At 68.1% G+C, this 55,702-nt stretch carries 52 protein-coding genes and 2 riboswitches (1 of these 54 only partly in view); of the genes, 26 read left to right on the top strand and 26 right to left on the bottom strand.

Annotated elements, in window-relative coordinates; all coding sequences use genetic code 11:
* From C0R07_RS07645 to C0R07_RS07635, 3 genes are all read right to left on the bottom strand, one after another.
* Positions 1–369, bottom strand: partial view of a protein-disulfide reductase DsbD domain-containing protein gene (locus C0R07_RS07645; RefSeq protein WP_174704348.1) — the start only. The gene continues 1,992 nt to the left of window position 1, outside the view; only the first 369 of its 2,361 coding nucleotides appear in the window; its start codon is at positions 367–369; its stop codon lies off the left edge, out of view.
* On the bottom strand, positions 369–707 hold the full coding sequence (cutA, locus tag C0R07_RS07640; protein ID WP_102788596.1) for a divalent-cation tolerance protein CutA: 339 nt from the start codon (positions 705–707) through the stop codon (positions 369–371). Before cutA ends, C0R07_RS07645 begins: the two co-directional genes overlap by 1 nt.
* 72 nt (positions 708–779) lie before the next feature.
* Entirely contained in the window at positions 780–2,567 is a 1,788-nt protein-coding gene (locus C0R07_RS07635) for an endonuclease (RefSeq protein ID WP_102788595.1), read from the bottom strand.
* 293 nt (positions 2,568–2,860) lie between these two features.
* Here C0R07_RS07635 and C0R07_RS07630 point away from each other — a divergent pair, with 293 nt between their 5' ends.
* Both C0R07_RS07630 and groL read left to right on the top strand, forming a co-directional pair.
* Complete coding sequence (locus C0R07_RS07630) at positions 2,861–3,148, top strand: co-chaperone GroES (protein WP_019183551.1); 288 nt, start codon at positions 2,861–2,863, stop codon at positions 3,146–3,148.
* Between the two features lie 91 nt (positions 3,149–3,239).
* Complete coding sequence (gene groL / locus C0R07_RS07625) at positions 3,240–4,889, top strand: chaperonin GroEL (protein WP_019183552.1); 1,650 nt, start codon at positions 3,240–3,242, stop codon at positions 4,887–4,889.
* Between the two features lie 96 nt (positions 4,890–4,985).
* Here groL and C0R07_RS07615 read toward each other — a convergent pair whose 3' ends face one another.
* A complete protein-coding gene (locus C0R07_RS07615) occupies positions 4,986–5,885 on the bottom strand; it encodes a LysR substrate-binding domain-containing protein (RefSeq protein WP_070472167.1) in 900 nt (299 codons plus the stop codon).
* A gap of 166 nt (positions 5,886–6,051) precedes the next feature.
* On the opposite strand from C0R07_RS07615, the gene C0R07_RS07610 reads away from it, so the two are divergent.
* Entirely contained in the window at positions 6,052–6,687 is a 636-nt protein-coding gene (locus C0R07_RS07610) for a glutathione S-transferase family protein (protein ID WP_070472164.1), read from the top strand.
* Positions 6,688–6,703: 16 nt separating this feature from the next.
* Positions 6,704–7,753, top strand: coding sequence for an LLM class oxidoreductase (locus C0R07_RS07605; protein WP_217350015.1), 1,050 nt, complete (start codon positions 6,704–6,706; stop codon positions 7,751–7,753).
* Positions 7,754–7,794: 41 nt separating this feature from the next.
* On the opposite strand, the gene C0R07_RS07600 is transcribed toward C0R07_RS07605, so the two are convergent.
* Positions 7,795–8,079 carry a hypothetical protein gene (locus C0R07_RS07600; protein ID WP_102788593.1) on the bottom strand — a complete coding sequence of 95 codons (285 nt, stop codon included), beginning with the start codon at positions 8,077–8,079 and terminating at the stop codon, positions 7,795–7,797.
* Positions 8,080–8,209: 130 nt separating this feature from the next.
* On the opposite strand from C0R07_RS07600, the gene C0R07_RS07595 reads away from it, so the two are divergent.
* The 6 genes from C0R07_RS07595 to C0R07_RS07570 all read left to right on the top strand — a co-directional run bounded on the left by C0R07_RS07595 (position 8,210) and on the right by C0R07_RS07570 (position 12,078).
* Positions 8,210–8,704 carry a MarR family winged helix-turn-helix transcriptional regulator gene (locus C0R07_RS07595; RefSeq protein ID WP_070472158.1) on the top strand — a complete coding sequence of 165 codons (495 nt, stop codon included), beginning with the start codon at positions 8,210–8,212 and terminating at the stop codon, positions 8,702–8,704.
* A complete protein-coding gene (locus tag C0R07_RS07590; RefSeq protein WP_070472155.1) occupies positions 8,701–9,441 on the top strand; it encodes a DNA alkylation repair protein in 741 nt (246 codons plus the stop codon). Before C0R07_RS07595 ends, C0R07_RS07590 begins: the two co-directional genes overlap by 4 nt.
* A 14-nt stretch (positions 9,442–9,455) precedes the next feature.
* Entirely contained in the window at positions 9,456–9,803 is a 348-nt protein-coding gene (locus tag C0R07_RS07585; RefSeq protein ID WP_019183559.1) for a DUF6616 family protein, read from the top strand.
* Between the two features lie 272 nt (positions 9,804–10,075).
* Complete coding sequence (gene aroG, locus C0R07_RS07580) at positions 10,076–11,149, top strand: 3-deoxy-7-phosphoheptulonate synthase AroG (protein ID WP_070472152.1); 1,074 nt, start codon at positions 10,076–10,078, stop codon at positions 11,147–11,149.
* A 179-nt stretch (positions 11,150–11,328) separates the two neighbouring features.
* Positions 11,329–11,598, top strand: coding sequence for a DUF1778 domain-containing protein (locus C0R07_RS07575; RefSeq protein WP_070426052.1), 270 nt, complete (start codon positions 11,329–11,331; stop codon positions 11,596–11,598).
* Between the two features lie 3 nt (positions 11,599–11,601).
* Positions 11,602–12,078 (top strand): GNAT family N-acetyltransferase, encoded by a 477-nt coding sequence (locus tag C0R07_RS07570; protein WP_070472148.1) that lies wholly within the window; start codon positions 11,602–11,604, stop codon positions 12,076–12,078.
* A 15-nt stretch (positions 12,079–12,093) separates the two neighbouring features.
* Here C0R07_RS07570 and C0R07_RS07565 read toward each other — a convergent pair whose 3' ends face one another.
* From C0R07_RS07565 to C0R07_RS07550, 4 genes are all read right to left on the bottom strand, one after another.
* Positions 12,094–15,159, bottom strand: coding sequence for an efflux RND transporter permease subunit (locus C0R07_RS07565; RefSeq protein WP_102788591.1), 3,066 nt, complete (start codon positions 15,157–15,159; stop codon positions 12,094–12,096).
* Positions 15,156–18,263, bottom strand: a complete 3,108-nt coding sequence (locus tag C0R07_RS07560) for an MdtB/MuxB family multidrug efflux RND transporter permease subunit (protein ID WP_102788590.1) — start codon at positions 18,261–18,263, stop codon at positions 15,156–15,158. Before C0R07_RS07560 ends, C0R07_RS07565 begins: the two co-directional genes overlap by 4 nt.
* Positions 18,260–19,426, bottom strand: a complete 1,167-nt coding sequence (locus C0R07_RS07555) for an MdtA/MuxA family multidrug efflux RND transporter periplasmic adaptor subunit (RefSeq protein ID WP_102788589.1) — start codon at positions 19,424–19,426, stop codon at positions 18,260–18,262. The genes C0R07_RS07560 and C0R07_RS07555 overlap by 4 nt, the downstream gene beginning before the upstream one ends.
* A gap of 203 nt (positions 19,427–19,629) precedes the next feature.
* A complete protein-coding gene (locus C0R07_RS07550; protein ID WP_019183564.1) occupies positions 19,630–20,247 on the bottom strand; it encodes a trimeric intracellular cation channel family protein in 618 nt (205 codons plus the stop codon).
* 94 nt (positions 20,248–20,341) lie between these two features.
* Positions 20,342–20,433, bottom strand: a riboswitch (glycine riboswitch).
* A gap of 20 nt (positions 20,434–20,453) precedes the next feature.
* Positions 20,454–20,536: riboswitch (glycine riboswitch) on the bottom strand.
* A 44-nt stretch (positions 20,537–20,580) separates the two neighbouring features.
* Here C0R07_RS07550 and C0R07_RS07545 point away from each other — a divergent pair.
* A complete protein-coding gene (locus C0R07_RS07545) occupies positions 20,581–20,850 on the top strand; it encodes a GIY-YIG nuclease family protein (RefSeq protein ID WP_102788588.1) in 270 nt (89 codons plus the stop codon).
* A gap of 86 nt (positions 20,851–20,936) precedes the next feature.
* Complete coding sequence (locus tag C0R07_RS07540; protein WP_102788587.1) at positions 20,937–21,281, top strand: ribonuclease E inhibitor RraB; 345 nt, start codon at positions 20,937–20,939, stop codon at positions 21,279–21,281.
* On the opposite strand, the gene C0R07_RS07535 is transcribed toward C0R07_RS07540, so the two are convergent.
* On the bottom strand, positions 21,282–22,574 hold the full coding sequence (locus C0R07_RS07535) for an NAD(P)/FAD-dependent oxidoreductase (RefSeq protein ID WP_102788586.1): 1,293 nt from the start codon (positions 22,572–22,574) through the stop codon (positions 21,282–21,284).
* A gap of 162 nt (positions 22,575–22,736) precedes the next feature.
* On the opposite strand from C0R07_RS07535, the gene C0R07_RS07530 reads away from it, so the two are divergent.
* Positions 22,737–23,498 carry an NYN domain-containing protein gene (locus C0R07_RS07530; RefSeq protein WP_102788585.1) on the top strand — a complete coding sequence of 254 codons (762 nt, stop codon included), beginning with the start codon at positions 22,737–22,739 and terminating at the stop codon, positions 23,496–23,498.
* Positions 23,499–23,572: 74 nt separating this feature from the next.
* Positions 23,573–24,193, top strand: coding sequence for a glutathione S-transferase family protein (locus C0R07_RS07525; protein WP_070472123.1), 621 nt, complete (start codon positions 23,573–23,575; stop codon positions 24,191–24,193).
* A gap of 61 nt (positions 24,194–24,254) precedes the next feature.
* On the opposite strand, the gene C0R07_RS07520 is transcribed toward C0R07_RS07525, so the two are convergent.
* Positions 24,255–26,435, bottom strand: a complete 2,181-nt coding sequence (locus C0R07_RS07520; protein WP_102788736.1) for a primosomal protein N' — start codon at positions 26,433–26,435, stop codon at positions 24,255–24,257.
* Between the two features lie 437 nt (positions 26,436–26,872).
* Here C0R07_RS07520 and C0R07_RS07515 point away from each other — a divergent pair, with 437 nt between their 5' ends.
* The 4 genes from C0R07_RS07515 to sppA all read left to right on the top strand — a co-directional run bounded on the left by C0R07_RS07515 (position 26,873) and on the right by sppA (position 31,900).
* The gene (locus C0R07_RS07515; RefSeq protein ID WP_102788584.1) at positions 26,873–27,877 is read left to right on the top strand and encodes a hypothetical protein; all 1,005 of its coding nucleotides are present in this window, start codon (positions 26,873–26,875) and stop codon (positions 27,875–27,877) included.
* Entirely contained in the window at positions 27,870–28,433 is a 564-nt protein-coding gene (locus tag C0R07_RS07510; protein ID WP_070472118.1) for a DUF3106 domain-containing protein, read from the top strand. The genes C0R07_RS07515 and C0R07_RS07510 overlap by 8 nt, the downstream gene beginning before the upstream one ends.
* 119 nt (positions 28,434–28,552) lie before the next feature.
* The gene (locus C0R07_RS07505) at positions 28,553–29,917 is read left to right on the top strand and encodes an MATE family efflux transporter (RefSeq protein WP_102788583.1); all 1,365 of its coding nucleotides are present in this window, start codon (positions 28,553–28,555) and stop codon (positions 29,915–29,917) included.
* A gap of 75 nt (positions 29,918–29,992) precedes the next feature.
* Positions 29,993–31,900: a signal peptide peptidase SppA gene (gene sppA / locus C0R07_RS07500; RefSeq protein ID WP_102788582.1), complete on the top strand. Its 1,908-nt coding sequence runs from the start codon at positions 29,993–29,995 to the stop codon at positions 31,898–31,900.
* Between the two features lie 73 nt (positions 31,901–31,973).
* On the opposite strand, the gene C0R07_RS07495 is transcribed toward sppA, so the two are convergent.
* A complete protein-coding gene (locus C0R07_RS07495) occupies positions 31,974–32,210 on the bottom strand; it encodes a hypothetical protein (RefSeq protein WP_102788581.1) in 237 nt (78 codons plus the stop codon).
* Positions 32,211–32,364: 154 nt separating this feature from the next.
* Between C0R07_RS07495 and C0R07_RS07490 the strand changes: the two genes are divergently transcribed.
* Positions 32,365–33,141, top strand: coding sequence for an SDR family oxidoreductase (locus C0R07_RS07490; protein ID WP_019183576.1), 777 nt, complete (start codon positions 32,365–32,367; stop codon positions 33,139–33,141).
* Between the two features lie 112 nt (positions 33,142–33,253).
* Here the strand turns inward: C0R07_RS07490 and C0R07_RS07485 are convergent, their stop codons facing one another.
* From C0R07_RS07485 to C0R07_RS07445, 9 genes are all read right to left on the bottom strand, one after another.
* Positions 33,254–33,907 carry a DUF4124 domain-containing protein gene (locus tag C0R07_RS07485; RefSeq protein WP_070472113.1) on the bottom strand — a complete coding sequence of 218 codons (654 nt, stop codon included), beginning with the start codon at positions 33,905–33,907 and terminating at the stop codon, positions 33,254–33,256.
* 25 nt (positions 33,908–33,932) lie between these two features.
* Positions 33,933–34,736 (bottom strand): DUF4124 domain-containing protein, encoded by an 804-nt coding sequence (locus C0R07_RS07480; protein ID WP_070472111.1) that lies wholly within the window; start codon positions 34,734–34,736, stop codon positions 33,933–33,935.
* 43 nt (positions 34,737–34,779) lie between these two features.
* Positions 34,780–35,340, bottom strand: coding sequence for a Sua5/YciO/YrdC/YwlC family protein (locus C0R07_RS07475; RefSeq protein ID WP_102788580.1), 561 nt, complete (start codon positions 35,338–35,340; stop codon positions 34,780–34,782).
* Positions 35,341–35,442: 102 nt separating this feature from the next.
* Entirely contained in the window at positions 35,443–37,941 is a 2,499-nt protein-coding gene (locus C0R07_RS07470; RefSeq protein ID WP_046272835.1) for a DNA topoisomerase I, read from the bottom strand.
* A gap of 194 nt (positions 37,942–38,135) precedes the next feature.
* Positions 38,136–39,044 (bottom strand): RDD family protein, encoded by a 909-nt coding sequence (locus C0R07_RS07465; protein ID WP_102788579.1) that lies wholly within the window; start codon positions 39,042–39,044, stop codon positions 38,136–38,138.
* 45 nt (positions 39,045–39,089) lie between these two features.
* Positions 39,090–39,836: a pilin gene (locus C0R07_RS07460; protein WP_102788578.1), complete on the bottom strand. Its 747-nt coding sequence runs from the start codon at positions 39,834–39,836 to the stop codon at positions 39,090–39,092.
* A 38-nt stretch (positions 39,837–39,874) separates the two neighbouring features.
* Positions 39,875–40,348, bottom strand: a complete 474-nt coding sequence (locus tag C0R07_RS07455; protein WP_019183583.1) for a DUF494 family protein — start codon at positions 40,346–40,348, stop codon at positions 39,875–39,877.
* A gap of 42 nt (positions 40,349–40,390) precedes the next feature.
* A complete protein-coding gene (gene dprA / locus C0R07_RS07450) occupies positions 40,391–41,530 on the bottom strand; it encodes a DNA-processing protein DprA (RefSeq protein WP_102788577.1) in 1,140 nt (379 codons plus the stop codon).
* Positions 41,531–41,604: 74 nt separating this feature from the next.
* Complete coding sequence (locus tag C0R07_RS07445; protein WP_019183585.1) at positions 41,605–42,735, bottom strand: LysM peptidoglycan-binding domain-containing protein; 1,131 nt, start codon at positions 42,733–42,735, stop codon at positions 41,605–41,607.
* 126 nt (positions 42,736–42,861) lie between these two features.
* Here C0R07_RS07445 and def point away from each other — a divergent pair, with 126 nt between their 5' ends.
* The 5 genes from def (at position 42,862) to C0R07_RS07420 (ending at position 48,909) form a co-directional block, all read left to right on the top strand.
* Complete coding sequence (gene def / locus C0R07_RS07440) at positions 42,862–43,374, top strand: peptide deformylase (RefSeq protein WP_019183586.1); 513 nt, start codon at positions 42,862–42,864, stop codon at positions 43,372–43,374.
* Positions 43,375–43,473: 99 nt separating this feature from the next.
* Complete coding sequence (fmt, locus tag C0R07_RS07435; RefSeq protein ID WP_102788576.1) at positions 43,474–44,397, top strand: methionyl-tRNA formyltransferase; 924 nt, start codon at positions 43,474–43,476, stop codon at positions 44,395–44,397.
* Position 44,398: 1 nt separating this feature from the next.
* Positions 44,399–45,742 (top strand): 16S rRNA (cytosine(967)-C(5))-methyltransferase RsmB, encoded by a 1,344-nt coding sequence (rsmB, locus tag C0R07_RS07430; protein WP_102788735.1) that lies wholly within the window; start codon positions 44,399–44,401, stop codon positions 45,740–45,742.
* 26 nt (positions 45,743–45,768) lie between these two features.
* Entirely contained in the window at positions 45,769–47,490 is a 1,722-nt protein-coding gene (locus tag C0R07_RS07425) for an ArnT family glycosyltransferase (RefSeq protein WP_102788575.1), read from the top strand.
* Between the two features lie 111 nt (positions 47,491–47,601).
* Positions 47,602–48,909: an O-antigen ligase family protein gene (locus C0R07_RS07420; RefSeq protein ID WP_083298769.1), complete on the top strand. Its 1,308-nt coding sequence runs from the start codon at positions 47,602–47,604 to the stop codon at positions 48,907–48,909.
* On the opposite strand, the gene C0R07_RS07415 is transcribed toward C0R07_RS07420, so the two are convergent.
* Entirely contained in the window at positions 48,894–49,712 is an 819-nt protein-coding gene (locus C0R07_RS07415) for a glycosyltransferase family 2 protein (protein ID WP_070472087.1), read from the bottom strand. The two genes, C0R07_RS07420 and C0R07_RS07415, sit on opposite strands and share 16 nt — an antisense overlap.
* Here C0R07_RS07415 and C0R07_RS07410 point away from each other — a divergent pair.
* Positions 49,711–50,769, top strand: a complete 1,059-nt coding sequence (locus C0R07_RS07410) for a CDP-glycerol glycerophosphotransferase family protein (protein WP_070472083.1) — start codon at positions 49,711–49,713, stop codon at positions 50,767–50,769. The genes C0R07_RS07415 and C0R07_RS07410 overlap by 2 nt on opposite strands.
* A 117-nt stretch (positions 50,770–50,886) precedes the next feature.
* Here the strand turns inward: C0R07_RS07410 and C0R07_RS07405 are convergent, their stop codons facing one another.
* From C0R07_RS07405 to C0R07_RS07390, 4 genes are all read right to left on the bottom strand, one after another.
* Complete coding sequence (locus C0R07_RS07405; protein WP_102788574.1) at positions 50,887–52,404, bottom strand: PH domain-containing protein; 1,518 nt, start codon at positions 52,402–52,404, stop codon at positions 50,887–50,889.
* Positions 52,401–52,901: a PH domain-containing protein gene (locus tag C0R07_RS07400; protein WP_026069838.1), complete on the bottom strand. Its 501-nt coding sequence runs from the start codon at positions 52,899–52,901 to the stop codon at positions 52,401–52,403. The genes C0R07_RS07405 and C0R07_RS07400 overlap by 4 nt, the downstream gene beginning before the upstream one ends.
* A gap of 109 nt (positions 52,902–53,010) precedes the next feature.
* Positions 53,011–54,123 carry a GTP cyclohydrolase II RibA gene (ribA, locus tag C0R07_RS07395; protein ID WP_102788573.1) on the bottom strand — a complete coding sequence of 371 codons (1,113 nt, stop codon included), beginning with the start codon at positions 54,121–54,123 and terminating at the stop codon, positions 53,011–53,013.
* A gap of 89 nt (positions 54,124–54,212) precedes the next feature.
* Positions 54,213–55,130: a lauroyl acyltransferase gene (locus tag C0R07_RS07390; RefSeq protein ID WP_102788572.1), complete on the bottom strand. Its 918-nt coding sequence runs from the start codon at positions 55,128–55,130 to the stop codon at positions 54,213–54,215.
* Between the two features lie 85 nt (positions 55,131–55,215).
* On the opposite strand from C0R07_RS07390, the gene dtd reads away from it, so the two are divergent.
* Complete coding sequence (gene dtd / locus C0R07_RS20030) at positions 55,216–55,656, top strand: D-aminoacyl-tRNA deacylase (RefSeq protein WP_102788571.1); 441 nt, start codon at positions 55,216–55,218, stop codon at positions 55,654–55,656.
* The last annotated feature ends 46 nt before the right edge of the window (positions 55,657–55,702 follow it).

Here is a 55,702-nt window from a genome sequence, read left to right as displayed (position 1 = left end):
GCCCTGGTAGCGCACTTCCAGCGTGACGGTGTCGGCGCCGTCGGCGGCCTTGCCGGGCAGGACACCGGTCAGGCGCTCGCGGTAGGTCTCCACCTCGCCGAAGAAGTCATCGTGGTGCTTCTTGCCGGCCGGCAGCTGCAGCGCCTCGGCATCGAAGCCGGCCTCGGCCTTGACCGTGGTGCGGTGGCGATACAGGTAATAGCCCGGGGCGATCTTCCAGCTGATCTCCACGCGATCGCGGTCACGCGCCTGCGCAGTAAGCCCGAAGGCCTCATCGACCGGGAGCAGGTCTTTTTCACTGACGGCCCAGGCCGGCAGGGAGACCACGAGCAACGCGCACAGCGCGGCAACACGACGAAACAGCGTCATCAATCACTTTCCTCACGGGTCTGCGCCCGAATCCAATCCAGGTACGCCGGCAGGCCGGCGCGGGTTTCGACCGCGATGCACTCGGGGAGTTCATACGGATGCAGGGCCTGCACGCGCGCGATCGCGGCATCCAGGCGGCTGCCGGTGGTCTTGATCACCAGTTGGACCTCATGGTCCTCGGTGACCTCGGCCTGCCAACGGTAGGTCGAGTGCGCCCCGTCCAGGCGCGTCACGCACGCGGCCAGGCGTTCGTCCACCAGCGCATGTGCCAGCCGCGTGGCGCAGGCCACGTCGGGGCAGGTGGTGAACAGCACGAAGACGGGATCGGCAATCGACATGACCGCCGAGTATAGGACCGCTGGAGGCCAATGGTCCGACCGGCGCCGCGAGGGGGCGCCGGTCGGCCGGGTTCAGTTGGCCAGCTGGCAGGTGGCCGGCCTGGCCGAGGTGAACAGGGCCGGGGTGGCCCATTCGGGGTGGTCGATGAACGGATTGCGGTTGCCCTGGAAACTGAAGATCACCTCGTTGCGAGCACGTTCTGCCGCATCCGGCGGGTCAGCAAGGTGCCAGTCGATCAGGGTCGAGAGCAGGCCCATGTAAGCAGGCGAGGCCGACGTTTTGACGATCTTGCTGCGGTCGTCGGTCAGCTCCAGATCGGGCTCGGACTGGCCGGTTTTCGCATCTTTACCGCCTTCATAACGGATCGCCATGTACATCACCGCACGCGCCATATCGCCCTTGCGATGGCCCCACACTTCGAACGAGCCGCCATTGCCATCGGGCGTGCGCACCCAGTTGGAGGTACCCGGGTAGCCGCCGCTGCCGCCGCCGGACCCGTTGTTGGATTCGGTCGCACGCTCACCGCAGTTGCTGTCGCATTTGGCATAGGGCTTGTTGCCGCGGTCCGCATTCCACTGCGCATCGGTCAGGTACAGCATGTGGGTGTCGGTATACGGCGCGTAGGGCAGGCCCTTGTCGCCGTTGGTGCTGGCAAAGCCCAGTGAGTTGGGCCAGGTGTGCTCGCGGTTGTAGGTCAGCCCGCTGCCGGTGCCGGCGCGCCCGCTGACCTTGGTGTAGCTGCGGTTGCGGTAGGCATCGAGGATGTTGCCGCTGTTGTTGGGATCTTCGTCGGCGATCTCCAGGATCGTCCAGGTGCTGGTGCCCGAGCCGCTGTACGGATACGCGGTGTGCCCCTTGATGGTCTCGTGCAGCGAGCAGCGCAGCTGGCTGGGGCTGGAGGTGTTCACCTTCGCGTAGTACTCGCCGGGGTTGCCCGGATTGCCCGGGTCGGGCGTGGTGGCGGTGGCCACGGTGAACGCGATGCGGGTATCGGCGGCCGGGCGCGCGCCCTGGGCATCCTTCACGCGGGTGGCGCGGATATCGAAGCGGCAGGCTTCCCCCGCCACCAGCGCGGTGTGGGTGGCCAGCGTGAAGCGGGTACCGGTGGTCGGATGGCTCAGCGCGACCGTGCCGGACTGGCCGCAGCTCAGCGCGAACGCGCCGCTGGAGAGGGTGACCGGCTCACTGAAGGTGACGCCCAGGTCGGCCGCGGCCGGGAACGTGCTGGCGCCCTGTTCGGGGGTGGTCGCCGTGACCGAGGTCGCGGTATTCGGGCCGGTCGGGCCGCCGCCGCCGCTGAAGCTCTGGCCGTGGTTGCAGGCGCCGAAGGTCTGCCCGGCCGATTCGGCCCAGGTGAAATGCGCGTCCTGGCTGCCGGTGCCGGTCAGCTGCAGGGAGGTGCCCGGGGCGGTGCTGTTGGTCTCGCTGACCGGGAGGTTCTGGCTGGTCAGGCCCGCCGCGGGTCCCCCGGCCGCGGTGATGGTGCCCTCGTAGCTGAGGAACTGGACCACCTTGCCGCTGGCATCGACCAGGGCGATGCCATCGTTGGGCCCGTTCTGGAGGCCGTTGGTCGGGTAGCTGACCGTGGCCAGCCGCGCGCTGCCGCAGCTGGCGGTGCCGGCCGGGACCGCGTTATTGGCGTAGACCGCGGCGGCCGAGGGATTGCTGCCGTTGTAGAGGTAGAGCCGGTAGCCGGACAGGTCCTCACCGGCGGTGGCGACCACCTCGATCGCCTCGCCGACATCCCCGGCCGGGGTGCTGTCGTCGTAATGCAGTTCATTGATGAATACATCGGCCCGGGCCGGGCTGGTGGCCAGTACCAGCAGGCAGGCCAGGGACAGCGGCGTCAGCAACCTCATCTACGGCTCCTTGTGATTGGTCAGTGCCGCTCGAATCTACGCAATCCAGATGACACATCCGCCACCCTGTCGGATTCGACCTTTCGCACTGAGAACTGCGTCAAACATTCACGTCCGACGACCGGCCGGCAAAAAAATCCGATCGGCTGCCCTTGAAAGGGCAGGGGCCAGCACCATCTCTGCTCTGTCCCGCACCGTCGGGTTTTTTCGTGAGCGTGGCTGGCAGTCGCCCTGTGCGAGTGCTAACATCGCCAGACTTTCCTAGACCAATCAACAACTTAAAAGGGTCTCACATGAGCATCAAGCCGCTTCATGACCGCGTCGTAGTCAAGCCGATCGAAGCCGACGAAATCTCGTCCGGCGGCATCGTGATCCCGGATTCCGCCAAGGAAAAGTCGACCAAGGGTGAAGTCGTGGCCGTCGGCCCGGGCAAGCCCCTGGACAACGGCAGCGTGCGCGCGCCGTCGCTGAAGGTCGGTGACAAGGTCATCTACGGCCAGTACGCCGGCAGCAGCTACAAGTCCGAAGGCGTCGAGTTCAAGGTCCTGCGCGAAGACGACATCCTCGCCATCGTCGGCTGAGTGATGCGGCCGGCCCCGTGCCGGCGCTTCCGCACTTCCTCCCGTTCAAGCAGCCGGGCATTGCCCGGCTCTACATAAAAAGGTAATCGCAATGGCTGCCAAAGATATTCGTTTCGGTGAAGACGCTCGCGCCCGCATGGTTCGCGGCGTCAACGTTCTCGCCAATGCCGTCAAGGCTACCCTGGGCCCGAAGGGCCGCAACGTCGTGCTCGAAAAGAGCTTCGGCGCGCCGACCATCACCAAGGACGGCGTCTCTGTCGCCAAGGAAATCGAACTGGCTGACAAGTTCGAGAACATGGGCGCGCAGATGGTGAAGGAAGTCGCGTCGCGCACCAACGATGACGCCGGCGACGGCACCACCACTGCCACCGTGCTGGCCCAGGCCCTGATCCGCGAAGGCGCCAAGGCCGTTGCTGCCGGCATGAACCCGATGGACCTCAAGCGCGGTATCGACAAGGCCGTGATCGCCGCCGTCGCCGAGCTGAAGAACATCTCCAAGCCGACCGCTGACGACAAGGCCATTGCCCAGGTCGGCACGATCTCGGCCAACTCGGACGAGTCGATCGGCAACATCATCGCCGAAGCGATGCGCCGCGTGACCAAGGAAGGCGTCATCACCGTTGAAGAAGGCTCGGGCCTGGACAACGAGCTGGACGTCGTCGAAGGCATGCAGTTCGACCGTGGCTACCTGTCCCCGTACTTCATCAACAACCAGCAGTCGCAGACCGCTGACCTGGATGATCCGTACGTGCTGCTGCACGACAAGAAGATCTCCAACGTGCGCGACCTGCTGCCCGTGCTGGAAGGCGTCGCCAAGGCCGGCAAGCCGCTGCTGATCATCGCCGAAGACATCGAAGGCGAAGCGCTGGCGACCCTGGTGGTCAACACCATCCGTGGCATCGTCAAGGTCGTGGCCGTCAAGGCACCGGGCTTCGGCGATCGTCGCAAGGCGATGCTGGAAGACATGGCCGTGCTGACCGGCGGCACCGTGATCTCCGAGGAAATCGGTCTGTCGCTGGAAAAGGCGACGATCAAGGACCTGGGCCGCGCCAAGAAGGTGCAGGTCTCCAAGGAAAACACCACGATCATCGATGGCGCCGGCGAGAAGGCCAACATCGAAGCGCGTGTCACCCAGATCAAGACCCAGATCGAAGACACCTCGTCCGATTACGACCGTGAAAAGCTGCAGGAACGCGTGGCCAAGCTGGCCGGCGGCGTTGCCGTGATCAAGGTCGGTGCCTCGACCGAAATCGAAATGAAGGAAAAGAAGGATCGCGTCGACGACGCCCTGCACGCGACCCGTGCAGCCGTTGAAGAAGGCGTGGTCCCGGGCGGCGGCGTTGCCCTGGTCCGTGCGGTCACCGCGCTGAGCGGCCTGAAGGGTGCCAACGAAGACCAGAACCACGGCATCCAGATCGCCCTGCGCGCGATGGAAGCCCCGCTGCGCGAAATCGTGGCCAATGCTGGCGAAGAGCCGTCCGTGATCGTCAACAAGGTCAAGGAAGGCACCGGCAGCTTCGGCTACAACGCCGCCACCGGCGAGTTCGGCGACATGCTGGAATTCGGCATCCTGGACCCGACCAAGGTCACCCGTTCGGCGCTGCAGAACGCTGCCTCGATCGCTGGCCTGATGATCACCACCGAAGCGATGGTTGCCGAAGCCCCGAAGAAGGATGACGGCGCTGGCGCAGCTGGCGGCGGCATGGGCGGTATGGGTGGCATGGGCGGCATGGACTTCTGATGTAGAGGCCGGCCATCGGTCGGCACCTGCCATCCGCCACCGCAGTACGAAAAACCCCGCCGGAAGGCGGGGTTTTTTTGTGCGCGCATCACGGGCTCACAGCGCGCTGGTCGGCGCCTGGATCTCATCCTCCAGCCAGCGCAGGAATGCCGCGATGGCCGGGGTCTCCTCGGCGCCGGGCAGGGTGACGGCGTAGTACGCAAACCGCGTCGGCCACGGCTGATCCAGTACGACGGCCAGCCGTCCGCTGGCGACTTCGGATTCCACATACAGGTCACGCACCAGCGCGATGCCCTGGCCCGCTTCTGCGGCGCGGATCAGCAACACGTCATCATCGAACGCCGGGCCACGTTCGATGCGCGGATCGGATGGCAGGCCGAGCGCGCGGAGCCACAGCGACCAGTCACTGCGGTCTGAATCCTGCAGCAGCGGGTACTGCAGGCAGTCCACCGCCGAGTGGATGGGTGGACCGTCGGCGAGCAGTGCCGGGCAGGCCACCGGCAACAGCACCGGCGCCGCCAGCGGGCGTGAGACCAGGCCGGGATACTCGCCGAGACCGTGGCGGATGGCGATGTCGATGCGATCGCGACGCAGATTCGCCAGCGCCGATGAGGCCTCCACACGCACTTCGATCGCCGGGTGGCGTTCGGTGAACCGGCCCAGCCGTGGCACCAGCCAAGAGGCGGCGAAGCTGGGCACGGTGCTGAGGGTGAGGGTCTGCCGCGCGTGGATGGCGTCCAGCGTGGCCATGCTGTCCTGGATCTGATCGAACGCGCGCAGCAGGGCAGGGTGCACCTGTGTGCCGGCCGGGGTCAGTGCGACCCCGTGAGGGGTGCGGGTGAACAGCACAACGCCGGTGCGTGCCTGCAGCAGTTTGAGCTGCTGGCTGATCGCCCCCGGCGTGACCCCCATGACCGCAGCAGCGGCCTTGAGGCTGCCATGACGACCGGTTTCGACGAAGGCGCGCAGTGCGAGCAGGGGAAGGACGGCGCTCATGACCTTAGATTTTCTCTCTTGGCAGTGCAGGAAGAATCGTTCTACAGAGCGCGTTGGCCTGCGTAGCATCGTGATCATGTTGAATCGATGTCGTTTAGTCCAGCTGCATTGATCCAGCCCTGCTACGCGACCCCCGCCCGCTGTTCCGCCTGCCAAGGAGACCGCTGTGTCCCCCGTTTCGCTGCACCTGTACACCGACAGCTCGCCCAACGGCTTCAAGATCACCATCGCGCTGGAAGAACTCGGCCTCCCTTACGTACTGCATCACGTGCGCATCGACGAAGGTGAGCACCGCCATCCCGATTTCCTGCAACTGCATCCGCATGGCCGCATTCCGGTGCTGGTCGACGAGGCGACGGGTATCACCGTGTTCGAATCCGCCGCCATCCTGCTGTATCTGGCCGAGCAGAGCGGACGGCTGTTGCCCGACGCGCCACGCTCGCGCTCGGAGGCCATCACCTGGTTGATGTTCCACTCGGCCAGCGTCGGGCCGATCCTTGGGCAGCGCGTGCACTTCGAGATGTTCGCCGACGCGCCCTACGCACCCGCCATCGAACGCTACCGGCGCCTGAGCGCCGAGTTCTTCGCCACCCTGGACCAGCGCCTCACAGGCCGCTCATGGCTGGCAGGCGAGGCGTACTCCATCGCCGATATCGCCGGCTATGGCTGGACCCATATCGCCCGGCTCATCGGCTTCGATTTCAGCGCCTACCCGCACCTGAGTGCGTGGCACGCGCGCATGTCGCAGCGGCCCGCCGTACAGCGTGGGGTGCTGCTCCCCGAACCGGCCACCGGCCCCTGACCCAGGAACGACCACGATGACCCTGTTGACTGATATCACCCCGATGCAGGCGCCACTGACCGGCGCATCCGCACCGACGTTCGCCCGCCATGCCGGTTACCAGCGCATGTTCCGCGAGGGGGCGCTGACGCTGGGTGTGTTCCTGCCCCTGCGCTTCTATCAAGGCGACATGCAGGTGCTGGCCGGGCAGGCGGATCTGGTGAGCCAGCTCGACCGTGACGGCTTCGCTGCGGCCTGGGTGCGCGATGTGCCGCTGTTCGATCCTCTGTTCGGCGATGCCGGGCAGGTGTTCGATCCGTTTACCTATCTGGCCTTCCTGGCGGCACGCACGAAGCGGCTGGCGCTGGCCACGGGCAGTGCGATCTTCTCGCTGCGCCACCCGATCGATCTGGCCAAGTCGGCCACCACCATCGACCAGCTGTCCGGTGGGCGCCTGGTGCTGGGCATCGCCTCCGGCGATCGTCCGGTCGAGTTCCCCGCGTACGGTCTGGAGCATGCCGACCGCGGCCACCGCTTCGCCGATTCGGTGCTGTACGTCAGGCAGCTGATGCAGCACGGTCCCTTGCATATCGACTCGCCACTGGGCGCGCTGCAGGGCGTAGAGCTGTTGCCCAAGCCGGTGGCCGGGGCGATTCCCCTGCTGGTGACCGGCACCTCGCGCCAGACACTGGACTGGGTCGGGCAGCATGCCGATGGTTGGCTGACCTATCCCGAGGCAACCCATCACGCGGGCGGACCGCGGCGCCTGGCCGACAAGATCCAGGCATGGCGCCGTCTCATCCCCGACGGTGGCTTCCGCCCGCATGTCACCAACGAATGGCTGGATCTGGTCGAGGACCCGAACCATCCCCGCACGCCGCTCAATAGCGGCTACACGCTGAGAACCGGCCGCAACGGATTGATCGATCTGCTGGGCGAGTGGCAGCGTGCCGGCGTGAACCATGCTGCGCTGGGCATCCAGTTCTCGCAGCGCCCGGCGGGCGAGGTGCTGCAGGAACTGGCCGAGTACGTACTGCCGTTTTTTCCTTCGCATGACGGGGCGCTGCCGGCCGGCACGCGCTGGTAGGCATGCCCTCCGCTCCGCCATGCGGGGCGGCGCGGCATGTGTCAGGCCGGAGAACGCCCCGCGCGCCGACGCTCGCGCCAAGCGAGGCCGAGATGCGCAAGCAGGAAGGACAGTGCGCCGCCCACCAACATTCCCTGCGCGTACGCCATGGGCAGCCATATCGCTGCCGCCGCGCCGAGCGCCATGCCGACCAGGCTGACGGCGGCGGCAACGCGTTGCCGCGCCAGGTGCTGCGCCTGCGCACGCTGACGTTGCTGGACGGCCTCGCGCTTGTCGTCCGGCCGCAGGATGGCCTCGGCGATCGCGTCAGCTTGGGAAGGGGTCATCTACGCATCCTTGTGGTTGATCCTGGCCCGGATCTTCGCCTGTCATCGGGGCGAGGTAAAGCGCGGCGGGGTGTCAGACAAGTCGCAGGAGCGGTATAGTTAGCCGCCGTACTATTCCGGATCCGCCTGCATGCTGGAAATCAAACACCAGGCTTTCCTGACCGAACTGGCGCGACGTGGCCAGCCGGATACGGGGGAATTGGCGCTGTGTTTCCAGGTGCTGTCGCTGGCCAGCGCGATCGACCAGGACTGCGCGAGTCGTCTGGCACCGCTGGGCCTGAGCGAAGGGCGTTTCGTGCTCCTGTTCCTGCTGCGCGGTGCGGATACGGCCTTGTCGCCCCACCAATTGGCCGAGCGCGCCGGCGTCACCCGTGCCACCGTTACCGGCCTGCTGGATGGCCTGGAGCGCGAACACCTGGTGAGCCGCCACAGTGATCCGGATGACAAACGCCGCATCCATGTACGGCTGACCCCGGCGGGTCAGGCACTCGCTGCGCAACTGTTCGACCAGCAGACCGACTGGATCGCCTCGCTGTTCGCCGACATCAGCCCCAGGGAACGGCGCACGCTTAGCACGCTGTTGCAACGCGTGTGGTCGCGCACTGACGCAGGACGTGCCGCATGAAACCGCCCGTCACCCGCGAGCGACGCGGACAGCTGGATCGCGGTGAAGCCGAAGCCACGCATCTGACCGAAGTGCTGGCCGTCGATTTCGCCAAGCTGATGGCCAATGTCGCCCCTGATTTGCCCGCGTCGGCGATCACCCCGATGCGCAACGCTGCCAAGCGCGGCATCACCCTGCGCATGCAGGGCGCCGCCACGCTGCTGCGCGTGCACGGACACGGCGATCACGCGCGGTGGTCGCGCCATGCCAGTGACACGGTACGTGGCTGGGCCTGCTATCTGATTGGTAGCGACCCGGGGTTGTCACTGGAGCACAAGCTGGATGCGCTGCGCGCGCTGGCCGATGACGCACACTTCGGCGTGCGCGAGTGGGCGTGGCTGGCCGTGCGTCCGCATATCGTGTCCGAACCGCTGCGGGTGCTCACGCACGTGCACGGCTGGACCACCGACGCCTCGCCCAACGTGCGCCGCTTCGCCTGCGAAGCGCTGCGACCGCGGGGTGTTTGGGCAGCCCACATCGCGCTGTTCAAGCAGGAACCACAGCACGCCCTGCCGCTGCTGCAGGCGCTGTGCTGCGATGCCTCGCGCTACGTGCAGGATTCGGTCGGCAACTGGCTGAACGATGCGGGCAAAAGCCAGCCTGACTGGGTCCGCGCGCTGTGCAGCGAATGGCAGCAGCACCACGCCGATGATCCGGCCAACACCTATATCCGCAAGCGCGCACTGCGCTCGCTCTGACCTCAAGGAATGCCATGTCGCACATGTTGATCGAGCTCTACACCGCCACCCCCGCCTGGACCGCGCTGGACCCGGTGTCGCGCGGGGCGTTCTTCGCCCGCATCGGCGCCGGCATGCAGCACGTGGATCCGGCCCGCATCACGCCGGTGGCGATGGGCCGCATCGAACAGGACGTTCCGCACACCACGGCCGAGCAGTTCTATGCGGTGTGGCAGTGCGCCGAACGGCTCGATGCCGATGCCTTGCTGGCCGCGATCGGCGCTACCGGGTGGCACGAGTACTTCACCACGACGCACGCGGTGGGGGCAGCAGGCACGCTGCAGCAGCACCTGGCCGAGCTGGCGGCGTTGCCGCGGGGGTGAGCGCACCGCTCGCGGGGAGGGGCCTGAACCGATGCCGCAGTTGCGAATGAAACAGTTGGCACCTCCAAACCCCTGTGTTATCAATACTCCCCAATGAACGCACGCCCCGCCAATTCCTACTTTTGGTATTACTTTCCGAAGCCACCGGCGGAGGAAGGCATGCGCTCACCCTGAAGAAACCTTCAGACGCATTCCCGAAAGCCGCCAGCGCACCTGGCGGCTTTTTTGTTGCCGCCGCGCTGGGGACCCCCACTTCCAAGGAGTTTTCCCCCATGCCCCCGCACACCGATGACCTGCGCATCCGCAAGATCGAACCGTTGACCCCGCCGGCCCAGCTGCTGGCCATGCTGCCCTGCGACGATGAAGCCTCCGATACGGTCAGCGCCTCGCGCACGGCCCTGCACGAGATCCTGCACGGCCGCGATGACCGCCTGGCGGTAGTGATCGGCCCGTGCTCGATCCATGACCCGGTGGCCGCCATCGAATACGCTCAGCGCCTCAAGCCGCTGCGCGATGCCTACGCCGACGAGCTGGAAATCGTCATGCGCGTGTACTTCGAGAAGCCCCGCACCACGGTGGGCTGGAAGGGCCTGATCAACGATCCGGACCTGGACGGCAGCTTCAACATCAACAAGGGCCTGCGCGTGGCGCGCGGTCTGCTGCGCGACATCAACAAGCTCGGCCTGCCGGCCGGCGTTGAATTCCTCGACGTGATCTCGCCGCAGTACATCGCCGACCTGGTCGCCTGGGGCGCGATCGGCGCGCGGACCACCGAAAGCCAGGTGCATCGCGAACTGGCATCGGGATTGTCGTGCCCGGTCGGGTTCAAGAACGGCACCGACGGCAACATCAAGATCGCTGCCGATGCGATTGGTGCGGCCTCCAACCCGCATCACTTCCTGTCGGTGACCAAGGAAGGCGGCACCGCCATCGTGGCCACCGCCGGCAACCCGGACTGTCACGTGATCCTGCGCGGCGGCAAGACGCCGAACTACGATGCCGACCACGTGGAAGCGACCAGCCAGACGCTGGCCAAGTCGCACCTGGCCGCACGCATCATGATCGATGCCAGCCACGCCAACAGCAGCAAGAATCCGGAGAACCAGCCCAAGGTCATCGCCGACATCAACGCGCAGCTGGCCAATGGCGAAGAGCGCATCGTCGGCGTCATGGTGGAGAGTCATCTGGTGGCCGGCCGGCAGGACCTGGTGGACGGCCAGCCGCTGACCTACGGCCAGAGCATCACCGATGGCTGCATCGGCTGGGACAGCTCGCTGGCGGTGCTGGAGAGCCTTGCCGAGGCAGTGCGGGCACGGCGGGCGGCGCGGATCAGCGAGGCGGCGTAACGGGTGGGGGCGCCCCCATTCGCGGGGCGCTCAGGCCTACGGTTTTCCGGGGAAACTCCCGATTTTCCATGGAGAGCCAACGGATTACCCTTGCCTTACGATCTGAGAAGAGGGGGGAGCCGTTGAGCGATCATCCAGTTGTGTGTACATTGTATGCACAGACCTCCGGAGCGCCTCCCGTGGCCCTCGCCAGCAAAGTCATCAACTTCCGGGCGCCCGCCGACAAGCAGGCGCTGATCGACCGCGCCGTTGAGGTTACCGGGGTGAGCCGAACCGAGTTCATTCTGGATGCTGCCTGTGAGAAGGCGCGGGAGGTACTCGCGGACCAGACACAGTTCTCCCTGGATCCTCAGCAGCTGCGACGCTTTAATGCGTTGCTGGATGCACCGCTGGAAAACAACGCGGCCATCAGGAAACTGTTGAGCACGCCTGCACCCTGGGAGCGCTGAGCGTTGCGGTTGTCTGTGCCGCATGCGCTGGCTCAAGCGCATCGGTTGGAGCAGTTTCGATGCAGCGCGGCGGAGCTGACCTCGTGGTTGATGGAGCGTGCCCACCAGAACCAGGCATCGGGGGCATCGCGGTGTTTTGTTGTATGTGATGCGCAACACAATGTGGTGGGCTATTACGCGCTCGCTGCCGGCGGCGTTTCGCACCAGCTGGTTCCCGGTCGCCTTCGCCGGAACATGCCGCACCCCATTCCGGTCATCGTGCTGTGCAGGTTGGCCGTCCATGCCGACTGGGTCGGCCAGGGTGTCGGCGCGGGACTGCTGAAAGACGCTGTGCAACGCACGATGCAGGTCTGCGGGCACATCGGCGCGCGCGCCTTGTTGTGTCATGCGTTCGACGACACTGCCAAAGCGTTCTATCTCAAGCATGGCTTCATCGCGTCGCCGATGGATGGCAGGACGATGATGTTGCCTGTTGCATAGCGCGCCCGTTGATGATCACGCGGCGCGCCGCAGCTTCGCCAACGCCAGATAGATCGCCGGCGTGGTGTACAGGGTCAGCCACTGGCTGACCAGCAGGCCACCGACAATGGCAATGCCCAACGGCTGGCGCATCTCCCAGCCTTCGCCGGTGGCCAGCATCAGCGGCAACGTGCCCAGCAACGCGGCCACGCTGGTCATCAGGATCGGGCGGAACCGCAGTCGTGCCGCCTCGCAGATCGCCTCGTAGGACGACAGGCCGCGCTCGCGTTCGGCCGACAGCGCGAAGTCGATGATCAGGATGGTGTTCTTCATCACCACGCCCACCAGCAGGAACAGGCCGAGCAGCGAGATCAGGTTCAGCTCGTTGCCGAAGGCCATCAGCGCCAGCAACGCGCCTACGCCGGCCGAGGGCAGGGTGGAGAGGATCGCCAGCGGCTGCACGAAACTTTCGTACAGCACGCCCAGCACCAGATACACCGCCAGCATCGCGCCGAGGATCAGCCACAGCTGGCGCTCGCGCAGTTTCTCGAAGCCACCGGCCTCGCCGCTGAGCCGCGCCTGCAGATGGGTGGGCAGCATGATCCTGGCCATGGCCTGGTCCACCGCTTTCACCGCCTGGTCCAGAGTGACGCCGGGCGCCAGCGCGAACTCGATCCAGACCGAGGCGAACTGCTGGCTGTGATAGATCCGGTCCGGCGCCATGCCGTACTCCCACCGCGCGATGGACGACAACGGCAGGCGCTGGCCGTCCTTGCCGATCACATGGATCTGCTCCAGCGTGGAAGGATCTTGGGTGTAGCGCGGGTCCAGCTCCATCACCACGCGGTACTGGTTGAGCGTGTCGTACAGCGTGGCAACCTGGCGTTGGCTGAAGGCATTGTTGAGCACGGAAGCGATCATGCGCATGTCCACGCCCAGGCGGGCGGCGGCATCGCGGTCGATGTCGAGCACCACCTGCCGCATGCCTTCATCGCCCTTGGATTCCACGTCGACCAGCTCGGGCAGGGCGCGCAGCGCATCGGCCACCCTGGGCGTCCACTGCCGCAGCGGTTCCAGCTCGCCGGAGAGCAGCTGGAACTCGTACTGGCCGCTGTCGCCGCTGCCTTCCAGCTTGATGTCCTGGTCCACCCACAGGAACATGCCGCCGCCCGGAATCTTCGGCATGTTGGCGCGCAGGCGGTCGATCACCTGCTGGCTGGAGACCTTGCGCTCGGCCAGCGGCTTCATCTTGATCATGATGAAGGCGTTGTTGACCCCGCTGCGGCCGCCGATGTACCCGATGATGTCGCTGATCGCCGGGTCGGCCAGCAGCAGCTTGCGGTAGGCCTCGATCTTGGGCTGCATCACCTGGAACGAGAGGCCGTCGTCGCCGCGCGCGAAGCCACGTAGCTGCGCGGTGTCCTGCTTGGGCACGATGCCCTTGGGCACCTGTTGGAACAGCCACACGTTCAGTGCGATCACACCGGCGAACAGCAGCAGCGGCAGCGCGAGCCAGCGCAGCATTGTCTGCAGGCTGCCCACATAGGCGCCGCGCAGACGCTCGAACAGCGCGGTGCCGGCGCGCTGCAGGCCATTGCCGGGGCCGGGCCGTGCCTGCCCGAGCAGGCGCGCGCACAGCATCGGGGTCAGGCTCAGCGAAACCAGCAGCGAGACACCCATCGCCGCCACCAGGGTCAGCGAGAACTCGCGGAACAGCTTCTCGACGAAGTCATCCAGGAACAGGATCGAGATGAACACCACCGCCAGCGCGATGTTCATCGACAGCAGCGTGGCGCCGACTTCCCCCGCCCCCCGCAGCGCGGCGGTCATCGGTGAGGCGCCTTCTTCGCGATGGCGGGCGATGTTCTCCAGCACCACGATGGCATCGTCGACCACCAGCACCGCGGCCACGATCAGCGCCATCAGCGAGAGCGTGTTGAGCGAGAACCCGAGCAGGGCGATGATCGCCAGCGCGCCCAGCAGCGAGACCGGGATGGCGACGGTCGGCACCAGCGCCGCGCGCCAGTGGCCGAGGAAGGCCAGCACCACCAGCACCACCAGGGCGATCGCCAGCAGCAACGTCAGCTCGGCCTCGCGCAGGGTGGCGCGGATCACCGGCGAACGGTCCATCACCACCTGCATGTCGATGTTGGCCGGCAGCAGCGCCTGCAGCGTGTCCATCTGTGCCTGGATGGCGTCGACGGTCTCGATGATGTTGGCCTCCGGCTGGCGGCTGACGATCAGCAGCACCGCCGGGCGCTCGTTGTGGAAGCCGCTGGCGTAGCGATCCTCCACGCCTTCGCTGATTCCGGCCACATCCTCCAGGTACACCGGGCGGCCGTCGCGCATCGCCACGATCAGGCGGCGGTACTCGGCGGCGGTGCGCAGCTGCAGCGTGGCTTCCAGCTGCCACTGCTGGGCCTGGCTGGCCACCGTCCCCAGCGGCTTGAGCGCGTTGGCATTGCGGATCGCCGCGGCGATGTCGTCCAGCGCGATGCGGTGATGGTTCAGGGCATTGGGATCGAGCGACACGCGCACCGCCGGCAGCGAACTGCCGCCCACCTGCACCTCGCCGACGCCGGGAATCTGCGCCAGCTTCTGTGCGATCACGGTGGAGGCCACGTCGTAGATCTGGCCCGGCGCGAGGCTGTCCGAGCTCAGCGCCAGCGCCATGATCGGCGCCTGCGAGGGATTCACCTTGCGGTACTGGGGCATGCCCGGCATGCCGCTGGGCAGCTGCGCGCGCGCGGCATTGATCGCCGCCTGCACGTCGCGCGCGGCATCGTCCACGTTGCGGCCGAGCGCGAACTTGAGCTCGACCTGGGTCGAGCCCTGGGTGCTGGCCGAGTCGATCCCGGTCAATCCCGGGATGGTGCCCAGGGCACGCTCCAGCGGCGTGGCGACGTTGGCCGCCATCGATTCCGGACTCGCGCCCGGCAGGCTGGCACTGACGTTGATCGCCGGGTAATCAACCTGCGGCAATGGCGCGACCGGCAGCAGGCGCAGCCCGAGCAGGCCGGCCAGCACCACCGCCACCGCCAGCAGCACGGTGGCGACGGGATGCTGCACGAACCAGCCGATCGCCCGCGACAGCGGACTCACGCCAGCGCCTCGTCAGCCCCGTCGGTCACCGGCGCCGGGCGCTGGCGGAAGCGGTCGAAGAACAGGTAGATCACCGGCGTGGTGAACAGGGTCAGCACCTGGCTGACGATCAGCCCACCGACCATCACCAGGCCCAGCGGCTGGCGCAGCTCCGCGCCCGAGCCACTGGCGAACATCAGCGGGATCGCGCCGAACAGCGCGGCCAGCGTGGTCATCAGGATCGGCCGGAAGCGCAGCAGCGCGGCCTGGTGGATCGCCTGGCGCGGCGCCATGCCGTGCTCGCGCTCGGCCTCCAGCGCGAAGTCGATCATCATGATCGCGTTCTTCTTGACCAGCCCGATCAGCAGCACGATGCCGATCACCGCGATCAGGTCCAGGCTGCGCCCGCTGACCAGCAACGCCAGCAACGCACCCACGGTGGCCGAGGGCAGGGTGGAGAGGATGGTGATCGGATGGATGAAGCTCTCATAGAGCACGCCCAGCACCAGGTACATCACCACCACCGCGGCCAGCACCAGCCACAAGGTGCTCGACAGCGACGCGCGGAACGCATCGGCCGCGCCCTGCAGGCGCAGTTCGACGCTGGCCGGCAGCCCGATCGCGGCGCGTGCACCTTCGATCGCCTCCACCGCTTCGCCCAGCGATGCCTCCGGGGCGAGGTTGAAGGAGAACGTCACCGCCGGGAACTGGCCGACATGGTTGATCAGCAGCTGCGCGGGGCGCTGTTCGATCCGTGCGATGCCGCCCAGCGGCACCTGCCGTCCGTCCGGACCGGTGACGTGCAGGCGTGCGATCGCATCCGGGCCGAAGGCCACGTCCGGGCGCGCTTCCAGCACCACGCGGTACTGGTTGGCCTGGGTGAAGATGGTCGAGATCTGGCGCTGCCCGAACGCGTCGTACAGCGCATCGGCGATGGTCTCCACGCTGATCCCCAGGCGCGCGGCGGCGACCCGGTCGATCACCACGTGTGCCTGCAGCCCTTGGTTCTGCAGATCGCTGGCGACGTCGGCCAGTGCCGGTGCCTGCTGCAGATGCTCGAGCAGGCGCGGCGTCCACGTCTCCAGCTGCGCGATATCCGGGCTGGTCAGGGTGAACTGGTACTGGATCCGGCTGATCCGGTCTTCGATGCCCAGCTCCTGCACCGGCTGCAGGTACAGCCTGATGCCCGGGACATGCGCCACGCGCTGCTGCAGCCGCGCGATGATCGCCTGCGCATCGGCAGCGCGCTGTGCGTGCGGTTTCAATTCGATCAGCAGGCGCCCGCTGTTGAGCGTGGCGTTGTTGCCGTCCACGCCGATGAACGAGGACAGGCTGGCCACGTCCTCATCCTCCAGCAACGCCGCCGACAACGCCTGCTGGCGCTGCGCCATCGCCTGGAAGGAGATCGACTGTGGCGCCTCGCTGATGCCCTGGATCAGCCCGGCATCCTGCACCGGGAAGAAGCCTTTGGGCACCCACACGTACAGCAGTGCCGTCAGTACGAGGGTGGCGACGGTGGCGGCCAGCATCAGCGGCTGGCGCTGCAGCACCCAGTGCAGCTGGCGATCGTAGACCGCCACGACGCGATCGAACGGGTCACCCTGCTGCGCCGATTCCTGCCCATCCGCATCGCGGCGGGTGGCATGACCGGCCTTGAGCAGGCGCGCGCACATCATCGGCGTCAGCGTCAGCGAGACCAGCAGCGAGATGCCGATCGCCACCGCGAGCGTGATCGCAAACTCGTGGAACAGCTTGCCGACCACATCGGCCATGAACAGCAGCGGGATCAACACCGCGATCAACGACAGCGTCAGCGAGATCAGGGTGAAGCCGATCTGCCTGGCGCCCTTCAGTGCTGCCTGCATCGGCGTGGCACCGCGCTCCAGGTGGCGGGCGATGTTCTCCAGCATGACAATCGCATCGTCCACCACGAAGCCGGTGGCGATGGTCAGCGCCATCAGGGTGAGATTGTTGAGCGAGAAGCCGGCCAGCAGCATCACCCCGAAGGTGCCCACCAGCGACAGCGGGACCGCGATGCTGGGAATGATCGTGGCCGGGATGTTGCGCAGGAACACGAAGGTGACCATCACCACCAGCGCGATCGCGATGAGCAGCTCGTGCTGCACGCCGCGGATGGACGCGCGGATCGATTCGGTGCGATCGCTCAGGATGGTCACATCCACCCCGGCCGGCAGCGAGGCCTGCAGCTGCGGCAGCAGCGCACGCACCTGGTCGACCACGGCGATCACGTTCGCGCCGGCCTGACGCTGGATGTTGATCAGCACCGCCGGGGTGGTGCCCGACCACGCGGCCAGCTGGCGGTTCTCGGCGCCATCCTCGATGGTGGCCACGTCGCCCAGGCGCAGCGGTGCGCCGTCCTTCCAGGCCAGGATCAGGGCGCGATACTCGGCCACCGAGCGCATCTGATCGTTGGCATCGAGCATGATCGCGCGGGTCGGCCCGTCGAAGCTGCCCTTGGGCATGTTGACGTTGGCCGTGCCGATCGCGGTGCGGATGCTGGCCATGCTCAGGCCGTTGGCGGCCAGCGCCGAAGGATTGACCTGGATGCGCACCGCCGGGCGCTGCCCACCGGCGAGGCTGACCAGGCCGACGCCGGGCAGCTGCGAGAGGCGCTGGGCCATGCGCGTATCGACCAGATCGTGCACCTGCGGCAGCGACAGCCCCTGCGAGGTCACCGCCAGGGTCAGGATCGGGGTATCGGCCGGGTTGACCTTGCGGTACACCGGCGGCACCGGCAGGTCATCGGGCAGGAAGCTGTCGGCGGCGTTGATCGCGGCCTGCACTTCCTGCTCGGCCACGCCGAGCGCGACCTCCAGCGAGAACTGCAGCGTGATGACCGAAGCGCCGCCCGAACTGGTCGAGGACATCTGCTTCAGGCCGGGGATCTGCCCCAGCTGCCGTTCCAGCGGTGCAGTGACCGCGCTGGTGGTGACATCCGGGCTGGCACCGGGATACAGCGTGGTGATCTGGATGATCGGGTAATCGACCTGCGGCAGTGCCGCGACCGGCAGCAGGCGGTAGGCCATCACGCCGGACAGCAGCAGCGCCACCATCAGCAGCGTGGTCGCGACCGGGCGCTCGATGAAGGGGCGCGAGAGGTTCATGCGCCGGTCCGCGGCGGGTCCTGCTCCACCACCTCGACCTTGGCGCCTTCGCGCAGGCCGTCGATGCCTTCCACCACCACGCGCTCGCCGGCCTTGAGCCCTTCGCGCACCGAAACCCGTTCGCCATCGGCCGGGCCGAGCACCACGTTGCGCAGGTGCGAGGTGGCATCGGCCGCGATCACGTAGACGTAGCTGCCCTTGCTGCCGAACTGCACGGCGGCATTGGGGATCACCACCGAATCGCTGCTGCTGACCTGCAGGCGCACGTTGACGAACTGGTTGGGGAACAACGACTCATCGGCGTTGGCGAACTGCGCGCGCAGCTTGAGCGTGCCGGTGGCGGTATCGATGCGATTGTCCAGGCTGGAGAGCACGCCGTCGCCCAGCGCGGTGCGCTCCTCGCGGTCCCAGGCTTCCACGGTGAGCTGTGGATTGGCACGGGCGGCGGCGACCACCGCCGGCAGGTCCGGCTCGGGCACGGTGAACAGCACGCTGATCGGCGTGGTCTGGGTGATCGTGGCCAGCGGTTCGGTATCGCCACTGCGCACCAGGTTGCCGACATCCACATTGCGCAGGCCCATGCGTCCGGCCACCGGCGCGGTAATGCGGGTGTACTGCAGCTGCAGGCGCGCTTCATCCACGGCCGCCTGGTCGGTCTGGCGACGGCCCTGCAGCTGGCGCACCTTGCTCTGCTGATCACTCAGGTCCTGCGCGGAGACGAAGTGCTTGGTCTGCAGTTCGGTGAAGCGCCTGAGCTGGCTCTCGGCGTTGTCCAGCTCGGCCAGGTTCTGCTGCTGGGTGCCCAGCGCACGCGACAGCTGTACCTGGAACGGGCGCGGGTCGATCTCGGCCAGCAGCTCGCCGGCCTTGACGTGCTGGCCTTCCGAGAACGCCAGCCGCAGCAGTTCGCCATCCACGCGGCTGCGCAGGCTCACCGTATGCAGCGGGGTCACCGTGCCGAGCGCCTTCAGGCGCACCACCAGGTCTTCCTGCGTCGCAGTGGCCACGCGCACCGGGGTCGGCTGCGGGCCACCGGCGGGGCTGGCGGCAGGCGCGGGCGAGAGCAGCTTCCATGCGGCGATCGCGGCCAGGCCGACGGCGGCAGCGATCAACAGCGGTTTGGCGAAACGACGGCGAGACGAGGCGGGCGTTGAAGCGGACATACGCATCCTGCGCACCCTCCACCGGAGCAGTGCGTCCATGGGGACCGGCCGAGTGCGGCAGGTCAACGGGGGAGAGGGTGTCTGGCGGGGCAGCGGGTGGAACACCGCCGCGTGGCTGGATGCCGTTCGATTGGAACGGGAGCGCCATGATACAGGGCCAGGCCGCTCAAGCTCCCGTGACCTTGGTCATGCCTGCGCGTGCATCAATGCACCTCGTCGCGGTACACGAACTTCGGCATTTCCCATTTGAAGTGGATCGCCAGCAGGCGGAACAGGAAGCCGCCGCCCAGGCACCACAGCGTGGCCGCGTTGAGCGACACGCCGAGTTCCAGCAGGGTCAGGTAGGCCGCGCCGGTGAGCAGGGTGATCACGGCATACAGTTCTTTCTGGAAGATCAGCGGCACCTCGTTGCACAGCACATCGCGCAGCACGCCACCGAACGCACCGGTCAGCATGCCGGCGATCAGGATGATCGGCACGGTGTGCCCGCCCTCGCGTGCGACCGCGCAGCCGATCAGGGTGAACGCGATCAGGCCCAGGCCATCGAGCACCAGGAAGGTACGCCGGAAGTGGTGCATCCAGCGCGCCACCCAGGTCGCGATCAGCGCCGCGCAGATGGTGAAGCCCAGGTACTCCGGGTGCTTCACCCAGCCCAGCGGGTAATGCCCGAGCACGATGTCGCGCAGTGAGCCGCCGCCGAGCGCGGTGACGCAGGCGATGATGACCACGCCGAACAGGTCCATGCGGCGGCGGCCGGCCGACAGCGCGCCGGTCATGGCTTCGGCCGAGATGGCGATGAGGTAGATCAGGGAGAGCAGCATGGGGGTGGCTCCGGAAAGCACGTCAGGCGGGGACGGAAACGCACACGCATCACGCCAGCGCCGCTGCACTGTCGTGGGGGTGGGATTCCGTTGCCGCTCCCGCTGTCCTTTTGCCTGAGAGTTCGGTGGCCAAGGCCACGTGCCCCTTCGGCGGGTCATTGAAGACCTCTCTCCAGATCGGCGTGTCGGATGCATGGTTGGTGGCGTATCGAGCCACCGGCCTGAGCGATTATGGGAGCCTGCGCCTTCGGCGGGCGCCAGCGCGGCGCCTCTCTCCTGCATCCGGGGCGGATTCTAGCAGCCGCCGGGCCCGTGCCGGGGGATAATCCCGGTATGCCCGCTGAACCCGCCCTCTGGTACCTGTACCTGCTTGAATGCCGCAACGGCAGCTATTACGCCGGTATCAGCAACGACGTGGACGCGCGCTTCCAGGCCCATCTCGCCGGCAAAGGGGCGAAATACACGCGGGCCAACCCACCGGTGAAGGTGCTGGCGATGCGCGCCTACCCGGACCGCGCAGCCGCGTCGAAGGCCGAGTGGCAGCTGAAGCGGCAACCGCGCGAGCGCAAGCTGGCGTGGATGGCGCTGCCCGATCCCTCGTAGCCGCGCGTGCGGGTTGTTCGGGCCTTCGTTGGCGGCATACCATCGACCCTCGTTCGTTGATCCGCTTGCCCAAGCCCTGGAGTGCCATGTCCCGCGATCTGTCGTTGTACCCGGAAGATGAGAATGGCGATGTGCTCTGGAACATGCTGCAGGATGGCGACGATCTGTCGATTCCGCGCGAGGTGGATTTCGCGCTGATCTTCCCGACCCAGGACGTGGCCATCGCCTTCGCCGTGCACCTGCTCAAGAACGAGCAGAAGGTGTCCTTCGCCGCCTACGAGGGCAACGACGACTACCCCTGGCAGGTGGTGGTGCATCCGCTGATGCTGCCGACCCACCAGAACATCGCCGGCTTCGAAGGTCTGCTGGCCAGCGAGGCGGTCTCCTACAGCGGCCAGGTGGATGGCTGGGGATGTCTGTCGCAGGGATGATCAGGGCGTGGGCGGTCGTTTCGGCCGGCGATCGTCCTGTGCATCACCGAAGATGATCCGTGCGCTGCGCTGGTAGCTCCAGTACGCCACCGCCCAGTTCAACAGCACCACCACGCGGTTGCGGAAGCCGATCAGGAAGAACACGTGCGCGGCCAGCCAGAACCACCAGGCCAGCACGCCGGAGAGCTGCAGCCGGCCGAGGTGGACGATCGCCGCCATGCGGCCGATGGTCGCCAGGTTGCCGAAGTCCTGGTATTTGAACGCACCCGGCGCGGGCTTGCCGGCCAGGCGTGCCTGGACGGTGGTGGCCACGTGCTTGCCCATCTGCTTGGCCGCCGGCGCGACGCCGGGCACCGGCTTGCCGTCGGCCTGGGTCAGTGCCGCCAGGTCACCGGCAACGAAGATCTCCGGGTGGCCCTCCAGGGTGAGGTCAGGCTGCACCGGCACGCGGCCGGCGCGGTCCAGTGGCACGTCCAACGTACGTGCCAGCGGTGAGGCGGCGACACCGGCGGCCCAGACCACGGTGCGGGCCTCGACGAAGCGCTCGCCGAGCTGGAAGCCTTCGGCAGTGATGTCGCTGACGGGGGTGCCGGTGAGCACTTCCACGCCCAGCTTTTCCAGCTGCCGCCGTGCCTTGAGCGAGAGCACCTCGGGGAAGGTCGACAGCACGCGCGGGCCGGCTTCGACCAGGCGGACCTTGGCCGAGGCGGGATCGATATGGCGGAACTCATTGCGCAGCGTGTGCCGCGCGATCTCGGCCAGGGTGCCGGCCAGTTCCACGCCGGTGGGGCCCCCACCGACCACGGCGAAACTCAGCCACGCCGCTTTGCGCGCGGGATCGGGTTCGGCCTCGGCACGCTCGAAGGCGAGCAGCAGCTTGCGGCGCAGCGCGATGGCATCGTCCAGCGTCTTCAGGCCCGGCGCATCGGCGGCCCATTCGTCGTGGCCGAAATACGCATGGGTGGCGCCGGTGCACAGCATCAGGGTGTCGTACGTAATCTGCGTGCCATCGGCCAGCGTCGCGGTGCGCGCTGCCTTGTCGATGTCGGTCACTTCGCCCAGCCGCACTTCAACGTTGCGCTGGTCGCCGAGGATGTGGCGCAGCGGTGCGGCGATATCCGGCGCGGACAGGCCGGCGGTGGCCACCTGGTAGAGCAGCGGCTGGAACAGATGGTGGTTGCGACGGTCCACCAGGGTGATGCGCACGTGCGCCGAGGCGAGGGCACGGGTGGCCCAGAGGCCGGCAAAACCGCCACCGATGATGAGCAGGTGGGGCGTGGGATCGCGGGTCATGCTTCACTCCTTGGCGGGCGCCGGCGGGGGGCGGCGCAGGTCGTCTCGTGATGCGGCCCATGGTCGCACGTGAAGCGCGATGTTCACGTCGATGGCCGATACTGGGTTCAGGGGCCATCGCACTTGCCCGATGGCCGATCCGATCCCGCCCAGGAGACCGAGATGTCCGAACCGGAAAAGCGCATCGCCCTGTTAATCGATGCCGACAACGCGCCCTCGTCCAAGATCGATGCGGTGCTGGCCGAAGTCGCCCGCTATGGCGTGGCCAATGTCCGCCGCGCCTACGGCAACTGGAAGAGTCCGCGCTTGAAAGGGTGGGAATCGGTGCTGCACGAATACGCGATCCGCCCGATCCAGCAGTTCGCCTACAGCCGCGGCAAGAACGCCTCGGACATGGCCATGGTGATCGACGCGATGGACATGCTGTACGCCCGCAATCTGGACGGTTTTGCGATCGTCTCCAGCGACGCGGATTTCACCCCGCTGGTGATGCGCCTGCTGACCGACGGGGTGAAGGTGTACGGCTTCGGCGAAAAGAAAACGCCCGAGCCGTTCGTCAACGCCTGCTCTAAGTTCACCTACATCGAAGCCCTGGGTCAGCCGCATGCGGCCGATCAGGAAGTGGAGCAGGACAACGAGGAAACCCGCCCGCGCAAGAGCGGCCCGGAGCTGCGCAACGACACCCGCCTGGTGCAGATGCTGCGCCGCGCGGTGACCTCGGCCGAAGCCGAGGATGGCTGGTCACACCTGGGCCCGGTCGGCAGCCAGATCGGCAACCAGGCCTCCTTCGATTCGCGCAATTACGGGTACGGCAAACTCAGCGATCTGCTGGCCGCGACCGGCCTGTTCGAGATGAAGAAGGACGGCAAATCGACGTATGTGCGCGCGCTGCCGAAGAAGAGTGCGGCGAAGGCGACGAAGTAACAGCCCGCCGTTGGGCGTATCGTATCCGCACCGCGCGCCCCGTGCCGCGCATCGCCCGATACGAGAGTCCGATCATGCTGAAAATCTGGGGCCGTCGCAATTCCAGCAACGTGCGCAAAGTGCTGTGGTGTGCCGAGGAGATCGGTGCGCCCTACGAGTCGATCGAAGTCGGCGGTGCATTCGGTGGCACGCAGTCGCCGGCGTACCGCGCGATGAATCCGAACGGGCTGGTGCCGGTGATCGAGGACCAGGGCCTGCCGCTGTGGGAATCCAACACGATCGTGCGCTATCTCTGCGCGCGCTACGCGCTGGGCACGCTGTACCCGGAGGACGTGGTGGCGCGCGCGCAGTCGGAGAAGTGGATGGACTGGACCACCTCGACCTTCGCCGGCGTGTTCCGCGATCTGTTCTGGGGCACGTTGCGGACCGCGCCCGCTGATCGGGATGAGGCGCGCATCGCTGCCGCACTGGTGCGCTCGGGCGAGTTGCTGGCCATGGCCGATGAGGCCTTGTCGCGGCAGCCGTATCTGTCCGGTGAGCAGTTCGCGATGGGCGATATCCCGCTGGGCGCCTTCATCTATGCCTGGTTCGAGATGCCGATCCAGCGGCCGGACCTGCCGCATCTGGCCGCCTGGTACGAACGGCTGAAGCAGCGGCCGGCGTACCAGCGTGGGGTCATGACGGCGTTGACCTGATCGGGGTGCCGGCCAGCGGCCGGCACTACCTCGTGCCGACAAACGGTCAGCACATGCCGGCCTAGTACAGATCCATCGGATCCACATCCAGCGACCAGCGCACCCTGCGAGCCTGCGGCAGCGCGGAGATCTGCGGCGTCACCTGGTCCAGCACGCCATGCAGTGGGCGTCGCGCGGGTGAGGACAGCAGCAGCTGGGTGCGCTGGTAGCCGGCGCGGCGGGGCATCGGTGCCGGCATCGGGCCGTAGCGTTCCACCGCGGCATCGTCGGGAATCAACGCGCGCACCGCACTGAGCATCGCGTTGGCATGCTCCACCTGCTGCGCTTCGGCACGCAGCAGCGCCAGGTGCGCGAACGGCGGGAAACCGGCCGCCTCGCGCTGCTGAAGCTCCGCATCGGCAAAGGCGTGGTAGCCGCCGTTGACCAGCGTCTCCAGCAGGGGATGCCCCGGGTGGTGGGTCTGCAGCCAGACCTCGCCGGCATCCACCGCACGCCCGGCGCGGCCGGCGACCTGGATCAACTGCTGGGCGAGCTTTTCACTGGCGCGGAAGTCGGCCGAGAACAGACCTTCATCGATGCCGACCACTACCACCAGGGTCAGCTTCGGCAGGTCGTGACCCTTGGCCAGGATCTGCGTGCCGACCAGAATCCCCGCGCGATCGCCCAGCAAGGCCAGCTGGGTTTCCAGCGCATCGCGCTTGCCGGTGGTGCCGCGGTCGATGCGGATCACCGGGAACTCCGGGAAGGCCTCGACCAGATGTTCTTCCAGCCGTTCGGTACCGATGCCCTGCGGCTGCAGCGCCAGGCTGCCGCAGTCCGGGCACGCCAGCGGCGCGGACTGGCGCGCACCACAATGGTGGCATTGCAGGCGCCGGCCACCGGCATGCACGGTCATCGGCGCATCGCAGCGCTGGCACGGCGCGGTCCAGCCACAGTCATGGCAGAGCAGCACGGGCGCATAACCGCGGCGGTTCTTGAACACCAGCACCTGGTGCCCGGCCTGCAGATGCTGGGTGATGCCGGCCAGTACTTCCGGCGAGAGCCCATCGCGCAACGGTCGTTTGCGCACATCGAGCACGCGCACCACCGGCGGGCGCGCGGCGCCGGCGCGCTGCTTCAGGCGCAGGTGGGTGTAACGGCCGGCATGCGCGTTGTGCAGCGATTCCAGCGACGGCGTGGCACTGCCGAGCACCACCGCCACGTCCAGTGCCTTGGCGCGCACCAGCGCGAAATCCCGCGCGTGGTAGCGGATGCCGTCCTGTTGCTTGTAGCTGCCGTCGTGCTCTTCGTCGATCACGATCAGGCCCGCATTCGGCAGCGGGGTGAACACCGCCGAGCGCGTGCCGACGATGACCTGCGCTTCACCCCGCGCGGCAGCCGCCCACACGCGGGCACGCTCGTTGTCGTTCAGGCCCGAGTGCAGCACATGCACCGGTATGCCCAGGCGGTTGCGGAAGCGCGACAGCGTCTGTGGGGTCAGCCCGATCTCCGGCACCAGCACCAGCGCCTGCTTGCCACGCGCAAGGCACGCCACGATCGCCTGCAGGTAGACCTCGGTCTTGCCACTGCCGGTGACGCCATCCAGCAGGTAGGCGGCAAAGCCGTCGGCGGCGGTGATCGCGGCGATCGCGTCGGCCTGTTCGGCGTTGGGCGCGGGGCCGCCCGCGGGCGAGGCCACGGCCGGCGAATGGGCCAGCGCGATCCGTTCAACCAGCCCGCGCTTGGCCAGCGAGCGGGCGGCGCTGCGCCAGTCGTCCATCAACGTATCCAGGCGGTCTTCGTTCACCACACCCTCGGCCAGGCACTCGGCCAATCGCTGCGGGCGCGTGCCGTTGCGCAACTTCGGCTGCGGGTCGTGCCCGGCGTCGGTGAGCTGCCAGCCCCACTGATGGGTGTCCGGCACTGCTTCACCGCGTCGCAGCGGGCCGGGCAGGCCCGTGCTGATCACCTCGCCCAGCGGCGCATGGGTGTAGCGCGCCAGCCACTGCAGCGAGCGCCACAGCTCGCCGGTCAGCAGCGGCGTGGTGTCGATCCACTCGATCGCCGCGCGCAGGCTGCCGGGATCCTCCACCTGGCCGATCCCGGCCACCACCCCCACCAGCTCGCGGGAGCCGAACGGCACCCGTACCCGTTGCCCGGTCATTCCCGGGTCCGGGACCGGCCCGGGCGGCGGGGCGTAGTCGAACAGTTGCGGCAGCGGCACCGGCAGGGCGACGCGCAGGGTCGAAGACGAGGAGGTCATCGGGCCAGTGTAGCGGGGCAGGTGGACCCGGATCACGCCCATTCACCGTCTCAACCAGGTGCGCGCCGAATCATAAATCCCACCTAAATATCCGACTTGATTGGAGATTCAGGCTTATCCACATCTTCTGTGGATAAGTCTGTGTGCCATTGCGTATGTGACCGCCTTGCGTCAGGAACTTCCGATGTTCTCCTTAGGTTGGTCAAAAAATAGCCAAGAAACAATGATCAATAAAAACAACAAGATAGCTGTGAAACAAAGTTGAAACAGACTTGACGTGGGCCTCACCTGCGGTTCTACCCCGGTTTTTCGTGGTGCTGTGCACAACCTTTTCCACCAGAACGCTTTGCAGACCGTGGCCGCTCACAGGAAATGAACATCTGCGCGCCGCAGCAGTGACGCAATCGCTATCATTTCCCCACAATGATGGAGTTGCTATGACGGCTGCGCCCGCCCCTGTTTCCTCTACCGCAGCCGGCGCGCTGTCGGCATTTCTTCGTGGCGTTGAACGCCGGGCCCTGGTCGTGGCCGAGCTGCAGTGCGGCGACCCGACCGTGGCCGAGCAGGCCCTGGTCGCGGTCATGCGCGCCTTTGCCGGGATCGCCAGCGACCTGCCCATGGCCCAGTGGCCAGAGCGGTTCTGGTCGCTGCTGGTGCACCGCGCACCGTTGCGGGACCCGGCCGCAGGCCAGTGGCCGGCGCCGCTGGCGCATCTGGCCGGGCTGGCCCCGCCGGCACGGCTGGCGTTCGTGCTGCGGATCGGCGGTGGGCTGGATGAAGCCGCTGCCGCACAGGTCCTGGATCTGCCGATGGCCGACTACCAGCACGCCCTGGCCGATGCCTGCCCGCGCGATGCCCATGGCAATCCCGATGCCGCTGGCTGGCGCGCCCTGGCCGAGCAGGTCCAGCTGCGCATCCGGGATCTGCCCGCCAGCCGTCTGCAGCGGCTGCAGCAACCCGTGGCCGCCCCGGCCAGCCAGCCATCGGACGCAGCGTCCTGGCGCACCCCGGCCAAGTCCGATGCCCCCGCCCAGCGCCGCCCGGTCAGGCGCCAACGCGGCCGCCGTTTCCCATGGAAGGGCGTGCTGATCGTGGCCGTGACCGTCGGCGTGCTGCTGGGCGGTGCCACCTGGTGGAAACACGCCCGCCAGGCTGGCGACCCCGTGATGGATACCCCCGAAGGCGCGGTTGCCGATGCGGGCCCGGTGAAGGTTGAAGCGCTCCCGGCTGACGATCTGCCGAGCGTGGCCCCGGCTGCCTCGCCGTACGCCGCCAGCGATGCGGCGATGCTGGCCGATCCGGATCTGCCGACCGCCCGCGATGCCGATCTGTACGCCTGGTTCGCCGCCGGCGGCCCGGTCCCGGTCGACGAATCGCAGGCCCAGCCGAGCCGCCCCGAACCCGCCACCGCCGGCCTGGAGACGGCTGCCGCCGATGAGTAAGCCTGCCTTCCTGCTGATCGCCCTTGGGCTGTCCAGTGCGGCCATCGCCGCCCCCAACCGGGTCGAAGTGCCGCTGGCGGTGCCCGCGCCTGCCAGTGCCACCGCCCCGGCGATCCCGGCCACGCCTGCGGCGCTGGATCCGGCCCAGCTGCGCGAGCTGCGCAGCCGCTATGCCGCCTGGCAGGCCATGACCGAAAGCGAGCGTGCCCGTGTCCGCGCCGCGGCGGCGCGCGTGGCGGCCCTGCCGCCGGCCCAGCAGCAGGCGCTTCGCCAGCGCTTCGCCGAACAGGACCAGCGCTTCCGCGACGGCTGGCTGCTTGGCCCACAGCTCGGGCATGAGTTCACCAAGCTGCAGGGCCTGTTCGGGTATCTGCCGGCCGAGCAGCGCCCCACCGCGCTGGCGGTGCTGCGCCAGCTCACGCCCTCCCAGCTCACCCAGCTGACCCTGGTCGCCCAGCGCACTCCACCGCAGGACCGCGACCGCGTGCGCGCCGAATTCCTTGGCGTGGCGCCGGCCGCACGGGACAGCTGGCTGCGCGAGAACGTGGGCCACTGACGGCTTCGGCCCGTTTACCTGAAAGCGCGGCTTTTCCCCGGCCGCGCGCGTAAGATGGCGGGCCGCAACCCGGTGCCTGTGCCCTCCGCGCGCGACCGTAGTTGCCGTCTGTGACTCCCATGTCTACCGCTTCCTCCACGCCGCGCCTCTCCCGGGAAGTGCGCGCCACCGGTCTGCTCGCGCTGCCGCTGGTTCTGGGCCACGTCTCCACCGGCCTGATTTCCTTCGTCGACAACGTGATCGCCGGTCACCACGGCACCCACACGCTCGCCGCCGTCACCATCGGTACGGCGCTGCTGTGGCTGCCGATGCTGATCCCGATCGGCACGCTGATTTCGCTGACCGCTTCGGTGTCGCAGCTGCATGGCGCCGGCCGCGAGCGCGAGATCGGCCCGCTGTTCCGCCAGGCCCTGTGGCTGGCGCTCGGCCTGGGCCTGATCATGTTCACCTTCCTCACGGTGGTGCCGCCGCTGCTTCCCGCGTTCGGCATCGCGCCGGACATCGTGCCGGGCGCAACCGCGTTCCTGCACGCGGTGCGCTGGGGCGGGCCGGCGCTGACCCTGTACTTCTGCATGCGCTACCTCAGCGAAGGCATGCACTGGACGCTGCCGACGATGCTGCTCGGCTTTGGCGGCCTGCTGGTGCTCGCGCCGCTGGGCTATGTGCTGTGTTACGGCAAGCTCGGCTTCCCCGAGCTGGGCGCCGAAGGCCTGGGCATGGCCTCGGCGATCATGATGTGGCTGCAGGCGCTGTGCTTTGCCGGTTATCTGTGGAAGACCAAGCGTTTCGCCCACCTGCAGCTGTTTTCGCATCTCGAAGCGCCGCGCTGGTCGGCGATCTGGGACCTGCTGCGGACCGGCCTGCCGATCGGCATCACCGTGCTGATGGAAGGTGGGTTGTTCATCGTCACCGCGCTGCTGATCGGTCGTCTCGGCGCCACCGAAGCCGCCTCGCACCAGATCGCCATCAACGTCGCGCAGCTGTGCTTCATGATCCCGATGGGCGTGGCCGAGGCCACCACGGTACGGGTCGGCCATGCGGTCGGCAGCGGCAACGGGCTGGGCGTGCGCCGCGCGGCGATCGCCGGGCTCGTGATCATCCTCGGCACGCAGACGTTGTCCGCGCTGGTGCTGCTGTTTGGCCATGACGCCATCGTCGGCGTCTACACGGCCGACATGGGCGTGGCCGCACTGGCCTCGACGCTGTTGCTGTACGCGGCGGCGTTCCAGTTCCCGGATGGCATCCAGGTGCTCTCGGCCGGCGCATTGCGCGGGCTGAAGGACACCCGCGTGCCGATGTTCATCGCCATGTTCTCGTACTGGGGCCTGGGCATGCCGCTTGGCGCCGGGCTGGGGCTCGGCCTGGGCATGGGCCCGCAGGGCATGTGGCTGGGCCTCATCCTGGGCCCGACCGCCGCCGCGATCCTGATGGGCTGGCGCCTGCGCGTGAGCAGCGCCCGCGCCGGTCTCCCTTCGACACCCTGACTTGTGTCCGATGCCGGCGCGCCCGGCACCGGCTATTCTGGCACCACGGCAAGAAGCCACTCTGGAGTTACCCCCATGAACCAACCCGCGCGTCGCAATCCCGTCGCCAGCTTCTTCATCGGGCTGTGGGATGTGATGAACTTTACCCGCCGGCTGATCCTCAACCTGGTGTTCTTCGGCCTGCTGTTCCTGATCCTGATCCTGTTCATCGTCGCGATGGGCAAGAACGCGACCTCCAAGGCCTCGCTGCAGGACCGCACGACCCTGGTGATCGCACCGGAAGGCCGGCTGGTCGAGCAGTTCAGCGCCGATCCGGTCAGCCGCGCGCTGGGCAAGGCAGTGGGTGACAAAGACGCCGATGAGATCCAGCTGCGCGATCTGATCCGCGCGTTGGAGGCAGCAAAGACCGACAAGAAGATCGAGCGCGTGGTGCTGGAGCTGGACAAGCTGCAGCCGAGCGGCTTCGCTTCCATGCGCGAAGTGACCGTCGCGCTGCAGGAGCTGCGCGCCGCCGGCAAGCAGGTGGTGGCCTTCAGCGAGAACATGAGCCAGTCGCAGTACCTGCTCGCTTCGCAGGCCGATGAGGTCTACCTGGACCCGATGGGCGGCGTGGTGCTCGAGGGCCTGGGCCGCTACCGCCAGTATTTCCGCACCGGCCTGCAGGACAAGCTGGGCGTGGACGTGCACCTGTTCAAGGTGGGCGAGTACAAGTCGGCCGCCGAGCCGTATGTGCTCGATGCCGCCTCGCCGCAGGCCAAGGAAGCCGATCTGTTCTGGATGAACGATGTGTGGCAGCGCTACCTGTCCGACATCGCCAAGGCACGCAAGCTCGATCCGGCACAGCTGGCCGCCGGCATCGACACCATGCCCGAAGGGATCGCTGCCGCCGGTGGCGACCTGGCCAAGTTCGCCCTGCAGCAGAAGCTGGTGGACGGCCTGAAGACGCGCGAGGAAGTGGACACCCTGCTGACCGAGCGTGGCATCGCCGACGATGACGCCGACGGTGGCTACCGCAACGTCAATCTCGACGCCTACCTGAGCGTGCTGGACGGCCGTCGCTCGCCGGTGGATTCGCGTCCGCAGGTGGCGGTGATCGTGGCGTCCGGTGAAATCTCCGGTGGCGATCTGCCGGCCGGCCGCATCGGTGGCGAGTCGACCTCGGCGCTGCTGCGCGAAGCGCGCGACGACAAGGACGTGAAGGCCGTGGTGCTGCGCGTGAGCTCGCCGGGTGGTGAAGTGTTCGCCTCCGAACAGATCCGCCGCGAAGTGGTCGCGCTGAAGGAAGCCGGCAAGCCGGTGGTGGTCTCGATGGGCGACCTGGCTGCCTCGGGCGGTTACTGGATCAGCATGAACGCTGATCGCATCTACGCCGATCCCTCCACGATCACCGGTTCCATCGGCATCTTCGGCATGATCCCGAACGTGGCGCGCTCGCTGGACAAGATCGGCGTGCATACCGACGGCGTGGGCACCACCCGTTTCGCCGGTGCGTTCGACATCACCCGCCCGATGGATCCGGCCGTGGGCCAGGTGATCCAGTCGGTGATCAACAAGGGCTACGCCGATTTCACCGGCAAGGTCGCCGCCGCGCGCAACAAGCCGGTGGAAGCGGTCGATGAAGTCGCCCGCGGTCGGGTGTGGAGCGGTGCGCAGGCCAAGGAACGCGGCCTGGTGGATGACTTCGGTGGCTTGAAGGCCGCGGTGGCCGATGCCGCCAGCCGTGCCAAGCTCGGCGAGGCCGGCAAGTTCCGCGTGCGTTACATCGAGAAGGCGGCCACGCCGTTCGCGCAGTTCCTCAGCGGCTTCGCCAACAGCCATGCCGGTGCCTGGATGCTGGGCGAATCGGGCATGGCCCGGCTGATGCTGGCCCGTTCGATGCCGGAGCTGGACACCCAGCTGCGCTTTGTCGAAGAGGCCGCGCGTGACCCGCGCAACAACGCCGCGCCGGTCAAGACGCTGGTGTACTGCTTCTGCGGGCTGTAAGCGGCTTCAGCGGTTCTGTGTGACACCCGAACGCCCGGCCTGTGCCGGGCGTTCTGCCATCCGGCCGATGGGGTCAGGGGCTGGGCGGTGGCGCCTCGCCGGTAGCGCGGTCCACCTCGGCGGCTTGAGCGTCGGCGGTCTTCTGCAACGTATCGCCCACGCCCTTGGCGCCGTCGATCGGATCGTGGATCGCATCGCGCAGTGCGGTCGCCTGCGGTTCCGGCGGTGTGTCCGGTGCCGGGGGCACCGGGCGGTTGCAGGCGCTCAGCGCGAGCATCGCGAGCAGCGGCAGGGCAGTACGGATCGTCATGGCAACCTCCCTCGGTGAGCCGGTGGCAGAGGACCAGTGTCCCACCGCCTCGCGCCCCGCGCGTGATGGCGCCCGGCGTGCCGGCCATCGCGCGTTATCCTATCCGGGCAGCACGACCGGTGCCGCATTCCATGGATTACCGCAGGAGAGGCACGTGAGCGCGCAACGTTGGCGACTGGATGGACAGACCGCATTGATCACCGGCGCCAGCGCCGGCATCGGCTTGGCGATCGCGCGCGAACTGCTGGGCTTCGGTGCGGACCTGCTGATCGTGGGCCGTGATGCCGATGCGCTGGAGATGGCGCGCGACGAGCTCGCCGATGCCTTCCCGGACCGTGAGATCCACGGCCTGGCCGCCGACGTCTCCGATGACGAAGACCGCCGCGAGATCCTGGACTGGGTAGAAGACCACAGCGATGGGCTGCACATCCTGGTCAACAACGCCGGCGGCAACATCAGCAAGCCGGCCACCGAATACACCGAGGACGAATGGCGCGGGATCTTCGAGACCAACCTGTTCTCGGCCTTCGAGCTGTCGCGCTACGCGCACCCGCTGCTGGCGCGGCATGCGGCTTCGGCCATCGTCAACGTCGGCAGCGTCTCCGGCCTGACCCACGTACGCAGCGGCGCGGTGTACGGTATGACCAAGGCCGCCATGCACCAGATGACCCGCAACCTGGCCGTGGAGTGGGCCGAGGACGGCATCCGCGTCAACGCGGTGGCGCCGTGGTACATCCGCACCCGGCGGACCTCAGGGCCGTTGTCGGATCCGGATTACTACGAGCAGGTGATCGACCGCACCCCGATGCGGCGCATCGGCGAGCCCGAAGAAGTCGCTGCCGCCGTCGGCTTCCTGTGCCTGCCGGCCTCCAGCTACGTCACCGGTGAGTGCATCGCGGTGGATGGCGGGTTCCTGCGCTACGGGTTCTGAGCCGGCCAGCGGCCGGCACTACCGATCACACAGTGCGTGGCAGCTCACAGGGTGCGCGGCAGCACGCGGTCATGGCGCACGGTCAATCCAGTCACGACGCGGGCAAACCGGGTCACGGGACCGGGCAATCGCTGTCGGCCAGCACCGCTTCCAGGCGCGCGCGCTCGGCGGTTGCAGCGGCCTGATTCTCCGGCGCAGCAAAGCGCTCGCGGCCGCGCGCGTCGCGGAAGCGCTGCTGCCAGCTGCTGCAGCGCTGCGCCTCGGCCACCGGCTCGCAGGCATCGCGGACCACTTCGCAGCTGGCCGCATTGCCTGGTGCCTGGCTGCCACCCAGCCCGGTCAGGGCCAGCGATTCGCACCGTGACGGGGCCGGTTCGCGCTCATGCAGGTAACGAACACCTTCTGCGGAGATGCATTGGTAGATGTCCGGCAGCGGCGGCTTGGGCGGCCCTGCAGCGTCGTGCTCGGCCGCCGGCGGTTGCGGGCGCAGGGCTGCACTGTCGAGCAGGCCACTGTCCTCATCGCCCGCCTGCGGCAGCGGTGGCATGGTGTGCGCGGTGGTGGGCACGGACGGCGCTGCCTCGGCCACGGCGGCGCCACGCACCGGCGCGCTGATCCGCTGGATGCGCTGTTCGCTGCCGGCGGGACAGGCCACGCTCTGGATGGTGAGGTTGCCGCCTGCATCGGTGCAGCGGAAGAACACCGCCTCGTCTGCCGCAGCGGGCAAGGACACGAACAGCAGGGGCAGCAGGAACCGTCGTTTCATCGCATCAGTGTAGAGCGCAGCGCGCTCAGTGGCCGCCGCAGTCCTGGTCCAGGCGCGCATCGATCCCGCGCTGCTCGCGGGTCAGCGCGTCACGCTCGCTCTGCAGCGCACTGTTGTAGCGGCGGATCAGGTCCCAGCGCCGGTCTTTCAACCGCGAGCAGACCTCCTGCGCGGGCAGGGCATGACATTCATCGCGCACCAGCACGTTGCCGGCCGGTACCACCACGCTGTTCCCCACGCCCGGGTACGGATAGCCACCGCCTTCCCACTGCGAGCTGCCACCACCGATGTTGATGCTGCCGCCGACCCGTGAGCCGCCGCCACTGACGGAGAGCGAGCCTCCACTGCTGCGCACCGAGCCGCTGCCCATCGGCATGATCGGTGGCAACGGCCGTGAGGGTGGATGGCTGCCCGAGGGCGGCCTCGGGCCAGGCGGATACGGCAGATAGGCCTCGGTCCAGATCGGCACCCAGCGCGGATTGCCTTCATTGCTGTCGCTGACGTAGCTGTCGCCCTCGCTGGTGGTGCATTCGTACATCGGCTGCGGCGGCTGCACGTGCACATACCGCACCTCGCGCTCGGGCGCGCGCGGCGCAGGCGTCGGCTCGGGCGCGCGGTCGCTGCGAACGACCTGCGGGGCCGGGTCGCGTGGGCGCTGCAGGTCGCGGACCTGCTGTCGGCCCTCGCGGCACGGGGCATCCTGCAGCGAGACGGCGCCGTTGCTGCCAACGCAGCGATAGATGCGTACGTTGTCGTTCTGCGCCGCAGCGGGCAGCACAGGGCCCACCAGTGCGAGCAGGGCCAACCACAGGGCAGGGCGCAGGATCATGCAGCCAGTGTGCGGGTTTGCCTGCCTGCGCGCAAAAGGCGGCTCAGCTGCGCAACACCTGGCCGCTGAGCGCATCGCGGATCGGCGTGGGCTGTGCCAGGCCACCGGTCTGGCCATCGATCAGGCCATCGAGCAGGGCCAGCAGGCGCGGGTCCAGCTCGGCACGCGTGCGTGCCGGCGGCTCGCCGGCAAGGTTGGCACTGGTGGAGACCAGCGGCCCGCCCCAGGCACGGCAGAGCGCGGCGACCAGCGGGTGGGCGCTGATCCGTACGGCGATGCCGCTGTGTTCGCCGGTGATCCAGCGCGGCGCGCGAACGCCGGCGGGCAGGATCCAGGTATTGGCGCCGGGCCAGCTGGCCAGCACCGCGCTTTGGCGCTCCAGGGGCAGGACGTCCATCCGCACCCACCCTTCCAGCTGGGCCGGATCGGCGGCGACGAGGATCATGCCTTTTTCGACCGGCCGCTGCTTGAGCTGCAGCAGCTTCATCACGGCCGCCTCGTGCGCGGGGTCGCAGCCCAGGCCCCAGACCGCTTCGGTGGGATAGGCGATCACCCCGCCAGCGCGCAGCACGGGCAGGGCAGTGTCCACAGTGAGTTCGTTCATGGCAGGCAGGCCGGATGCATGGCCCGCATTATCCTCCCGCCGTGGCGGGAGGGGTCAACCCGGCCACAGGCAGGTTCACGTGACGTGACCTGCCCGAGGGGGTCAGGAGGCCTTTTTGACCGCCTTCTTCACGGCTTTCTTGGCCACCTTCTTGGTCGCCTTCTTCGCCGTGGCCTTCTTGGCGACCTTCTTCACCGCCTTCTTGGTTGCGGTTTTCTTGGTCGCTTCACCGGCAGCGGCTTTCTTGGCCGGTGCCTTCTTGGCCACGACCTTCTTGGCGGCCTTTTTGCCGAAGCCCTTGCGCACCGGCTTGCCGGTTTCTTCCATCAGCTTCTGCACCTCGGCCAGGGTCAGCGAGGCCGGCTCGCGATCCTTCGGGATCTTGCCGTTCATCTTGCCGTCGCTGATGTACGGGCCGAAGCGACCGTTCAGCACCTGGATCTCGCTGCCCTCGAATTCCTTGATGATCCGGTTGCGCGCGATCTCTTCCTTCTCTTCGATCAGGAACACGGCGCGGGCCAGGTCGATCGTGTACGGGTCGTCTTCCTTCTTCAGCGAGGCATAGGTGCTGCCGCGCTTGGCGAACGGACCGAAGCGACCGATGCCGACGCTGACGTCCTCATCCTTGTCCTGGCCGAGCGCACGCGGCATCAGGAACAGCTCCAGCGCGTCTTCCAGGGAGATGGTGTGCATCGACTGGCCGGGGCGCAGCGAGGCGAACTTCGGCTTGTCCTCGGCATCTTCGGCGGTACTGCCGATCGCCGCGTAGGGCCCGAAGCGGCCCAGGCGCACGCTGACCGGCTTGCCGGTCTTGGGGTCGGTGCCGAGCTCGCGCGCGCCACTGGCCTCGGCGCGGTCGACCGATTCGTTCTTCTCGCCGACCAGCTTGTGGAACGGTTCCCAGAAGCGCGCCATCAGCGGGATCCAGTCTTCCTCGCCACGCGACACCGCATCGAGCTCATCTTCGAGCTTGGCGGTGAAGTCGTAATCCACGTACTGGGTGAAATGGCTGGACAGGAACTTGGAGACCGCGCGGCCCACGTCGGACGGGCGGAAGCTGCGGCCTTCCATCTCCACGTACTTGCGGAACAGCAGGGTCTGGATGATCGAGGCGTAGGTCGAGGGGCGGCCGATGCCATATTCTTCGAGCGCCTTGACCAACGCCGCTTCGGTGAAGCGCGGCGGCGGCTGGGTGAAGTGCTGTTCGGCCAGGATGCGCTCGAGTGGCACGCGGTCGCCGGGCTTCATCGCCGGCAGCTTGCGGCCTTCATCGTCGTCCTCGGCACTCTTGTTGTCCTTGCCTTCCTCGTACACGGCCAGGAAGCCGGGCACGACCACGGTGGTGCCGCTGGCGCGGAACACGTGCTCGCTGCCGGCCGACAGGTCCACGCTGACGGTATTGAGCGTGGCCGGGATCATCTGGCAGGCGACGGCGCGCTTCCAGATCAGCTCGTACAGCTTGCGCTCGTCGTCGGTGAGGAAGCGCGCCACCTGGGCAGGGGTGCGCAGCGCCGAGGTCGGACGCACGGCTTCGTGCGCTTCCTGGGCGTTCTTGGATTTGGTCTGGTAGGTGTTGGGCTGGTCCGGCAGCGAGGCGATGCCGAAGTCGCGCGCGATCACGTCGCGGATCTCGGCCAGCGCGTCCTGGGAGAGGTTCACCGAGTCGGTACGCATGTACGAGATCAGGCCGACCGTGCCTTCTTCCTCACCGATCGCCACGCCTTCATACAGCTTCTGCGCGACCTGCATGGTCTTGCGCGTGGTGAAGCCGAGCTTGCGCGAGGCTTCCTGCTGCAGGGTGGAGGTGGTGAACGGCGGGGCCGGGCGGCGCTTGCGCTCCTTGCTGACCACGTCGGTGACGTGCAGGGCGCCCTGGGCGGCCTGCTGGATGCGCATGCGCGCGGCCTCGGCGGTGTCGCCGTCGGTCACGGTGAACTGTTCGAACTTCTGGCCGTCCAGCTTGATCAGGCGCGCATTGAAGTGCTGCGAAGGATGCGCGCACAGCGCATCGATGCTCCAGTACTCGCGGGCGATGAAGGCTTCGATCTCTTCTTCGCGCTCGACGATCATGCGCAGCGCCGGGCTCTGCACGCGGCCGGCGGACAGGCCGCGCTGCACCTTGCGCCACAGCACCGGGGAGAGGTTGAAACCGACCAGGTAGTCCAGCGCGCGGCGTGCCTGCTGCGCATCGACCAGGTCGCCGGCGATCTCGCGCGGGTGGCCCATCGCTTCCTTGATGGCGCGCGGGGTGATCTCGGTGAAGACCACGCGCTGCATCGGCTTGTCCTTGACCAAGCCGCGCTCGCGCAGGATTTCAGCGATGTGCCAGCTGATCGCTTCCCCCTCGCGATCCGGATCGGTCGCCAGGAAGATGTCGTCGGCGCCCTTGGCGGCTTTGACGATGGCATCGACGTGCTTTTCGTTCTTCTCGATGAGGTCGTAGCGCATCGCGAAGTTGTTGTCGGGGTCGACCGCACCTTCCTTGGGCACCAGGTCGCGCACATGCCCATACGAGGCCAGGACGGTGAAGTCCTTGCCGAGGTATTTGTTGATCGTCTTGGCCTTGGCGGGCGATTCGACGATGAGCAGGTGCTTGGGCATGGCGTCAGGATTCTATGGGCAGGGCCCCGGGGAGGGCCGCTAGGGTGGAGCAAATGGCCGCATTAGTGAAGCGGCGCGGGCGATATACATAAACCGAACGCCCGGGGGTGGGCCGGGCGTTCAGCTTTCTGCCTATTAGTGGAATCACGCCGGGCCGGCTCATGTCAAGCGGCCCGGTGTGAGGATTGCCCGGATCAGGACATCGATGCGATCACGCCGATCATGGCGATCATCACGCCGAACAGGGCCACCATGGCCAGCGCGGCGAGCACCAGGATCACGATGGTGACCGTGCCCAGGCCGCGCTGCTGCAGCTCGGGATGCTCGGTGAAGGCCCACTTGTCGACCACCAGGGTGTCGCACATCATGTCGTGCAGGGCCTGCTTGCGCTCGGTGAAGGCCGCCATGATGAAACCGATCATCAGGATCAGGCTGCTGACGATGGTCGCCAGGTAGCGGCAGAACGCGCGCAGGAAGCTGATCCGCTCGCCGTTGCCGCGCACGACCTTGATGCCGACGGCCATCTTGCCCAGCGTGGCGCCGCCGCGCGAGGCGTGGAAGCCGGCGTAGTAGCCGATGCTGATGACCATGCTGAGCAGCATCACCACCAGGGTCAGCGCGACCTGCACGCTTTCGTTGCCCGAGCCGGCACCCGTCAGGTTGATGATCATGCTCAGCGGCAGGGTGACCACGGTGAGCAGGATGTAATCGATGAAGTAGGCGGCGTAGCGTTTCCAGAACCCGGCATAGACCACGTCCTGGCCGTTGACCACCGCGGCGTTGGCGTAGCCGGTGGCCGCGGCCGACGCGGTGTACGGCGAGTAAGTGCCACCGCCGGTGCCGGGCAGCGGGGCGGTGCCGTTGTCGATGGCGGTGTAATCCCCGCGCAGGTCGATGCCGCTGCCGAGGTTGCTGGCCGCAGAGGCCAGGTTCTGCAGCTGCAGCTCTTCGACGGCCTCGGACAGGGGCGCCCACTGCGCGAACCCTTCCCGCCACACCAGCGTGGCCAGGGTGATGTCACCGCGCTGGAAGCGCTGGCGCATGTCGTCTGCGCTCAACGGACCCTGTCGGTCCTGGCCATCGGCGAAATACCACTCAGTCATTGCTTCAATCCCCTGTTGGGTGCATCCATGGACGTGTGTCCGTTATCAGCCGCGGCATTCCTGCGGCAGGTACTTGTCATCGGGCTCGCCGCTGCATTCCCAATGATCGGCGCCGTTGTAGTCCAACCACAGCAGCTTCCCATCCAGCGCGGCGTTGCCGGGCACGGTGAGCTGGGCTTCCACGCCGCAGTGGCCGTTGTTGAAACGGCCGATCCGCACGGTGCTGATGGCACCGTCGGCATAGCCTTCGGCCGGCTGGAAGCCCTCGTCATCGTTGACCGGGCAGCGGCCATGTGCGCTGTGGAACCCGGCCACCGCGAGCTTGACCGGGGCCAGCGTCACCAGTGCTTCACTGGTTTTGGCCCGCGCCACATAGTCCCGATAGGCGGGCAGCGCAAACGAGGCGAGGACCGCGCCGACGATCAGCACCAGCACCACGATCACGGCCGCAACGATGCCCACGATCGCGCACCCGCTCAATCCCTTGCGGGGTGGGGGAACGGCGGCGGGGTTGGCGGGGGACACGGGGGTGACGGGAACGCCGGGCGCGGCGGGCAGCGCCGGTGGCACGGCGGGGCCGGGAACCGGCTCTGCCACCACCTCGACGGCGGGGGCGATGTCCAGGCCGATCTCGGCCGCCACGGTTTCCAGCGGCTGCCACTGGACCATGCCGTCGCGCCAGACCAGCGTATCGCGCCCGATGCGGCTGGAACGGTAAAGCGCGATCAGCTCGTCAGCAGGCAGCGGACCGCGCTGCTGACTGTTTCCTTCTGCAAAGAACCACTGGTCCACCGGCCCGCTCCTGAATGCGCAAGGCGCTCAGTGTAAGGTCAGTGAAGCGGTTCCGGCTCGTCCACGAACATCTGGGTTTCCATCCAGGCGTAGGCAGCCTCTGCCCCGGGCTGGTTGAACAGCACCATCAGCACGACCCACTTGAGGTCGTCCAGGTCCAGCTCGTCCTGGTCCAGCGCCATCGCACGGTCCAGTACCAGCTCGCGCTGGCTGGCGTCGAGAATCCCGTGCTGCTCCAGGAACATCAGGAAACCGCGGCTTTCCACGTCCAGCTTGTCCAGCTCGGGGCCATGGAAGATCCGCACCGGGCCGTTGACACGGCCCAGCACGACGGCCGGGCGCTGCTCGGCGAGCGCGTCCAGCCAATCGAAGGCTTTGTTGATCTCGGTGGGGCTGAAGCCGGCCTGGATCAGGCCGTTCTGGAGGGAGTCGCGGTCGCGGATGAGGTCCGCGTCTTCGCTGAAATAGTGTTCGAACAGGTACAGCAGGACATCCAGAATGCTCTCTTTCATTGCCCCTCGGCCTGCGTCAACGACGCTGTGGAGGTGAAGAAACTAGGGTTTTCGACAGTAGCGACCATGGGCGGCCATTACCTTTCCATCCAGTTCCATGACCAGCAGCATGGCCGACAGCTGGGCCGCCGTCAATCCGCTGCGCTGGATCAGTGAATCCATACCCGTTGGGTCGTGATCCAGGGCTTTCCACAAGCACTGGTAGTCCGGGTCGGTGTAGGAAGGGGCGCGCTCGGGCGCCGGTCGTGCCTGTTCAGTGGGGGCGTCCAATCGGGTTCGCAAGGCCCCGGCCAGGGTCTGGGCCAGGGCGGTCAGGCCGGCGGTCACCTCCGCCGGCTCCTCGACCAGCGCCGCACCCTGCCGGATCAGCCGGTGGCAGCCGCGGGCCCGTGGGTTGCGGATCGAGCCGGGTAGGGCGAACACCTCGCGGCCCGCCTCGGCGGCGCAGCGGGCCGTGATCAGGGCCCCCGAGCGCTGGGCGGCCTCGATGACCAGGGTGCCCAGGCTGAGGCCGGCGATGATGCGGTTGCGTGCGGGGAAGTGCGCCTGGCTCGCCGGCATCCCGGGCGCGTATTCGCTGACCACCGCGCCGGTGGCGGCAATCCGTTCATGCAGGGCGGCATGCCGGGGCGGGTAGGTCTGGTCCAGACCGGTGGCCACCACGGCCACGGTCATGCCCCGGGCGACCTGCAGGGCGCCCTCATGGGCCTGGGCATCGACCCCGGTCGCCAGGCCGCTGATGATCGACCAGCCATCGCCGGCCAGCGCGGTGGCGAAGGCGTGCGCGTGCTCGCGGCCGCCGGGGGAGGGCGAGCGGCTGCCGACCACCGCCACCGCCGGATGCCACAGGCGCGTCGGGTCTCCGTCCACGAACAACGCCACGGGCGGTTCCTCGATCTGGGCCAGCAGCGCCGGGTAATCGGGATCGGTGAGGGCCAGCAGGTGGTGGCGTTCGTCTGCCAGCCAGGCCAGGCCGTGGGCCAGATAGCCTTCGTCCGGCAAGGCCAAGCGGGCGCGTTGCGCGGGGCTGCATCCGGCGGCGCGCCAGGCGCCCGGACCGGCGCGCAGCGCCGCGGCCGCGTCCGGGAACTGGCGCAGCAGGCGCAGGCGGGGCGGCAGGGCGCCTCCGGCGAGGACGACGGTGAGCAGGGCGGTGGAGGAGGCAGGGCAGCAGATGGGCATCCGCTTACCCTGAGGCGCAAACGACGACGGCGCCCTAGGGCGCCGTCGGAGGGCAGGGTAGGATTCCGCCGCGCTTACTGCTTATCGGGATGCAGTGCCGAATAGCCGACGTGGACCGGCTTCACGCCTTCCATCACCAGCGCGTAGCTGACGTTCTCGAAGGTGCGGAACACCATCGCGTGGGCGGCGTACTCGTCCGGCAGGGTGACCCGGCCGGCACCGCTGGTCAGCGAATCGTCCATCCGCGACGAGTTCGGGTAGTCCATCCGGTGGGCGACGTGACGGCCCTGGCGCCACAGCGAGAACACGGTGCCGTTGTCGACCCCGTTGGCGCTGCCGGCGGAGATCGCGATCACATCGCGCGGACCGCCCGAGGTGAAGGTGTCGGCCACCGCCAGGACGCGCACATCCAGATCGGCGGTCTGCGGGGCGGGCACGTGCGGCACGAACTGCAGATCGTACGGGCGGGCTTCGACCGGCACCAGGCGATCACCGGCGCGCACTTCGCGGCCGTCGACCTGGCCCTGCAGCACCAGCGAGGTCACCTCGACATCGCCGCTCTGCACGCGGCTCACCGTGCCGACGTTGATCTGGGCCAGTTCGTAGCCCAGCGTCTGGTGGCGCTTGCTGGGCACGATGAAGGCTTTCCAGACATTGCCGCTGCCGGGCGTGGTGTCGCCGCGGGCGTTCAGGTCTTCGGTCGGCTTGGGCAGGGCGTACTGCACGGTCGGGCGGACCACCGCGTAGCGCTGGCCGACCTGGGCGTTCTCCAGGCCCCGCACATAGGCGGTCTGCCCGGTGGTGGCACGCAGGCGGTTGTCTTCCAGGTTGACCACATACGGCAGCGACTTGACCTCGTCGACCACGCTCAGCTGCTTCAGGAACGGCTCGACCTGCTCCAGCGGTACGCCGTTGATCGGGGCCTCCTGGCGCGGGCCGGGCTGGGCCACGACGCGGTCCAGATAGGCCAGGCTGAGCACGTCACCCGGGTAGATCAGGTGTGGATTCTTGACCTGCGGGTTGGCCTGCCAGATCTCCGGCCATAGCCAGGGCTTCTGCAGGAAGCGCGCCGAGATATCCCACAGCGTGTCCCCTTTGCGCACGACATAGGTATCCGGGTGCCCGCCATTCATTTCCACGGCGGTAGCATAGGTAGCAACGGTCAGCATCGCCACGGCGACGACCGTACGAGTTCGTTCAAACATAGATGTGGTGCCTGATTCCCCAACAGGTTCGCGCACTATAGTCCAGAAACCGGGGCGCGGGGCAAGCGTTGGCGATAGAATCGCCCTGTACGCCGCTTCGACCGGCGCCCCCTACCGGTATTTGCCATGGCCCTCCTGCCCATTCTCGAATTTCCCGATCCGCGCCTGCGTACCAAGGCTGCGTTGATCGATGCCGCCGACGTGACCACGCCGGCGTTCCAGACCCTGATCGACGACATGTTCCAGACCATGTACGACGCCCCGGGCATCGGCCTGGCCGCCAGCCAGGTGGACGTGCACAAGCGCTTCATGGTGATCGATGTCAGTGAGGAGAAGGACACCCCGATGGTGTTCATCAATCCTGAAATCGTCGCCAACGAAGGCGGCCAGGTCTACCAGGAAGGCTGCCTGTCGGTGCCGGGCATCTTTGCCGACGTCACCCGCGCCAACCAGATCACCGTGCGTTACCTGGACCGCCATGGCGTGGCCCAGGAACTGACCACCGACGGCGTGCTTGCCGTGTGCGTGCAGCACGAGATGGACCACCTGGACGGCAAGCTGTTCATTGATTACCTCTCCCCGCTCAAGCGCGAGATGGTGCGCAAGAAGCTGGCCAAGCAGCGCAAGCACGTTGCCTGAGGTGAGGGCAGAGACCGCCGCGCGGGCTGACCGCGCGACGGGTCCTGTTGCGCGGCGCCGGACACCGGCGCCGTTTTACTTTCTGTTAGTGGGGTCGCCATGAAGATTGTCTTTGCCGGTACGCCGGCGTTCGCCGTGTCCTCGCTGCGTGCCGCCGCCCGCCACCATGAAGTGGTCGCGGTGTACACGCAGCCCGATCGCCCGGCCGGCCGTGGCCGTGGCTTGGCACCGTCGCCGGTCAAGCTCGAAGCGATCGCGCGCGGCATCCCGGTGTTCCAGCCGGAAAGCCTGAAGACCCCCGAAGCGCAGCAGCAGCTGCGCGATCTGGCGCCGGACCTGATGGTCGTGGTGGCCTACGGGCTGATCCTGCCCAAGGCGGTGCTGACCATCCCGACCCACGGGTGCTGGAACGTGCACGCCTCGCTGCTGCCGCGCTGGCGCGGTGCCGCGCCGATCCAGCGTGCGATCCAGGCGGGCGACGCCGAGACCGGCGTGTGCCTGATGCAGATGGAGGCGGGACTGGATACCGGCCCGGTGCTGCTCAAGCAGCACATCGCGATCGGTGCCAACGATACCGGCGGCCAGTTGCACGACCGCCTGGCCGAGCTGGGCGCGCAGGTGCTCTCCGACGGCCTGGGCCTGCTGCGCGCGGGCATCAAGCCGATCGCCCAGCCGCAGCCCGAGGCGGGCGTGACCTATGCGCACAAGCTCGACAAGGCCGAAGCCCGTCTGGACTGGGCGCAGGACGCCGACGCGCTGGCGCGCACCGTGCGTGCGTTCAATCCGTGGCCGGTCGCCGAGGCGATGCTGGTCGGCGAGCGTGTACGCATCCATGGTGCGATCGCGCTGGATGACAACCAGGGCAAGGCGCCGGGCACGCTGCTGGCCGCCTCGCGCGAGGGCATCGACATCGCCTGCGGTCACGGCGCGCTGCGCCTGCGCGTGCTGCAGCGCGAGGGCGGCAAGGCGATCACCGCCGCCGATTACCTCAATGCCCGCCGCGACCTCGTGGCAGGTGCCTGAGATGACGACGCCCCGTCCCGCCAAGCCTGCTGGCGCGTACACCGCCCATACCGCCCCCGGGGTACCCACCCGTGTGCTGGCCGCGCGCGTGCTGGCCCAGGTGATCGGCCGCGGCCGCTCGCTCAAGGCCGAGCTGGCCACCGCGTTGCCGACCCTGGACGACAGCCGCGACCGCGCGCTGCTGGAGGCGCTGTGCTTTGCCGTGCTGCGCCGCCGCGCGGCCTATGACGCGGCGCTGGCGCAGTGGATGCCGCGGCCGCTGAGCGTGCGCGAAGACGAGCTGCGCGCGCTGCTGCTGGTCGGCTTCGCCCAGCTGGACGCGCTGGAACTGCCGGCGCACGCCGCGCTCTCGGCCACGGTCGACGCCGCGCGCGCGATGGGCCGTGATCGCCAGGCCGGCATGGTCAATGCACTGCTGCGCCGCGCCCAGCGCGAAGGCATTCCGCCGCTGCCCGCGCGCGACGCCTTCCCGCTGTGGATGGCCGAGAAGATCGAACAGGATTGGCCGGACGAGGCCGAAGCCGTGTTCAGCGCCAGCCTGCAGGCCGCGCCGCTGTGGCTGCGGGTCAACCGCCAGCACAGCAGTCGTGACGCGATGCTGCAGCAGTTGGAGGCCGCCGGTATCGCCGCCGAAGCATCGAGCGTGGGGGCCGATGCGATCCGCCTGCCGGTGCCGGTCGCAGTTTCGGCGCTGCCCGGGTTCGCTGATGGTGCGTTGTCGGTGCAGGATCTGTCTGCCCAGCAGGTGGCCGATGCGCTGGCGCCGCGCCCGGGTTCGCGGGTGCTTGATGCCTGCGCCGCACCGGGCGGCAAGGCGGCCCATCTGCTGGAGCGCGATCCGACCCTGCAGCTGTCGGCGTTGGATATCGATGCGCGCCGGCTCAAGCGCATCAGCGACACCTTCGCGCGCACCGGCGTGGGCCAGAACGCGAAGGTGCTGGCCGGCGATGCGGCTGCGCCGGCCAGTTGGTGGGATGGGCAGTTGTTCGACACCATCCTGCTCGACGCCCCCTGTTCGGCCACCGGTATCATCCGCCGCCAGCCGGACGTGCTGGTGCACCGCCGGCCCACCGACATCGAGGCACTGATCGCCCTGCAGGCACGCCTGTTGGATGCGTGCTGGTCGATGCTCACGCCGGGCGGAACCCTGCTGTATGCGACATGCTCGATCCTGCGCGATGAAAATCAATTCCAGGTCGAGGCCTTCCTGCAGCGCACGCGTGATGCGGGCTTCCTGCCGTTGGGTGACGCGTATGGCCACGATTCCTGGGCCGGGCGCCAGCGCCTGCCCGGTGAGGACGGTGCTGACGGCTTCTTCTATGCGCGTCTGCTAAAGAAGGGTTGATCCGAACCCGGCTAGAATCCCGCCCCATGCTTAAAAACCGCGCATCCCGAGAGTTCTGGCTGCTTGCCCTGATGGCCCTGCTGGTGCTGGGGGCAGGCCTGGGCATGCGTGATCCGTGGCCGTCCGACGAGCCCCGCTTCGCACTGGTCGCCAAGCAGATGGTGGACAGCGGCGACTGGTTGTTCCCGCACCGGGGCACCGAGCTGTATTCGGACAAGCCACCGATGCTGATGTGGTCGCAGGCTGCGCTGTATTCGCTGATCGGTGATTGGCGCGTGGCGTTCCTGCTGCCCTCGCTGCTGGCCGCGCTGGGTACGCTGGCCTGTGTCTACGACCTTGGCCGCCGGCTGTGGACGCGGCGGGTCGGTCTGTATGCCGCCTGGGCGCTGCTGTTCGCGCTGCACTTCACCTTCCAGTCCAAGAAGGCCCAGATCGACCCGCTGGTGGTGTTCTTCATCACCTTGGCCAACTACGGCCTGCTGCGCCATCTGCTCAGTGGCCCTGCGTGGCGCTGGTGGTGGCTGGGCTGGTTCGCCGCCGGGCTCGGGGTGATCACCAAGGGCGTGGGCGTGATTGCACTGCTGATGATCCTTCCGGCGGCGGTGGCCTCCGTACTCGGCTGGCCGCGGGTCAAGCTGCACTGCCGCGACTGGCGTTTCTGGCTAGGCCCGCTGGCGTTCGTGCTGGCGATCGCGCTGTGGCTGGTGCCGATGGTGGTGACCGCGCTGGGCAGTGGCTCGGCCGAGTACCGGGCCTACCTGGACGACATCCTGTTCCGGCAGACCGCCAAACGCTATGCCCAGTCCTGGGATCACCACCAGCCGTGGTGGTACTTCCTGGGCACGATGCCCTCGATGTGGATCCCCGGCTTCCTGGCGATTCCGTGGGCGATCCCGGCCTGGCGCCGGCGCCTGCAGCGGCGCGATGCGCGCTACCTGCTGCCGCTGGTGTGGTGGCTGTTGATCGTGCTGTTCTTCTCGATCCCCAACGGCAAGCGCGACGTCTACATCCTGCCGGCGCTGCCGATGTTCTGCCTGGCGCTGGCACCGCTGCTGCCGGGGCTGCTGCGCAAGCGTGCGTTCCAGTGGCTGCTGGGCGGCTTCGTGGCCCTGCTGGCGGCCGGCCTGCTCGGCATCGGCATGTCCATGCTGGTCGGGCAGCCGGGCTTCGAACGCAAACTGATCCTCGACCGTGGCATCGATACCGCGGTGACCTCCGGCCTGGGCTGGGTCGCGGTCGCACTCGGCTGCTGGGCCGTGCTCACCCTGTGCATCGCCGGCGTGCGCCGCTTCCACCTGGCCGTGGTGGCGACGCTGACCATGGCCTGGGTCGCATTCGGGCTGATCGGCTACCCGCTGTTCAACGACTCCAGTTCCGCCCGCGGCCTGATGCAGCAGGTCGGCCAGCGCATCGGTCCAGACGCCGAACTGGGCCTGGTCGCCTGGAAAGAGCAGAATCTGCTGATGGCCGACCGGGACGCCGCCACCTTCGGTTTCAACCGACGCTGGGACCGGCAGTTGGTCGATGGTGTCGCCTGGCAGGCGGCCCAGCCGCAGCAGCGCTGGCTGCTGGTGCAGGAAGACGCGCTGCTGGCCTGCGTGGACCGCACCAGCGCCGAACTGGCCGGGGTTGCCAACCGTCGCCGTTGGTGGTTGGTGAGGCCGGGCGATATCCATGGGCCCTGCGTGGCCAGCGCCGAAGAGCAGGAGCGCGAACGCGCGCTGCACCGGATCGATGGCGATGAGTGAGGTCTGCACTGCTGGCGGCCTGCCCGGGCGGGAACCGCAGGACCGTGGGCGCCGGTCGCGTCCAGTGCAGTCACGGGCCTGCGTGCCTGCGTGTGGCGATCGAGGTTGGCAATGATGTTTTCCCGTGGATCCGAGCCGGCCACGCCTGTTTCCCTGCCGCCGCTGCAGGGGCGTGCCGGCGTGGCGCACTGGATCGCCACCGTGGGCCTGTTCTGCATGCCCGCCCTGGTGCTGACCCTGCCGCAGAACCTGCTGCCGTACGGCATCCTTCTGCTGCTGAGCACGCTGCTGGCGCCGGACTACCTGTGGCGCGCGCGTGGCCTGGCCGGGCGGCCGGTGAAAGTGCTGGCCTGGCTGGTGGTGGCCGCGATCGCCTTCGCGCTGCTCTCGATCCATCTGTTCGAGCAGGGGCTGCGCGATATCGACAACCGGTCGCGGTTCGTCGTGATCCCGTGGATCGCCTTGTGGGTGTGTGCCTTGCGGCCGGATATCCGCTGGCTGTGGGCAGGTGCCCTGGCCGGCCTGCTCGGCACGATGGTGCTGTCGATCCTGCAGGTGGCCGGGGGCGCGCCGCGTGCCGACCTGAGCACCAATGCGATCGTGCTGGCCGACATCGTGCTGGTGCTGATGGTGCTGCTGGTCTTCTGCCGGCCACACCAGCGCTGGACCTGGGTGATCGTGGGCATGGTCGCCGGCTGCGTGACCATCGTGCTCAGCGGCAGCCGCGGCGTCTGGCTGGCGCTGCTGGCGCTCCTGGTGGTGATGGCGATGAGCCTGCGCTGGCGCACCGGGCGTGCGCGCCTGGGCGTGCTGCTGGCACTGGTGGCGATCGCCGGCACCTTGACCCTGACCATCCCGAGCCTGCGCGAACAGGTCCGCCTGACCGAGCTCAAGCACGACGTGGTGCGGATGGAGCGCGGCGACAGCGACTCGTCCGCCGGAGCGCGCGTGGAGCGGCTGCAGGTGGCCTATGAAACCTTCCTCGACCATCCCCTGACGGGGGTGGGCATCGGCCATTTCGACAGCGCCATGCAGCGCCTGCCGGTGTGCAGGGATGATCCGAGTGAGCAGCGCTGCCACCTGGGCCATGCGCACAACGATCTGGCCGAATGGGCCGCGACCCAGGGCGCCCCGGGCCTGCTGTTGCTGCTGGCGATCTATGGCGTGCCGCTGTGGGTGTTCACCGGTCTGCACCGGCGCAGCGGCGAGCAGACCTTCCGTGGCCCGGCCGCCGCCGGGATCATGGTGGTGGTGACCTATGTGCTGTGCGGGATCACCCAGTCGATGTTCGCGCACCAGATCACGGCCAGCTTCTACGTCACCATCGTCGGCCTGCTGGCCGGGTTGTCGATCGTCCAGGGCAATACCCGGCGCCTGGCGTTGGCGCGGGCCCAGGCCCAGGCTCAGGCGTCGGGCTGATTCCGCGGCGGGTCGGTGACCGGCTGCCCGTTCTGCAGCATCCACAGCATGATGGTCTTCTGGCGCACGTAGTTGGCGCGCACATAGGCGTAGACCAGCCCGTGCCAGCCATCGCGGAAGCCGCCGCGCAGCAGCAGCCCGCGCCAGAACCGCCACGCCGGCGCCAGGATCAGCTTGGGCAGGGTGGCGCGCTTGCCCCGCGCGAACTCGTGCTCGGCCATCATCCGCGCGTAGCGCTGGGTCTTGAGCAGCTGCTGTTCCAGCGAGCGGTAGGGGTAATGGATCAGATCACCACGCAGGGTGCCCACCGCGCCATCCACGCTGGCCGCCTCATGGATCTCGCGCTTGCCGCGCCAGCCGCCATGGCGGCGGTCGAACAGGCGCAGGACCCGGTCCGGGTAGGCATTGCCATGCTTCAGGAACTTGCCGAAATACGCGGACAACCGCGCGAAACGGTAGCCGTGGTGGCCGGCGAAGCCGGCAGCCTGCGCGGTCAGGATCGCCTCGCGCAGGGCGTCGCTGATGCGCTCGTCGGCATCCAGGCACAGCACCCAGTCGTGGGTGGCCTGCTCGACGCAGAACGCCTTCTGGCTGCGGAACCCATCGAACCGGCGCTGCAGCGCCCGCGCCCCGGCCGCCGTCGCGATCGCCACCGTGGCGTCGGTCGATTGCGAGTCCACCACGACGATCTCGTCGCAGAAGGCCAATGAGGCCAGACAGTCGCCGATGCGGTCGGCTTCATTGAACGCGATAATGCAGGCCGAAATGCGAGGCCGTTCAGTGGGAGCGGTCGAGGAGGACATGATGGCCGAGTACCTGCTGTTTGCGACGGAGCGTTATGCGCTGCCCATTCTCGCCCCTCTGGCGCAGGCGTTGCACGCATCCGGTCAATCGGTGTCGGCCTGGTTCGCCGATGGCGCCGCCGGCGCATCGCTGCCCGGCGTGCCCAACGTCGGCCTGAAAGAGGCGCTGGCGCTGCGCCCACGTGCGGTGTTCAGTGCCGCCAACTGGGTGCCGCCGTTCATCGCCGGGGCCAAGGTGCAGGTGTTCCACGGTTTCAACGTGCAGAAGCGCGACAGCGCCCGTGGCCACTTCCGGGTGCGGGGACTGTTCGATCTGTACTGCACCCAGGGCCCGGCCACGACCGCCCCGTTCCGCGAGCTGGCCGCGCGCGAGGGCCACTTCGCCGTGGCCGAGACCGGCTGGCCCAAGCTGGACCCGCTGTTCCGCGATGACGGCGGCCTGAGCGCGGGATTGCGCGTGCCGGCCCAGGGCCGCCCGGTGATCCTGTTCGGTTCGACCTTCACCGAGCGCTTGAGCGCGGCGCCACACCTGTACGACCAGATCGCGGCCGACATCGCCCGCGGCGATCACTACTGGCTGCTGACCCTGCACCCCAAGTGCGCGCCGGAGCTGTTCGATCGCTACCGCGCGCTGGCTGGCCCGCATGCGCGCTTCATCGAGCCCGAACAGGTGATGGCCGCGCAGCGCGCCGCCGATGTGCTGGTCTCGGACACCTCCTCGATCGTGTCCGAGTTCATCGTGCAGCACAAACCCGTGGTCACCTTCCGCAACCGGGTGCCGCAGCCACACATGATCGATTTCGACGACGCCACGCAGCTGCCCGCGATGCTGGCCCAGGCGTTGGATCCGGCGCCGGCGTTGATGGCCGAGATCCGGCGCTACGCCGATACCATCCACCCGTTCCGCGATGGCTATTCCTCCGAGCGGGTTATCGCCGCGACCGAGGATTTCCTGTCCGGCGAACTCGGCACGCTCAAGCGCAAACCGTTCGGTGCGTGGACGCGCGGCCTGCAGATCCGCAGGGATCTCGGGTATTGGGGACCGGCGAAGCGGTAAGGCAGGGTTTGCGATGCCTGCCGGGATGGCGAGGAGCCGGCCAGCGGCCGGCACTACCGGGCAGATCGACGTGGATGCTCATCACCAGGTAGATCCACGCCATGCGTGGATGCTCTCCTACCAGCGCAGGCGGCGCTTGGCCAACGCCCGGCCCAGCTGCTCGTACACCGCGCGTGCTTCGGCCTCCGGCAGGTACTGCAGCACCAGCGGCGTGCCCATGCCCGCGCCGGCGGTATCCAGCCACACGCTGGCCGTGCCCAGCCGGCGGTCCAGCGGCGAGCGGGTCAGACGCAGCGCCTGCAGCTTGTCCAGCTCTGCAAAGCGCCACCAGCGCTGCCACCAGCCGCCACGCACGGCCACGTAGTCGTCATCCAGGTGATAGCCGATGCGGTCCATCTGCCGGTGCGCGCGGAATGCCGACCACGGCAACCACAGCAGCAACAGCGCGCCCCACGGACCGCCCTGCCAGATCGCCGCCGCCGTCAGCAGCGGAACGATGCACAGCGCGCCCAGGTACAGCCGCCACCAGCCGCGCCTCTGAACCGGCTGCCAGCGCGCCGGCGGCCACTGCAGGTGCGGCAGCAGATGCTGGACCAGCCCATCGCACACGGCCGGCGTCGCCAGCGGCGCGAGTTCGCGCAGGTCACGCCGCTCGCCTTCGCCGGGGTTGCCGGCCGCGATATCGATGCGCAGTTGGCGGCGCTGGAACCAGCGCTGCAGGGCCGTCTCGCGCAGCGTCCAGGCCTGGATCCGGCGCCGCGCCACGCTGGTGCGCATGCGCGTCAACAGTCCGCTGGCCACGGTCAGCCGACGCTCGTGCTCACTGAGCCGGAAACCGTAATAGCGCAGCAGCGCGAGCACCACCGAGAGCACCCGCAGCAGCACCCAGAAACCGGCCACGGCCAGCACTGCGGCAATCGCCCAGAGCCACATGCCAGGGTGCAGGTGGCTGGCATAGCCGAAGGCCTGGCGCCCGCCTGCTTCGATCACATCGGACACGCTGCCACGCGGGAACAATTGCAGCATCGCACCCAGCACTGCCACCACCACGACCCAGCCGCGGTTGGACAATAGCCCGATGCGGATGACCTCGCCGGGGCCCAGCGCCAGCAGCACGTCCTCGGCAGGCTCGGCAAGCGCCGCCTCGCCCTCGGCCGCGGCCGGCGCTGCCTGGCCACGCTGGCGGACCAGCCGCTCCAGTGCGAGTGCCTGGTCCAGCTTGAGCACCCGCATCTCTGCTTCGGGTCGGTTGCCGCCGGCCGATTCCAGCTTCAGCTCGGCCACCCCGAACAGGCGGTGCAACGGGTTCTGGTGCACCACCACGTTGTGGATGCGGGCGAAGGGAATCTCGCGGCGATTGCGCGCGAACACGCCGCTGCGCACCGTGATTGCCGTCGCCCCGATCCGGTAGCGGTAAGTGAGGTACTGCAGCACCGAGTACGCCACCAGCACCACCACGGCGATCACCGGGCCGATCGACAACCAGAACTCATCGCGGTCGCCGCGCTGGCCGAACACCACCAGCGCGATCAACGGCACCAGGCCCTGGCGCAGCTGCATCAGCAGTACGAACAGCCACGACCAGGGATGCAGCCGCTGCTCCGGCGCGGCATCAAGCGGCGGCGGAATACTCACAGGGCGTCGTCGTCCTGGTCCAGCTGGTGCGCCAGGGTATCGCGCAGGCGCTCGGCATCGGCGCTGTCCAGGCCACTGAGTGTGACCGCGCTGAAGCGGCTGCCGGCGGTATGCACGACCAGCGTGCTCAACCCGGCGCTGCGTTCGATCGGGCCACGCCGCAGATCCAGGTGCTGCACGCGCGAAGTCGGTACGCGGGTTTCGTTCTGCCAGAGCAGGTCACGGCGCAGCCCGAGCCCTTGGGCATCAAGCCGCCAATAGGTGCGGCGCTGGCGGCGGAAGGCGAGCGCGGCACCGATCAGTGCGCCCAGCAGCACCACGCCGGCCGCGCCCCACCAGCGCCCCGGCAGATCGAACACCACCCACAGCGCACCGAACGCACCGCCGATCAGCAGCGCGCCGGCGATCGCGCCACCGAAGGCGGCCAGCGAGGCCGAACGCAGCGGCAGCGGTTGCCAGTCCGGCGCGGCGGGCGACGGCGGCAGGGGCGGCGGCACGGGAGTGTCGAGGAGATCGGACAAGGCAGGGCGCTCGGCTGGAAACGGGCCGGGCGCATGCGTGCAGGTGCAACCGCCCGTGGCGCAGACGGTAGCAGGTTGCCGTGGGCTATTGCGCGGCCTGGATCAGCGCATCCACATCGAGCAGGTGGCCGGCGCGTTCGGCCTTGGTGCGCAGGTACTGTTCGTTCTCGGCGGTGATGTCGCCGGTGACCGGCACGCAATCGACCACGTCGATGCCGGCATTGCGCAGGCGCTGGGCCTTGGTGGGGTTGTTGCTGAGCAATTGCACGCGGGTCACGCCCAGGCCCTGCAGCATCGCCACGGCACTGCCGTACCGGCGCTCATCGGCACCGAAGCCGAGCTGGGCATCGGCGTCGATCGTGTCCAGGCCGTCGTGCTGGTACCCGTAGGCGCGCATCTTCGCGGCGATGCCGGTACCACGGCCTTCCTGGTCCAGGTACAGCAGCACGCCGCCGCCAAGCTCTTTGAGCTTGCGCAGGCCACGCCGCAGCTGGTCGCCACAGTCGCACTTGAGCGAGCCGAACAGATCGCCGGTCAGGCAGGAGGAGTGCACGCGCACCGGCACCACGGCGGACAGGTCCGGCGTGCCGACGATGATCGCGACCTGGTCACGCTGGGCCACGCCGCCGCGGAACACCGCGAATTCGGTCATCCCGACCTCGCGCAGCGGCACCGGCGAGCGGGCCACCAGTTCATACGCATGCGCGGCCTGTTCGGCGCCCTGGCTCAGGTCGCACAGCGAGACCTGCGCACAGTCGTCGAAGCGGCGGTCATCGGCGGTCAGCAGCACGCCGACCATCGCCGGCAACAGCAGGCCGAGGCGGGCGATCTCCACCGCGGCATCGTCCAGCGCTTCGCCACCGGTCCAGCCCGGCGGCATCGCACCCGGGTCGCGCAGGTAGCTGAGCGAGGGCAGGGCATCGAAGTCGATGCCGGCCAGCGGCACGCGCGCGCCACGTTCGGCACTTACCCCGAGCACGCGGGCGCGGGTGGCGGTGAGGAACAGGTAGTGGCGATCTTCCGCGGCGGCGGCGAAGGCGGTGAAGCTGGTGCGGGTGCTGCTGTCCAGCGCGATGAAGGCCAGGCGCTGGCCGTGGCCATCGTCGATCACCACCGGGCGACCGGCGCGCAGTTCGGCCACCGCGCGCTCGCAGCGGATCGCGGCCGGGTCGCCGAACAGGGAAGAAGCAGAAGACATGGCAGGGGCCGTGGGGGACATCGTGGTTTCCACAGTGGGGACGGAAAGCGCCGATTCAATCGCGCCAAGGGCGCGACGCTGCGTCGCAGTCAGTGCGGATGGTCCTCGGTGGCGTAGGGATCGTCCTCGCCGCTCTGCGGTGGACGCAGCGTATAGCGCTTGTAGGTCCACTGATACTGCGCCGGATCGCGCCGGGCGATGCGTTCGATCCCGGCATTGAGGGCGCTGGCGGCGGTACGCGGGTCGGGATCGGCCACGGCCGGCGGAGCGGCCTCGATGTGCAGCGCGAAGTCCATGTCCGGGCCGATCCGCTCGCACCAGCCGTACAGCACGGTCGCGCCGGTGCGCTCGGCCAGCCGGTTGACCAGGGTCATCGTCAGCGCCTCCACCCCGAAGAACGGCGCGAACACCCCGTCGCCGGCCTTGGGCTGCTGGTCGGGCAGGATGCCGGTGGCGCCGCCGTCCTTGAGCACCTTGAACAGCTGGCGCACGGCCGGGCCCTCGGCCCGGACCTGCTGGACGTTGTCGCCGCCACGGACCAGCTGCAGGAAGGCATCGCCCACCGCTTCATCCGGGGCCTTGTAGACGATCGCGATCGGGCCGCGCGAGGCCAGCCACTGGTTGAGCAGCTCCCAGTTGCCGTAGTGCGGGGCGGCCACGATCACGCCGTTGCCGGCAGCCAGGGCGGCGTCGTACAGCGCCTCACCGTGGCGCTCGGTGAGCCGGGCCAGGTTGCGCTCGCGCGGCTGGGTCCACAGGCGAAGGGTTTCGATCGCCTGCAGCGCGGTGGAGCGCAGCACGTTCCGGTGCAGCGCCGCGCGTTCGGTATCGCTGAGTTCGGGGTAGGCCAGCTCAAGGTTGCGGCGGGTGACGCGGCTCTCACGGGCGTTGAGACGGATCCACAGCCAGGCCAGCAGCGTCGCGACGGCACGCAGCCAGGACCAGGGCAGGCGGGTGAACAGGGCAGCGGCGCGGTACGCCAGGCGGGCAGTGGTGTGCGGTTTCATCGCTGCGAAGTCTAGCCGCTGGCGGCCAGCCTGTCGGCGCGCGGGCGCGTTAAGGTAGGCCGCCTTCAGTTGCGGAGCCCTGCCGATGCTTGTCCTGATCCAGCGCGTGAGCCAAGCCAGCGTCCATGTCGAGCAGGCCGTCGTGGGCCAGATCGGGCCCGGCCTGCTGGCCCTGGTGGGCATGGAGCCGGGCGACACCGAGGCCCAGATCACCCGGATGGCCGATCGCCTGCTTGGTTACCGTGTCTTTGGCGATGAGACCGGAAAAATGAACCTGTCGCTGCGCGACACCGGCGGCGGATTGCTGCTGGTCAGCCAATTCACCCTGGCGGCCGATACATCCAGCGGGATGCGGCCGGGCTTCAGTACCGCCGCGCCGCCGGCGGAGGCTGAACGCGGATTCAATCGACTGGTCGATATCTGCAGACAAAAACATGCCCCGGGGGTGGAAACCGGCCAGTTTGGTGCCCATATGGTTGTCAGCCTGGTCAACGATGGTCCCGTGACCTTCCTGCTCAGACCCTAGCCCCCGGGACCACCGCCCGGGAACGCGGGGCGCCGGGCTGGTATAA

Source organism: Stenotrophomonas bentonitica (genome assembly GCF_002887735.1).
Classification (GTDB): Bacteria; Pseudomonadota; Gammaproteobacteria; order Xanthomonadales; family Xanthomonadaceae; genus Stenotrophomonas; species Stenotrophomonas bentonitica_A.
The sequence above is the reverse complement of the archived record's forward strand: the minus strand, read 5'-3'. Positions and strand labels throughout refer to the sequence as shown.

What these genes read in the sequence shown, in the direction of transcription:
- cutA (WP_102788596.1), bottom strand. Translation starts at nt 707, where the DNA reads ATGTCGATTGCCGATCCCGTCTTCGTGCTGTTCACCACCTGCCCCGAC.
- C0R07_RS07635 (WP_102788595.1), bottom strand. Translation starts at nt 2,567, where the DNA reads ATGAGGTTGCTGACGCCGCTGTCCCTGGCCTGCCTGCTGGTACTGGCC.
- C0R07_RS07630 (WP_019183551.1), top strand. Translation starts at nt 2,861, where the DNA reads ATGAGCATCAAGCCGCTTCATGACCGCGTCGTAGTCAAGCCGATCGAA.
- groL (WP_019183552.1), top strand. Translation starts at nt 3,240, where the DNA reads ATGGCTGCCAAAGATATTCGTTTCGGTGAAGACGCTCGCGCCCGCATG.
- C0R07_RS07615 (WP_070472167.1), bottom strand. Translation starts at nt 5,885, where the DNA reads ATGAGCGCCGTCCTTCCCCTGCTCGCACTGCGCGCCTTCGTCGAAACC.
- C0R07_RS07605 (WP_217350015.1), top strand. Translation starts at nt 6,704, where the DNA reads ATGACCCTGTTGACTGATATCACCCCGATGCAGGCGCCACTGACCGGC.
- C0R07_RS07600 (WP_102788593.1), bottom strand. Translation starts at nt 8,079, where the DNA reads ATGACCCCTTCCCAAGCTGACGCGATCGCCGAGGCCATCCTGCGGCCG.
- C0R07_RS07595 (WP_070472158.1), top strand. Translation starts at nt 8,210, where the DNA reads ATGCTGGAAATCAAACACCAGGCTTTCCTGACCGAACTGGCGCGACGT.
- C0R07_RS07590 (WP_070472155.1), top strand. Translation starts at nt 8,701, where the DNA reads ATGAAACCGCCCGTCACCCGCGAGCGACGCGGACAGCTGGATCGCGGT.
- C0R07_RS07585 (WP_019183559.1), top strand. Translation starts at nt 9,456, where the DNA reads ATGTCGCACATGTTGATCGAGCTCTACACCGCCACCCCCGCCTGGACC.
- aroG (WP_070472152.1), top strand. Translation starts at nt 10,076, where the DNA reads ATGCCCCCGCACACCGATGACCTGCGCATCCGCAAGATCGAACCGTTG.
- C0R07_RS07560 (WP_102788590.1), bottom strand. Translation starts at nt 18,263, where the DNA reads ATGAACCTCTCGCGCCCCTTCATCGAGCGCCCGGTCGCGACCACGCTG.
- C0R07_RS07555 (WP_102788589.1), bottom strand. Translation starts at nt 19,426, where the DNA reads ATGTCCGCTTCAACGCCCGCCTCGTCTCGCCGTCGTTTCGCCAAACCG.
- C0R07_RS07550 (WP_019183564.1), bottom strand. Translation starts at nt 20,247, where the DNA reads ATGCTGCTCTCCCTGATCTACCTCATCGCCATCTCGGCCGAAGCCATG.
- C0R07_RS07545 (WP_102788588.1), top strand. Translation starts at nt 20,581, where the DNA reads ATGCCCGCTGAACCCGCCCTCTGGTACCTGTACCTGCTTGAATGCCGC.
- C0R07_RS07540 (WP_102788587.1), top strand. Translation starts at nt 20,937, where the DNA reads ATGTCCCGCGATCTGTCGTTGTACCCGGAAGATGAGAATGGCGATGTG.
- C0R07_RS07535 (WP_102788586.1), bottom strand. Translation starts at nt 22,574, where the DNA reads ATGACCCGCGATCCCACGCCCCACCTGCTCATCATCGGTGGCGGTTTT.
- C0R07_RS07530 (WP_102788585.1), top strand. Translation starts at nt 22,737, where the DNA reads ATGTCCGAACCGGAAAAGCGCATCGCCCTGTTAATCGATGCCGACAAC.
- C0R07_RS07525 (WP_070472123.1), top strand. Translation starts at nt 23,573, where the DNA reads ATGCTGAAAATCTGGGGCCGTCGCAATTCCAGCAACGTGCGCAAAGTG.
- C0R07_RS07520 (WP_102788736.1), bottom strand. Translation starts at nt 26,435, where the DNA reads ATGACCTCCTCGTCTTCGACCCTGCGCGTCGCCCTGCCGGTGCCGCTG.
- C0R07_RS07515 (WP_102788584.1), top strand. Translation starts at nt 26,873, where the DNA reads ATGACGGCTGCGCCCGCCCCTGTTTCCTCTACCGCAGCCGGCGCGCTG.
- C0R07_RS07510 (WP_070472118.1), top strand. Translation starts at nt 27,870, where the DNA reads ATGAGTAAGCCTGCCTTCCTGCTGATCGCCCTTGGGCTGTCCAGTGCG.
- C0R07_RS07505 (WP_102788583.1), top strand. Translation starts at nt 28,553, where the DNA reads ATGTCTACCGCTTCCTCCACGCCGCGCCTCTCCCGGGAAGTGCGCGCC.
- sppA (WP_102788582.1), top strand. Translation starts at nt 29,993, where the DNA reads ATGAACCAACCCGCGCGTCGCAATCCCGTCGCCAGCTTCTTCATCGGG.
- C0R07_RS07495 (WP_102788581.1), bottom strand. Translation starts at nt 32,210, where the DNA reads ATGACGATCCGTACTGCCCTGCCGCTGCTCGCGATGCTCGCGCTGAGC.
- C0R07_RS07485 (WP_070472113.1), bottom strand. Translation starts at nt 33,907, where the DNA reads ATGAAACGACGGTTCCTGCTGCCCCTGCTGTTCGTGTCCTTGCCCGCT.
- C0R07_RS07480 (WP_070472111.1), bottom strand. Translation starts at nt 34,736, where the DNA reads ATGATCCTGCGCCCTGCCCTGTGGTTGGCCCTGCTCGCACTGGTGGGC.
- C0R07_RS07475 (WP_102788580.1), bottom strand. Translation starts at nt 35,340, where the DNA reads ATGAACGAACTCACTGTGGACACTGCCCTGCCCGTGCTGCGCGCTGGC.
- C0R07_RS07470 (WP_046272835.1), bottom strand. Translation starts at nt 37,941, where the DNA reads ATGCCCAAGCACCTGCTCATCGTCGAATCGCCCGCCAAGGCCAAGACG.
- C0R07_RS07465 (WP_102788579.1), bottom strand. Translation starts at nt 39,044, where the DNA reads ATGACTGAGTGGTATTTCGCCGATGGCCAGGACCGACAGGGTCCGTTG.
- C0R07_RS07455 (WP_019183583.1), bottom strand. Translation starts at nt 40,348, where the DNA reads ATGAAAGAGAGCATTCTGGATGTCCTGCTGTACCTGTTCGAACACTAT.
- dprA (WP_102788577.1), bottom strand. Translation starts at nt 41,530, where the DNA reads ATGCCCATCTGCTGCCCTGCCTCCTCCACCGCCCTGCTCACCGTCGTC.
- C0R07_RS07445 (WP_019183585.1), bottom strand. Translation starts at nt 42,735, where the DNA reads ATGTTTGAACGAACTCGTACGGTCGTCGCCGTGGCGATGCTGACCGTT.
- def (WP_019183586.1), top strand. Translation starts at nt 42,862, where the DNA reads ATGGCCCTCCTGCCCATTCTCGAATTTCCCGATCCGCGCCTGCGTACC.
- fmt (WP_102788576.1), top strand. Translation starts at nt 43,474, where the DNA reads ATGAAGATTGTCTTTGCCGGTACGCCGGCGTTCGCCGTGTCCTCGCTG.
- rsmB (WP_102788735.1), top strand. Translation starts at nt 44,399, where the DNA reads ATGACGACGCCCCGTCCCGCCAAGCCTGCTGGCGCGTACACCGCCCAT.
- C0R07_RS07425 (WP_102788575.1), top strand. Translation starts at nt 45,769, where the DNA reads ATGCTTAAAAACCGCGCATCCCGAGAGTTCTGGCTGCTTGCCCTGATG.
- C0R07_RS07420 (WP_083298769.1), top strand. Translation starts at nt 47,602, where the DNA reads ATGATGTTTTCCCGTGGATCCGAGCCGGCCACGCCTGTTTCCCTGCCG.
- C0R07_RS07410 (WP_070472083.1), top strand. Translation starts at nt 49,711, where the DNA reads ATGATGGCCGAGTACCTGCTGTTTGCGACGGAGCGTTATGCGCTGCCC.
- C0R07_RS07415 (WP_070472087.1), bottom strand. Translation starts at nt 49,712, where the DNA reads ATGTCCTCCTCGACCGCTCCCACTGAACGGCCTCGCATTTCGGCCTGC.
- ribA (WP_102788573.1), bottom strand. Translation starts at nt 54,123, where the DNA reads ATGTCTTCTGCTTCTTCCCTGTTCGGCGACCCGGCCGCGATCCGCTGC.
- C0R07_RS07390 (WP_102788572.1), bottom strand. Translation starts at nt 55,130, where the DNA reads ATGAAACCGCACACCACTGCCCGCCTGGCGTACCGCGCCGCTGCCCTG.
- dtd (WP_102788571.1), top strand. Translation starts at nt 55,216, where the DNA reads ATGCTTGTCCTGATCCAGCGCGTGAGCCAAGCCAGCGTCCATGTCGAG.